Annotated in this window: 46 protein-coding genes, 1 tRNA gene and 1 riboswitch (1 of these 48 only partly in view); of the genes, 9 read left to right on the forward strand and 38 right to left on the reverse strand. The window is 42.7% G+C overall.

What is annotated here, in order from left to right; all coding sequences use genetic code 11:
• Positions 1-305: 305 nt before the first annotated feature.
• Complete coding sequence (gene eda, locus H171_RS11985) at positions 306-1,259, forward strand: bifunctional 4-hydroxy-2-oxoglutarate aldolase/2-dehydro-3-deoxy-phosphogluconate aldolase (protein WP_100305359.1); 954 nt, start codon at positions 306-308, stop codon at positions 1,257-1,259.
• A 144-nt stretch (positions 1,260-1,403) separates the two neighbouring features.
• On the opposite strand, the gene H171_RS11990 is transcribed toward eda, so the two are convergent.
• The 16 genes from H171_RS11990 to H171_RS12065 all read right to left on the reverse strand — a co-directional run bounded on the left by H171_RS11990 (position 1,404) and on the right by H171_RS12065 (position 21,405).
• Entirely contained in the window at positions 1,404-2,771 is a 1,368-nt protein-coding gene (locus H171_RS11990) for a PQQ-dependent sugar dehydrogenase (RefSeq protein WP_100305360.1), read from the reverse strand.
• Between the two features lie 91 nt (positions 2,772-2,862).
• Entirely contained in the window at positions 2,863-3,708 is an 846-nt protein-coding gene (locus H171_RS11995; protein ID WP_100305361.1) for a 2-oxoacid:ferredoxin oxidoreductase subunit beta, read from the reverse strand.
• Positions 3,709-5,376: a 2-oxoacid:acceptor oxidoreductase subunit alpha gene (locus H171_RS12000; RefSeq protein WP_100305362.1), complete on the reverse strand. Its 1,668-nt coding sequence runs from the start codon at positions 5,374-5,376 to the stop codon at positions 3,709-3,711. It abuts the gene before it with no gap.
• Between the two features lie 296 nt (positions 5,377-5,672).
• Complete coding sequence (locus H171_RS12005) at positions 5,673-6,818, reverse strand: substrate-binding domain-containing protein (protein ID WP_100305363.1); 1,146 nt, start codon at positions 6,816-6,818, stop codon at positions 5,673-5,675.
• A 70-nt stretch (positions 6,819-6,888) separates the two neighbouring features.
• Positions 6,889-7,875 (reverse strand): ABC transporter permease, encoded by a 987-nt coding sequence (locus H171_RS12010; protein WP_100305364.1) that lies wholly within the window; start codon positions 7,873-7,875, stop codon positions 6,889-6,891.
• A 17-nt stretch (positions 7,876-7,892) separates the two neighbouring features.
• Positions 7,893-9,401, reverse strand: coding sequence for a sugar ABC transporter ATP-binding protein (locus tag H171_RS12015; RefSeq protein WP_408645635.1), 1,509 nt, complete (start codon positions 9,399-9,401; stop codon positions 7,893-7,895).
• A gap of 182 nt (positions 9,402-9,583) precedes the next feature.
• Positions 9,584-10,558 carry a substrate-binding domain-containing protein gene (locus tag H171_RS12020; RefSeq protein WP_157803155.1) on the reverse strand — a complete coding sequence of 325 codons (975 nt, stop codon included), beginning with the start codon at positions 10,556-10,558 and terminating at the stop codon, positions 9,584-9,586.
• Positions 10,545-12,329, reverse strand: coding sequence for a cache domain-containing sensor histidine kinase (locus H171_RS12025; RefSeq protein ID WP_100305366.1), 1,785 nt, complete (start codon positions 12,327-12,329; stop codon positions 10,545-10,547). Before H171_RS12025 ends, H171_RS12020 begins: the two co-directional genes overlap by 14 nt.
• A complete protein-coding gene (locus tag H171_RS12030; RefSeq protein WP_100305367.1) occupies positions 12,307-13,911 on the reverse strand; it encodes a response regulator transcription factor in 1,605 nt (534 codons plus the stop codon). The genes H171_RS12025 and H171_RS12030 overlap by 23 nt, the downstream gene beginning before the upstream one ends.
• A 12-nt stretch (positions 13,912-13,923) precedes the next feature.
• On the reverse strand, positions 13,924-14,919 hold the full coding sequence (locus H171_RS12035; protein WP_166433617.1) for a LacI family DNA-binding transcriptional regulator: 996 nt from the start codon (positions 14,917-14,919) through the stop codon (positions 13,924-13,926).
• Between the two features lie 178 nt (positions 14,920-15,097).
• Entirely contained in the window at positions 15,098-16,105 is a 1,008-nt protein-coding gene (locus H171_RS12040) for an aldo/keto reductase (protein ID WP_100305369.1), read from the reverse strand.
• Positions 16,106-16,137: 32 nt separating this feature from the next.
• Positions 16,138-17,019: an aldose 1-epimerase family protein gene (locus H171_RS12045; protein ID WP_100305370.1), complete on the reverse strand. Its 882-nt coding sequence runs from the start codon at positions 17,017-17,019 to the stop codon at positions 16,138-16,140.
• A complete protein-coding gene (gene pfkB, locus H171_RS12050) occupies positions 16,997-17,956 on the reverse strand; it encodes a 1-phosphofructokinase (RefSeq protein ID WP_100305371.1) in 960 nt (319 codons plus the stop codon). Before pfkB ends, H171_RS12045 begins: the two co-directional genes overlap by 23 nt.
• Before the next feature lie 9 nt (positions 17,957-17,965).
• Entirely contained in the window at positions 17,966-19,015 is a 1,050-nt protein-coding gene (locus H171_RS12055; RefSeq protein WP_100305372.1) for a galactitol-1-phosphate 5-dehydrogenase, read from the reverse strand.
• Between the two features lie 10 nt (positions 19,016-19,025).
• Positions 19,026-20,534 carry a xylulokinase gene (gene xylB, locus H171_RS12060; protein ID WP_100305373.1) on the reverse strand — a complete coding sequence of 503 codons (1,509 nt, stop codon included), beginning with the start codon at positions 20,532-20,534 and terminating at the stop codon, positions 19,026-19,028.
• A 19-nt stretch (positions 20,535-20,553) separates the two neighbouring features.
• Positions 20,554-21,405, reverse strand: coding sequence for a class II fructose-bisphosphate aldolase (locus H171_RS12065; RefSeq protein WP_100305374.1), 852 nt, complete (start codon positions 21,403-21,405; stop codon positions 20,554-20,556).
• A 181-nt stretch (positions 21,406-21,586) separates the two neighbouring features.
• Here H171_RS12065 and H171_RS12070 point away from each other — a divergent pair, with 181 nt between their 5' ends.
• Entirely contained in the window at positions 21,587-22,444 is an 858-nt protein-coding gene (locus tag H171_RS12070; RefSeq protein ID WP_100305375.1) for an AraC family transcriptional regulator, read from the forward strand.
• A gap of 162 nt (positions 22,445-22,606) precedes the next feature.
• On the opposite strand, the gene H171_RS12075 is transcribed toward H171_RS12070, so the two are convergent.
• Together H171_RS12075 and H171_RS12080 are read right to left on the reverse strand one after the other, a co-directional pair.
• The gene (locus H171_RS12075) at positions 22,607-23,041 is read right to left on the reverse strand and encodes an RbsD/FucU family protein (protein WP_100305376.1); all 435 of its coding nucleotides are present in this window, start codon (positions 23,039-23,041) and stop codon (positions 22,607-22,609) included.
• 255 nt (positions 23,042-23,296) lie between these two features.
• Positions 23,297-24,568 carry a hypothetical protein gene (locus tag H171_RS12080; protein ID WP_100305377.1) on the reverse strand — a complete coding sequence of 424 codons (1,272 nt, stop codon included), beginning with the start codon at positions 24,566-24,568 and terminating at the stop codon, positions 23,297-23,299.
• 333 nt (positions 24,569-24,901) lie between these two features.
• Between H171_RS12080 and H171_RS12085 the strand changes: the two genes are divergently transcribed.
• Positions 24,902-25,804, forward strand: coding sequence for an AraC family transcriptional regulator (locus tag H171_RS12085; protein WP_100305378.1), 903 nt, complete (start codon positions 24,902-24,904; stop codon positions 25,802-25,804).
• Between the two features lie 231 nt (positions 25,805-26,035).
• On the opposite strand, the gene H171_RS12090 is transcribed toward H171_RS12085, so the two are convergent.
• The 14 genes from H171_RS12090 to H171_RS12155 all read right to left on the reverse strand — a co-directional run bounded on the left by H171_RS12090 (position 26,036) and on the right by H171_RS12155 (position 42,620).
• Positions 26,036-27,253 (reverse strand): AAA family ATPase, encoded by a 1,218-nt coding sequence (locus tag H171_RS12090; protein ID WP_100305379.1) that lies wholly within the window; start codon positions 27,251-27,253, stop codon positions 26,036-26,038.
• A 74-nt stretch (positions 27,254-27,327) separates the two neighbouring features.
• Positions 27,328-28,533, reverse strand: coding sequence for a TolC family protein (locus H171_RS12095; protein WP_100305380.1), 1,206 nt, complete (start codon positions 28,531-28,533; stop codon positions 27,328-27,330).
• Positions 28,534-28,537: 4 nt separating this feature from the next.
• Positions 28,538-29,686, reverse strand: a complete 1,149-nt coding sequence (locus H171_RS12100) for a TolC family protein (protein WP_100305381.1) — start codon at positions 29,684-29,686, stop codon at positions 28,538-28,540.
• Positions 29,687-29,708: 22 nt separating this feature from the next.
• Positions 29,709-32,786 carry an efflux RND transporter permease subunit gene (locus tag H171_RS12105; RefSeq protein ID WP_100305382.1) on the reverse strand — a complete coding sequence of 1,026 codons (3,078 nt, stop codon included), beginning with the start codon at positions 32,784-32,786 and terminating at the stop codon, positions 29,709-29,711.
• Positions 32,783-33,862: an efflux RND transporter periplasmic adaptor subunit gene (locus H171_RS12110; protein WP_100305383.1), complete on the reverse strand. Its 1,080-nt coding sequence runs from the start codon at positions 33,860-33,862 to the stop codon at positions 32,783-32,785. The genes H171_RS12105 and H171_RS12110 overlap by 4 nt, the downstream gene beginning before the upstream one ends.
• Before the next feature lie 65 nt (positions 33,863-33,927).
• On the reverse strand, positions 33,928-34,761 hold the full coding sequence (locus H171_RS12115) for an SDR family oxidoreductase (RefSeq protein WP_242976946.1): 834 nt from the start codon (positions 34,759-34,761) through the stop codon (positions 33,928-33,930).
• Positions 34,762-34,812: 51 nt separating this feature from the next.
• On the reverse strand, positions 34,813-35,613 hold the full coding sequence (locus H171_RS12120; RefSeq protein WP_100305385.1) for an SDR family NAD(P)-dependent oxidoreductase: 801 nt from the start codon (positions 35,611-35,613) through the stop codon (positions 34,813-34,815).
• A 180-nt stretch (positions 35,614-35,793) separates the two neighbouring features.
• Complete coding sequence (locus H171_RS12125; RefSeq protein WP_166433618.1) at positions 35,794-36,846, reverse strand: sensor histidine kinase; 1,053 nt, start codon at positions 36,844-36,846, stop codon at positions 35,794-35,796.
• A gap of 43 nt (positions 36,847-36,889) precedes the next feature.
• Complete coding sequence (locus H171_RS12130) at positions 36,890-37,567, reverse strand: response regulator transcription factor (protein WP_100305387.1); 678 nt, start codon at positions 37,565-37,567, stop codon at positions 36,890-36,892.
• Positions 37,568-38,592: 1,025 nt separating this feature from the next.
• Positions 38,593-39,294, reverse strand: coding sequence for an ABC transporter permease (locus tag H171_RS12135; protein WP_100305388.1), 702 nt, complete (start codon positions 39,292-39,294; stop codon positions 38,593-38,595).
• The gene (locus H171_RS12140) at positions 39,282-40,208 is read right to left on the reverse strand and encodes an ABC transporter ATP-binding protein (protein ID WP_100305389.1); all 927 of its coding nucleotides are present in this window, start codon (positions 40,206-40,208) and stop codon (positions 39,282-39,284) included. Before H171_RS12140 ends, H171_RS12135 begins: the two co-directional genes overlap by 13 nt.
• A 106-nt stretch (positions 40,209-40,314) precedes the next feature.
• The gene (locus tag H171_RS12145) at positions 40,315-41,184 is read right to left on the reverse strand and encodes a sensor histidine kinase (protein ID WP_100305390.1); all 870 of its coding nucleotides are present in this window, start codon (positions 41,182-41,184) and stop codon (positions 40,315-40,317) included.
• A gap of 4 nt (positions 41,185-41,188) precedes the next feature.
• On the reverse strand, positions 41,189-41,884 hold the full coding sequence (locus H171_RS12150) for a response regulator transcription factor (protein ID WP_100305391.1): 696 nt from the start codon (positions 41,882-41,884) through the stop codon (positions 41,189-41,191).
• 663 nt (positions 41,885-42,547) lie between these two features.
• Positions 42,548-42,620: transfer RNA gene (locus tag H171_RS12155), tRNA-Ala, on the reverse strand.
• 94 nt (positions 42,621-42,714) lie between these two features.
• Positions 42,715-42,831: riboswitch (FMN riboswitch) on the forward strand.
• Positions 42,832-42,914: 83 nt separating this feature from the next.
• Here H171_RS12155 and H171_RS12160 point away from each other — a divergent pair.
• Both H171_RS12160 and H171_RS12165 read left to right on the forward strand, forming a co-directional pair.
• Positions 42,915-43,583 carry an ECF transporter S component gene (locus H171_RS12160; RefSeq protein WP_100305392.1) on the forward strand — a complete coding sequence of 223 codons (669 nt, stop codon included), beginning with the start codon at positions 42,915-42,917 and terminating at the stop codon, positions 43,581-43,583.
• 326 nt (positions 43,584-43,909) lie between these two features.
• Positions 43,910-44,710, forward strand: coding sequence for a CPBP family intramembrane glutamic endopeptidase (locus H171_RS12165; protein ID WP_100305393.1), 801 nt, complete (start codon positions 43,910-43,912; stop codon positions 44,708-44,710).
• A 195-nt stretch (positions 44,711-44,905) separates the two neighbouring features.
• Here the strand turns inward: H171_RS12165 and H171_RS12170 are convergent, their stop codons facing one another.
• From H171_RS12170 to xylB (H171_RS12185), 4 genes are all read right to left on the reverse strand, one after another.
• Positions 44,906-46,384 (reverse strand): L-fucose/L-arabinose isomerase family protein, encoded by a 1,479-nt coding sequence (locus tag H171_RS12170; RefSeq protein WP_100305394.1) that lies wholly within the window; start codon positions 46,382-46,384, stop codon positions 44,906-44,908.
• 75 nt (positions 46,385-46,459) lie between these two features.
• Positions 46,460-47,086: a DUF4867 family protein gene (locus tag H171_RS12175; RefSeq protein ID WP_100305395.1), complete on the reverse strand. Its 627-nt coding sequence runs from the start codon at positions 47,084-47,086 to the stop codon at positions 46,460-46,462.
• Positions 47,087-47,104: 18 nt separating this feature from the next.
• Positions 47,105-47,758 carry a fructose-6-phosphate aldolase gene (gene fsa, locus H171_RS12180; protein WP_100305396.1) on the reverse strand — a complete coding sequence of 218 codons (654 nt, stop codon included), beginning with the start codon at positions 47,756-47,758 and terminating at the stop codon, positions 47,105-47,107.
• Between the two features lie 32 nt (positions 47,759-47,790).
• Positions 47,791-49,314 (reverse strand): xylulokinase, encoded by a 1,524-nt coding sequence (xylB, locus tag H171_RS12185; protein WP_100305397.1) that lies wholly within the window; start codon positions 49,312-49,314, stop codon positions 47,791-47,793.
• A gap of 314 nt (positions 49,315-49,628) precedes the next feature.
• On the opposite strand from xylB (H171_RS12185), the gene H171_RS12190 reads away from it, so the two are divergent.
• Positions 49,629-50,234, forward strand: coding sequence for a sugar O-acetyltransferase (locus H171_RS12190; RefSeq protein ID WP_100305398.1), 606 nt, complete (start codon positions 49,629-49,631; stop codon positions 50,232-50,234).
• A gap of 8 nt (positions 50,235-50,242) precedes the next feature.
• Here the strand turns inward: H171_RS12190 and H171_RS12195 are convergent, their stop codons facing one another.
• The gene (locus H171_RS12195; RefSeq protein WP_100305399.1) at positions 50,243-52,093 is read right to left on the reverse strand and encodes an ATP-dependent nuclease; all 1,851 of its coding nucleotides are present in this window, start codon (positions 52,091-52,093) and stop codon (positions 50,243-50,245) included.
• A 132-nt stretch (positions 52,094-52,225) separates the two neighbouring features.
• On the opposite strand from H171_RS12195, the gene H171_RS12200 reads away from it, so the two are divergent.
• Both H171_RS12200 and asnB read left to right on the forward strand, forming a co-directional pair.
• A complete protein-coding gene (locus H171_RS12200) occupies positions 52,226-53,596 on the forward strand; it encodes a citrate transporter (RefSeq protein WP_100305400.1) in 1,371 nt (456 codons plus the stop codon).
• 27 nt (positions 53,597-53,623) lie between these two features.
• Positions 53,624-55,474 carry an asparagine synthase (glutamine-hydrolyzing) gene (gene asnB, locus H171_RS12205; RefSeq protein ID WP_100305401.1) on the forward strand — a complete coding sequence of 617 codons (1,851 nt, stop codon included), beginning with the start codon at positions 53,624-53,626 and terminating at the stop codon, positions 55,472-55,474.
• Between the two features lie 54 nt (positions 55,475-55,528).
• Here the strand turns inward: asnB and H171_RS12210 are convergent, their stop codons facing one another.
• Positions 55,529-56,818 (reverse strand): FAD-dependent oxidoreductase, encoded by a 1,290-nt coding sequence (locus H171_RS12210; protein ID WP_100305402.1) that lies wholly within the window; start codon positions 56,816-56,818, stop codon positions 55,529-55,531.
• Positions 56,819-57,126: 308 nt separating this feature from the next.
• Here H171_RS12210 and H171_RS12215 point away from each other — a divergent pair, with 308 nt between their 5' ends.
• Positions 57,127-57,671, forward strand: partial view of a MerR family transcriptional regulator gene (locus H171_RS12215; RefSeq protein ID WP_100305403.1) — the 5' portion only. The gene runs 250 nt beyond the window's last position; the window shows 545 of its 795 coding nt (coding positions 1-545); it begins with the start codon at positions 57,127-57,129; the stop codon falls past the right edge of the window.

Below are 57,671 nucleotides of genomic sequence, written 5' to 3' on the forward strand. Positions count from 1 at the left end.
CAGTTTCCCTTTTAATCCTCAATATGTTATCGTTTTCATACTGATTTTTAAAAAATTTAAAGAGTATACTTCGCCATTTTGCTCAAATATTACTCTTTAAATTCAAAAACATCATACATCTTTTTTATCTCAATGTCAATATATCCAAAAAAAACTTTTTATAATATTTATTTCGTATATGAAAAGGTTGTCATATACAGTGATTTTTATGCCTTTTTGTTGACAACTATAAAGATTTGAGTATAATTTAGATAATCAGGATTAATAAAACACTATAAATGATTGCAATTAAGGAGAATTCAACTATGAATGAGATTCTGAATAGGATTCAAAAAATCGGCATTATGCCGGTTGCAGTACTTGATGATGTAAAAAACGCGGTTCCTCTTGCAGAGGCTCTCTGCGGCGGGGGGATTCACTGTGTAGTAATCCCCCTCTCCGCCAACGCAGCCGAAGAATCCATTCGCATAATGACAGAACGGTTTCCCAAAATGCTGATCGGGGCCGGCGGCATTCTGACAACCGAACAGGCCGGTCTCGCAGTTAATGCAGGAGCAAAATTTATCGTAACTCCGGAGTTCTCATCATCTGTTGTAACATATTGTATCGGCAGGGCCATACCAGTAATACCGGGTGTTTCCACTCCGGACGATGTGGAAACGGCAATTTCATTTGGACTTGACGCTGTAAACGTTTCCTCTGCCGGACAGGATAGAGGTTTCCATATGAGCCAGTCCATGTATTCATCCTATAATCACATAAACTTCATTCCGGCTGACGGCATCAATGAAAAAAACAGCAGTTCCTATCCGGCTTTCGATAATATTCTGGCCTGCCGCATGGTTGTGGAACAGGATTTGCTTCAGGCAGGGGCATTCGAAAAAATACGCGATCTCACAACAAAGGCCATTAAGACCATGCTGGGCTTCGAATTCACCCATATTGGGATAAACCTAAGTAACGATGCGGAAGCAGACAAAACAGCTGGAATATTTGAGGCAATGTTCGGATTTCAAAAAATATCAGGAGCCGGTTCTTTATTCGCCGGTACTGCCATTGAATGTATGAAACCTCCTTGCTTCGGTACGAAAGGTCATATTGCTATCGCCACCAACTCCATTGTCCGTGCAAAAAATTATTTTGAAGCAGCAGGTTATAAGTTCAATGAAGCTTCTGCAAAATTTAATCATAACAAAATGATTGTAATCTATTTTGAAGAGGAAGTCGGAGGCTTTGCTGTTCACCTTCTTCAGCGGTGATTTGAACAAAATGAAAGCCACAAGCATTCATGCCTGCGGCCTATAAATGGAGATAGTTGGATAATCAATAAACGATTTAATAAAATTCCAATATCCAGCCTCCCGGGTTTTAGCTGGGTTTTAGCTGGGTTCTTTCTATTCCCGCTAATCCGTCCTGGTCACTCTCCAGATGACCCCCGTCCCCGGAATAAACGCATCCGGATCCCCCTGAATATTCAGTCCGGTATCCACGATATACATTGCTCCGTCAGGACCGAATAACAGATGGGCCGGTCTCTCAAGGCCTCCTCCGTTTGACAAAGAGGCCGGAAACCCTGTACGATTGATGGCAAACGTGCTGATGGTCCTGGATTTCATATCGATTCTGGATATTCTGTGTCCTGCATTCGCATAAGAAATGGTATCACCAACCTGGGTGCGTATGGTGCTGCCATATTCAGCGATGTACACATCTCCATAGGGACCGAATTGGGGATTATAGTTAAATTCAAACCCCCTTATGGAGGAATTGGGCGGAAATGTTACGTAGGGCCTTGGGGGAACATTGGGCTGATTTTTAAAGAGAAGAGAAGGCTGTACACCACCGCTAGGCGTAAAACGCGGCGAATTTACGGATTCACCTCCGGAATAATCCGGCCAGCCATACCACAAATCAGGTGTAATATAATAAAAATCATCCGTAGCATTCTCAATGGGCCTGCTTCCCACTGCCTGATAACCGTTATTGACCGCATACAACTGGCCGCTGGAGTCAAATCTTAAATAAGATGGATTTCTGAATCCCCATGCGACCTGTTCTAAGTTGGAGCCGTCCAGATTTGCCCTGAGAATGCTTCCCGATGCCTTGATATACCGCTTTCTGATCTCGTACTCTATATTGGGAATTCCATAAGGAGAAAAAGCCCCCGTTAAAGCGATATCATCGGGCAAGCCTTCTGTCAGTATGTTATTTGTAGCGAAGTTTTGTCCATGAAGCATGATATAATCTCCTGCGTAATCACACAGAAGCGGAGAAACTGCCACCCACTCGTTGTCATTCCCAACGACACCGCTGTTTGTCACCGTTCCCTGCCCGAAATATATCTTATGATCCGGAGAAAAGGTGACCGGGCTGTTATAGTTATCGCCGTTGCTGGGCAGTCCCATAATGATATTCTGCCTTGTACCATCTTTGTATATCTTTGTGATAAATCCTCTGTGAGATACGTAGATCACACCGTTTAAATAATTAATCCCTGATATGGGGGTAACAAAATCATCTGCGATCGTTTCAAACTGACCATTAATCATCTGTAATATCCGGGGATTTCCGGTCGCCAAACCGGAATCAGCCACCAGGATCTCCCCGTTTTCATTAAAGATCATTCCAATCGGAGAATTCAGATTTTTTATAAACACTTCTATCTGATAACCTGTGACGATATAAATATCAGATGGATTCAAATACCTTTCCGCAAAACCATTGTCTTCATTGCAGGAGCCGATATTTCTCCCATTACTATTATAGAACATTGGCTTTTCCAGGATTTTTTATTACATTATATTCATTTTTGTTAAAATTATACAGTAATGGGAAATAGTTCAGCAAGCTTATTTTACAGAATTATATAAAACTGTGAATCAGGTCCTTGAGCACACTTTCTTCTGTCTTTTGTTCTATCAGTGACAGTCCGTCTTTTAAAAGCCTGTTTTTTCGGTGGAAGTCCAATTTTTCTTCCCGATAGAGGATGCCGGTAGGGATTTTTTCACTAACCTCCATCGACATTTTAATGGCTTCCAGCCGATCCGTCGGGTCATAATCTTCTCCAAGAGGCGCCGCCATATTTTTATAATAGGCAAAGGTATTGATTTTGTTGAAGCTGATGCATGGCTGGAGGATATCCACAAACGCATACCCCGGATAAAGAATGGCCTCCTTCATGATGCTCACCAGCTGCTTTGGATCACCGCTGAAGCCTCTCGCAACAAATCCCGCTCCAGAAGCAATGGCCAGAAGCACTGGATTTAAGGGCGTATTTCTGTTGCCGTCGGTCTGAACTCCCGTAACGAGCCCTTCACCGCTGGTGGGTGATGCCTGCCCCTTGGTCAGGCCGTATATCTGATTGTCATGAACAAAATGAGCGATATTGACATTCCTTCTTATGTTGTGAATAAAGTGGTTACCTCCTTCGCCGTAAGAGTCCCCGTCTCCGGAATTTACTATGACAGTGAGCTTTTCATTGGCTATTTTGGCGGCAACTGCAGCAGGAAGGGCCCTTCCGTGAAGCCCGCAGAAGCTGTTGGCGCTTAAATACTGAGGTGTTTTCGCTGCCTGACCGATTCCTGCCACCATCAGCACTTTATTTGGCTCTATGCCCAGCTCCTCTAACGCCGTTTTCAGGCTGTTTAATATGGAGAAATTTCCGCACCCCGGACACCAGGCTGTTTCATAAGTTGTGAATTTATCCATCTATTTGGAACCTCCTTCCAACACCTGCTTTACAATTTCTTCTCCGGATATCTGTCTGCCGTCATATTTCAAAATGCTTTTATGGCATTTAATTCCTGTCTGCTCCCTTATGAGGGAGGCCAGCTGGCCCGTGGCATTCTGTTCCACGTTGATTAAGGTCCTGTCTTTTGCATAAATGTTCAGTTTTTCCTGAGGAAGGGGATAAATATCTCCAAATACCAAAGCTCCATAGCTTCCATCTCCGTTTTTATTTAACAGGGATACGGCTTCCCTGATGGGACCATAGGTAGACCCCCAGCCCAGAAGAAGGGTCTCGCACTGCTCTTCTCCCATAAACTCCGGCTCCAACAGCTCCCGGTTAAGGCCCTTTAATTTTCTCATCCTCTTTTCCACCATTTGATTCCTGACTTCTGCCGATTCCGTTATCCAGCCTCTTTCATCATGCTCATCACTGTCAGCGGCCACAAGATGGCTGGTCAGTCCCGGGATAAGCCTGGGAGAGATGCCGTCCTCCGTTATCCTGTAACGCAGATACTCCCCTTCCGCTTCTCTGGCATGGCTGACCAGTTCAAGCCCTGATGTGTCAAAGGGCGTCACACAGGCTGTTGTATCTCCCAGATATTGATCACTGAGCAGTATGACAGGAATCTGGTATTTTTCCGCCAGGTTCAGCGCCCGGAACGTCTGATAAAAAGCATCCTCGTGATTTCTCAAGGCGATGACCAGCCTGGGAAATTCCCCCTGCGATGCAGAAATAACGAACTTTAAATCGCTTTGCTCCGTTCTTGTAGGGAGACCGGTTGCAGGGCCGGGCCTCTGCACATCCACAGCCACCAGCGGAATCTCCGCAATGCCGGAAAATCCCAGCGCTTCCACCTTTAAGCAGAAGCCGCCTCCGCTGGTCCCGGTCATGGCCCTTGCTCCGGCATAAGAAGCACCCAATGCCATATTGACCGCGGCGATCTCATCTTCCGCCTGCTCCACCACGATCCCCGCCTCATGTCCCACAGAAGCCAGATATTCCATAACAGCCGTGGAAGGAGACATGGGGTAAGCGGAATAAAACTTAAGCCCTCCGGCCACCGCACCAAGTCCCAGGGCCTTGCTGCCTGAAATGAGCATGTAGTCCTTATACCCGCCATCCAGATGTTTAAATTTCGCTTCAACGGCTGCGTAGCCTGCTTCAGCTGCCTTCCTATTGACCTCAAGAATCTCTTTCTTCATGACACCGGCCATGACTTCACCCGCATATGTAAATGACTCGCCAAAGAGCTTCAATACCGCGCCCACCGCCACGCTGCCGGATGCCTTCACATTCCCCAGTTCTTTCGCTATTTTATTCATGGAAAGCTTAATGACTCTGGAGTCTTCATCCGGATAAACAAGACTGCTGTCACATAATATAAATCCTTTGGACGTCAGTTTATGCTTATGCAAATCAATGGTTTCCTCATTTAAGGCTACGATCCCATCCAAAACATCGCTGTGTGAGGTTATTTCCTCAGTACCGAAACGAAGCAGGGAAAAATTATGCCCGCCGCGCACGCGGGACATGAAATCTCTGGTTGTATAGATAAAATAGCCGGAATGCTTCAGCAGCTTTTCCAGAATTGCGACTGTGGTATCAATGCCCTGCCCGGCTGCACCACCAATCAGAATATTATACATAGACTTTCCTCCTTATGAATTTTGACTAATTATATCTTATTTTTACAACGTTATCAATATTACCCTCGGAATATTTAAAATATTTACATTAAATTTGTTAATTTTTTATCTATTGTAACTTTTTAAGATAATAATTTGACAGACCAATTATCGGACCAGTTCGGGGAATAATAGTCCGATGACTAAAAGGCACATCCTCGTAGTCGAAGATGCGCCTTTCATTATTGGTCCTGGATTTATATCAGGTTTCCTGTCAATAAGTTAAAATTAAAGCCACAAGCGTTCATGTTGTTTCCTTAGTCGTACAGATTCTGCGAAACTTCTTCACTGTCCATGTTGTCAGCGTTATACCACTTGCAGCCCGTATCAACGTCGGACACCGCTTCTCCCTTAGCAGCTTTCACGGCCAGTTGGACTGTCTGATATCCGATTTCTACCGGTGCTTGGGTAACAGCTCCGGCCAGCCTGCCGTCTTTGATGGCATCCTTAATCATGGTGCCGGAATCAAATGCAACACCGATTACTTCCTTCCCCAGTCTTCCTAAATTCTCATCACCTGTAATCAAGCCTTCCCCTGTCTTCTGGTTCGATGCAAAAATGCAGATTGTATCATCTTTATTTAATATAGTCTGTGCATCTGTTGTCATCAGAGAGGCTTCTACTTTTGCAGGAACCGCTACATCCAGAATAACATCAGCTGAGCCGCCTTTATCCGCTTTCGCGTCACTTACAAACTTTTCATTTCCGGTTACGCTTACACTTTTCCCATCAGCTTCAATCAGTTCGGTAATCTTATTTATAAAACCTAGTCCTCGGCTGATAATAGATTCTGACGTTGCATCCTGGTTCAGAACTCCGATCCGGACACTTCCCGTAGCTTTTGCAATGATATCCTTTACCAGAGGATATGTATTTTCGGCTGCTACTTCTCCTGCCTTGTAATTGTCCGTAGCTGCATTGGCCACTACAGAACCTGCCGGTGCATCCGGAACGCCGGAGTCAAATCCTATGATCGGGATTTTTGCATCTTGTGCTTCCTTAATACTGTCGTTTAACGCTGATACATCCAAGGCCGCCAATCCAATTGCTTTGGGCTGCATTTGAACTGCATTATTCACCATCTGAACCTGCTGGGCAATATCCGATTCAGAATCCGGTCCCTGAAATTCCAGACGGACTCCCAATTCCTTTGCTGCATTTTGAGCCCCCTTATATACTGCCTGCCAATATTGGGATTGAAATCCTTTTGCCACAAGATAAACCGTCATATCACCGCTTGAAGCAGCTTCTGTGGCTGCCTGGGCCTGAGAACCTTCTGAGGACTTAGCCTCAGTGGCTGCAGGAGCTGCAGAGCTGCTGCCCGTTGCTTTGCTTCCGCATCCGGCCAGGGCAGTGGCAATCATTGCCGTGCTCAGTAAAATTCCCAATACATTTCGTTTCATTTCTACTTCCTCCTCATATATAAATTAGTTTATATGTAAATTCTTTCGAATCACATTCTCTGTACTGTTTTTAATTCTTCTTACGGTTTCTATATACATCAGCAAAAACAGCAACAACTAATACAAGACCTGTTGCAACCTGCTGATAGTGTGTCTGCAACCCTACAAATGGCAAACCTGTTTTAAGTACGGAAATAATAAACACACCGATCATAGTACCTGCAATCGTACCGGTACCACCTGCCATTGAAGTTCCTCCGATTACCACACCCGCGATGGCATCCATTTCAAAACCAGCACCTCCGCCCGGAAGCAAGGTTGAATAAATGGTAGAATATGCAAGGCCCGCGACCCCAGCAAAGGTACCGCTGATGATATATGCGATGATAAGGTACTTGTCAACATTAACACCGGAAAGCCGTGTGGCCTCTTTGTTGCTGCCAAGTGATAGGATATACCGTCCAGTTTTCGTCTTGTTCAATATGATGGCCATAACGACGGCTGCTGCGATCAGAAGCACAAAGCCAGTGGGAATCAGCAATCCGCTTGCTGTTTTTATCTTAAAAAGGCAGCGGTACCAGCCTTCAGGATCGGATCCGGATTTCCAGGTAACCGATTGAGCACCAGTGATAATGGAACCAATTCCCTTTGACAGCATCATTGTGCCAAGGGTAGCAATAAAAGGCGGTAACCCCATTTTAGCCACCAGCAAGCCATTTATCACACCAAAAATCATGCCGATAAGAATACAGATAATGATTGTCAGCCACATTGGAAAACCTTTGTTAACGCTCAGATAACCGGCCACCAGACCTGACATGGTCAATACGGTACCGATCGACAGGTCGATCCCGCCCGTTGCAATTACAAAGCAGATGCCGATTGCCATAAATCCGATATAATACGATGCGTCAAATATATTTACCATGGTGTTGTAGGTGGCAAACCGGGGATTCATTATGCCAAATACCCCATAAATAACAATCAGTGCCATCAATGCAACCAGTCTCTGTGTACCGATTGCCTTTACAACCGGATTGTTTTTCAGTTTTTCCATCTCTTTCTCCTCCTGGATTAATTTCTCAAGGTGGCCGCAGTCATGATACGTTCCTGCGTCACTTCTTCAATGGGAAGCTCTCCTGTGATACGTCCCTCACACATCACGATGACCCTGTCACTCATACGAAGAATCTCCGTCATTTCCGAAGATATCATGATGATGGATTTCCCCTGTTTTACCAGTTCATTCATTAATTGGTAGATCTCACTTTTCGCACCTACGTCAATTCCCCTTGTAGGTTCATCAAAAATCAGGATATCACAGTTTTTGATCAGCCATTTTGCTATGACTACCTTCTGCTGATTCCCACCTGATAAGTTCATTACCAGCTGGTCCACACCGGGAGTCTTGATATTCAATGTTTTCACATACTGTTCCGCTTCCCTATTTTCTTTTTCCTTATCAATGAACAGACCATGGATAAAGTCTGGCAGGGAAGCCATGGATGCATTTTCGGCTACTGTTTTCTGGATGACAAGGCCAAACCGTTTCCGGTCCTCAGACAAATATCCGATTCCGTGCTTTACCGCATCCTCAGTTGTCTTTATCTCCGCCTTCTTACCATTAATGAATATATCCCCGCTTTCCTTTCTGTCAGCCCCAAAGATCACTCTGGCTGTCTCGGTTCTGCCTGCTCCCATCAGTCCGGAAAAGCCAAGGATCTCACCTTTATGCAGTTCAAAGCTGACGTCTTTTACCAGTCTTCCAGCATTTAAATGCTCCACCTTAAGGACAACCGGTGAGCCCTCCGGAACATTGCTCACCTGCTTCGGAGTTTCGTAAATCACACGCCCTACCATCATATTGATGATGTCATCCTTGGTGGAATCCTTAGTAATCAGTGTACCCACATAACTGCCGTCACGCATAACCGTCACCCGGTCCGTAATAACCTTGATTTCATCCATCCGATGGGATATGTAAACGATTCCCATTCCTTTGGCCCTTAAATCCCTGATGATTTTAAACAGCTCCTCGATCTCAGCCTCTGTCAAGGCTGCTGAGGGCTCATCAAATACAATCAGCTTTACTTCTCTTGAAATTGCCTTTGCAATTTCACACATCTGCTGCCTTCCTACGGTTAAATTTCCCATGGTTTCCGCCGGGTTAATATCTATGTTCAGTTTGTCAAACAGCTTCTTGGCCTCCCTGTTCATCTGGGCATCATCAATCAACCCGCCATTCATCATTTCCCGGCCAATGAAGATATTCTGCGCGACAGTAAGATGATTCATCATATTAAGCTCCTGATGTACAATGGCAATTCCTGTGTCCTGGGCTTCCTTTGGTGTCGAAAACTCCATCTCTTTTCCTTCAAACTCGATCGTACCAGAATCCTTTGAATAAATACCGGTAAGTATTTTCATCAGTGTGGATTTTCCTGCACCATTCTCACCCATTAACGCGTGAACCTCGCCGCCTTTTACTTCCAGGTCCACATGATCCAGTGCATGCACACCGGGAAACGACTTGTCAATCCCCTTCATTCTAAGCATCACGTCGCTCACAATTCCACCTTCCATCTCCTCTGATTATAAGAGCGAACCGTTTCGCTCTTTCTACTATCATTATATATACTCCAATTTTTTTTCCTATAGAGGATCTTACAAAAAAAGAGGAATATTTTACTTTTCCGTAAAATATTCCTCTTTTTCCTTCTTCTGTATGGACCGATGAATCCGCAAAGACATATACTATATGATAATTAAAATGGAAACAGCAATTTTTGATTTTCATCCGTGTAGATATTATCTACCGTAATGATCTCGGTTTCAGAATGAATGATCTTCTCCACCTTCTTTCCCTTTGCAATTTCCACAGATTTCTGTATTCCCAAGTATCCCATGTTAAAAGGTTTCTGTACAATGAGTGTATCAATGATTCCTTCTTCCAGATATTGGATACCCTCCACATCATTATCAAACCCCACAATATATATCTTATGTTTCAGATCCTTTTCCCTCACAGCCCGTGCAACCCCCACTGTGGAATATAAATTCAGGCCGGCAATCAGGTTAATTTCCGGTTTTTCTTCCAGAAGCTGCTTTGTCTTCTCATATGCCTGTTCATAGTCTGAATTGCTGTATAATACAGTTTCAATCCGGTTTTCGTATTCGCCAAGCCCGGTCCTGACTCCCTGTTCGCGTTCAATGGCGGTGGAAGAAGCTTTTACAAACGACATAATGGCGATTTTTGTATCCTCTTTCATATAATCCAGCATTTTGCTGCCCATCTGGATTCCTGCCTCTATGTTATCCGTGCTGACACATAACTCAGCAAGGTCCTCATCAAGCATGGAATCCAACAGAATCAGTTTGATACCGGCCTTCTTTATTTTCCATGCGGAATCTGTCATCTCCGAATACCTGATGGGTGACAATGCAATCACATCGGGTTTCAGTTTGATTGCTTCGTCAATGTATTTCTCCTGTGTTGCATAATCGTTTTCAATTTGAGGAGCAAGAATAACGAGATCAGCCTGATACTCCCTTGCCGCACTTTTTGCACCGGTTATCATAGACATCCAGAAGTCATTTGTTTCATCCATAACCTTGGGAATAAAAACAATCCTTACTTTTTTGTTCTCTCTAAATTCCTCCAGTCGGAGCAAGGATAAAGCAAAGCAGGCAGCTGCAAGCAGAAGCAGCAATAAGACTATTCCATTTTTATGCTTTTTCATCTGTATCCTCCTTTTGCTCCGGTAGAAGGCAGGGGATTTCAATGGTAATGGCCGTTCCAATTTCCTTTTCGCTATCCACCTGAATTCCATATTCCTCACCGTAATACAGCTTTAAGCGGTTCTGTATATTCCCAAGCCCCACTCCATTGTGTTTTCCTCCGGTTTTATTTCTGTTTTGGAAAAGATTCTGTAGAGTCTCTTTTTCCATCCCTACTCCATCATCCATCACCTTAAGGATAACGTTTTTCTCCAGACGATACCCTGTGATCCAAATATGGCCTCCCCCTTCTTTATACTTAAGTCCATGATACAGTGCATTCTCTACAAGGGGCTGCAAAACCAGTTTTATAATGTGGCATTCCTGGATATCCGAATTAACCTGGATATCAAAGGTCACCTTATCCCGATAGCGCATCTGCTGGATTAAAAGATAATTTTTTGTGTATTCCAATTCCTGGCTGATCGTGACAAACACATCGGAATTCCCGATGGACTGCCGAAAGAACCGGGCTAATATGGAAGTCATTTTTATGGCATGCTGCGAATCATCAGTTTCAATCATCCATATAATAGAGTCCAAAGTATTATATAAAAAGTGGGGATTGATCTGTGACTGCAGAGCTTTCAATTCACTTTTTCGCTTTTCCACCTGTTCCGCCATATTCTTCTTCATCAATTCATCAATATGTTCCGTCATCCGGTTGAAGGTCCGGTTTAAACTGGCGATCTCATTATCTCCTCCTGCATCAATGTATACCGGTTGGAATTCCCCCTCCTGTACTTTTTTCATACCTGCCTGAAGCTGTTTTATGGGTTTTGTTATGCTGTCGGACAGGAAGATGGCAATTAAGCCTGCCAGGACGATCAGAGCCAGAGCCATGCCAATGTACATAGCTCTCATGGCCTGCTCCCTTTTTACAAGCTCAGAAGTGTACACAACTCCCACAATGGTCCAGCCTGTTTTTTCTGAGCGAAAGGTGGTATAAATCTTATTCTCGCCGCTCTCATCTTTATAGGAAATTCCTGTTTTCTGGTTCAGGGCTTCTTTCAGAAGTTCCTTTTTTACCCCGCTTAAGATCAGCTGCTGCTGGGGATGGTATACAATTTCCCCTTTCTGATCCACAATATATACATAGCCTTTATTTCCCAGATGAATTGATTCACATAGGTCATTGATCACATCATAATTTAAATCAAGAATAAACAGTCCTTCCACCTGCTGGGTCCGGGGATTCCGGATTCCTCTGCTGAGTGTCACCACCCATTTATAATCTCCCTTTACCAGATTCTGGACATGGGAAGAGGAAATAACAATTTCACTTCCTGCTTCTTTTGCCTCCAAGTACCATTCCTTCTTATCCAACTGGGCTCTGGTATTCATCATCCTGTCTCCGCCGTTAATAAAATACCTGCCATTGTACCCAAGGATCGCAATATTGTATATATCCTTCCTCACCTGAAGGATGGTCTGGAATTCTTCCTTCAGATGAGGCCACACACCAGTTTCATCGTCACCAAATAAATATTCCCGCATGTCCCGGTTGCTGACAACCACATGAGAGATGTTTTCCATATGATCTACGTAATTTTCGATGCTTAAGTTTACCTGTTCAATCAACCTGCGGCTGTTTTCTTCAGAATTCTCCATTAAGTTCTCTTTGGTATATTTTATAGAAAAAAACATAAATGCAGTTACAATCAACAGTACCAGGCAGGAGAAATAAATGATCATGCTGGTACGGATGCTTTTAAACCTTATCTTCCTTATCATCTTTCCCCTTCTGTCTGGTCACGGACTTTGCATATTCCCTGGGTGTATTCCCTACTGTCTTTTTAAAAATAGAGCTGAAATAATTGGAGTCACTGTACCCACAGCGTTCTGCAATCTCATAGGTTTTCATGGTTGTATTTTTCAGCAGTTCCTTAGCCGCTTCCATTCTGGCCTTTGTCAGAGCTTCCACAAAGGTCATACCAGTATAATTTTTAAATGCGGAGCTGAAATAGCTGACGCTGATCGCCAGCTTACTGCACACTTCCTGAAGAGAAAGATTGCATTCGGAATAATGCTCCGAGATATAATTAAGAGCCATTGACGCCCGTTCTTCTCCATAACTGCTGCGGTTTCTGTTCATAATATCTGCTGCAGAATCAAAAAAATCCAACAGCTTTTCTTCCATTTCATAGATATAACTGCAGCTGTAAAGGCCGGAAAGAAGCTCCTGCCCCTTTAGAAAAAGCTCATCATCCACCATGTTCAGACGTTCCAAGGAATTCATTACGGCCAGAATAAGACTTTGACAGAAAATCACAACCTTAGCCCGTGAAAGCCATTTCTCGCTGCATTCGCACCGGATCAAGGAGACCTCCCGGCGTATCTCTTCCTTTAAATTACTCTGGACGGCTAGAACCAATCTCTTTTCCCTGTCATTTTTCTCAAATCCGGAATCTGGCTGATACCGGCACTTCTTGTATTGATCCCATTCATATACATGGGATTCCTTTTCCAGATAAAGGTATTCTTTCATCCTCAAGGCTTTTTCATAAGAAAGATTCAATCCGTTTAAATTCATAACAGCACTCCCCATCAGACAGAACACTTCGATCCCTAATTTGCTGCTGATGTCCTGTACCATCATCTGGCATAAGCGGACCATATTAATCTCCTGGTCATCGCTGCGGCTCCGCTTAATATACGTAATCATGGTTCCGTCATTTCCTTGAAAGGCCAGAACATACTCCGGGTATTTGGTTCTGGTAAATTCCGTCATGTGCTCCAGCTCCATCCGGCTGACCGGCTCTCTTGGACAAAAAATCGCAGCGCAGTAGCTGTCTCCGCGGAAATTAATTTTAAATTCTCTCAGCTTTTCCCCTATGGCCTCCTCTGGTACCTTTCCCTGTGCCAGTTGAAGCAGAAACTGGTTTTCCAGCAATTGATAGCTGTCTTCGTACCGGGTGCGCACTTGCTGATTATTCCTCTCATCCTCTAGAATCTTATGGATCTCTATTAAGTTTTCCATCAACTCCGCCGATGTGACAGGTTTCAATATATAGGAAAACACATGATATTCCAGCGCTTTTTTTGCGTATTCAAATTCTTCGTATCCCGTAATAATTACTACCTTGGTGTTTTTGGCATTTTCATATACATACTTTGCAAGTTCCAGCCCATCAACAAAGGGCATACAGATATCAGTAAGGATCAGGCTGACCGGTTCCCTCTCAATATATGCAATCGCCTCCCTGCCATTTTCACAGATACCTGCTAATTCAAAGCCCAGTTCCTCCCATGGGATTTTCTTAGAAATCCTCTCCCGGATTAATATCTCGTCATCCACCAGCAATACTTTATACATGTTTTACCCCCGTCAAACAATCCTTCCGATGGACTCTCCCTCTGACAGCATGGTCTGGAGCATTTCCACCTGTGGTTCCCGACAGTTGCCGTTCTTTAACCGTTCCATCATAATCTCGGCTGCCCTCACAGCAATTTGTTCCATGGGCTGTGTGATCATCCAAAGCTTAGGCTTTACCACCTGGGCCAGCATCATATTGTCAAACCCGATTACGGAGATTTCCTTTGGAAAAGTAACATTATGTTCATTCATGGCTATCACAGCCCCAAGTGTAATCTCATAATTGCTTAAAAACACTGCCGTTGGCCGTTCTTTCATGTTAAGAAGTTTTTCCATGGCTCCGTATCCATGCCCCACAGTTAGCTCTCCCTTCAGGATGCAGGCTTCTGCTCCTGCTTCCTCCATGGTTTGGCAAAATCCATATAGCCGCTTTCTGGCCGTATAATAATGCTCATCCCCGCAGATCATTCCGATCCGGCGGTGTCCATATGAAAGCAGCTTCTCCACCGCCAGCCTTGATGCCGTTTCATTGTCAACTATCACGCTGTCAAATTCCTGATCTTCGAACATTCGGTCAATCAGCACAACAGGAATCCCCCGTTCCCTGGCAGGCTTTAAATAACCGGAATTATCAGATGTGGGAAAGGTGATGATCCCATCCACCTGTTTGCCCAGGAGAAACTGTATTTCTTCCGCCTCTAAATCCGAATTTCCGCGGCAGTCACAAAGAAACATCCCATATCCATGTTGACGGAGGATGTCTTCCATCCGGGATATAATTGTTCCTGCAAAAATATTATTCAAATCATGGAGAAGAACTCCTACGATCCTGGTCTGCCTGGTTTTTAGACCCCGAGCAACTTCATTGACTTCGTAATGGAGTTCCTCTATGGCCCTGCCGATTGACGCCCTGTTTTCCGGCAGAACATTGCCTCCATTTAGATATTTGGAAATTGTAGCCAATGACAGGCCTGTCAGCTTTTGAATGTCTCTTATTGTTGCGCCCATAGTCTTCCTTTCCTGACAGCGAACCGTTTCGCTCTTTTTCCTTTTATTATACATAATCTGCATCAAAAAGAACAGTATCAAAATTACCCACTCTGCAGAATTCCTATGGGGAGCATACTCTCCATGGCATACGAAAAGAAAGAGAAACTTCCTCTCCGTCAGCTTCTCTTTCTTTTCCCTATTTTACAATACAGCCATCCTCATCCCACAGATCATGCCAATCTGCTGCACCTTCCCAGAGAAATACCTGCCCTTTTACCAGCCGGTTATTGCGCTCCAGGGTTGCAATTGATTTCATCTCATCCTCTGTAAGCGGATCTTCTGTCATGGCTCTTAAGTTGCCGGCATACTCTGCTTCATGGATGGAAAATGGAATGGGGATCTGCCCTCTTTGTCTTGCCCATTTCAGTGCAATAAGTGCCGGATGGCATCCGTGAGCCTCTGCAATTTTCTTCATCTTAGGCTGCTGTAAGTCTGCAATATCTTCTGGACACATATCACGTTCCGGACGTTGGGGAGAACCAAGGGGCATGAAGCCCACAGGCTGAATCTTATGTGCCACTAGATAATCAAACAGCTCCTGCTGCTGGAAGCAGGGATGGAGTTCCATTTCACAGGCAGCTGGCATGATCTTCATCAGCGGCAAAACTGCTTCCAGCTTCGGAATGGTCATATTGGAAATGCCAATGTTATTGATCAGTCCTTTTTCTACAAGGGCCTCACACTGTTTATATGTACGGATGAATTCCTCTGTGCTGAAAGGTCTGGAATCCGGATTGCGGGAATCCACATCACAATGAGGGGCATGATAGTTTGGGAACGGCCAATGGATAAAGAACAGGTCCATATAGCCGCAATGCAAGTCCGCAATGCTTTTTAAACAGGATTCCTCCACCCGCTCATGCATATCATTCCACACCTTTGTCATGATAAACAGGTCCTTTCTATCCACCACGCCTTCCTCAAACGCATCCTGGAATACTTTTCCGATCTGGTCCTCATTGCCGTAGCAGGCAGCACAGTCAAACAGCCGGTATCCACATCGGATTGCCCCTGCCACCGCAGAGGATACCTGTTCCGGGGTAAAACGGTCAGAACCAAAGGTTCCCATTCCAACACAGGGAATCTGCTCTCCCGTATACAGTGTTACTTTCGGCACATATGCCGGATTGATGAATTCTCCCATCTGTCTATTCTCCTTTTCATTTTTCTTATTATTTATAAAACCGTTATGGAATAACTTAACTTTTCTAAAAACCCTGGCTCTGCGATTAATACATTTCTCTTATGTTCCAGCACATCGTCTTCATCGCTGCAGGTAGAAAGACCGGACCATGGCTCCATAGCAATAAAAGGCCCGTTGTTGCCCGAAGACCATAAAATCACATATGGAAACTGCGGAAACTCCAATTGGATTCCTTTATGCTCCTGTCTGTGGATGTACTTGATTTTCCGGGATTTTAACTGATCAAAGATTATTGCATCCTCTTTAAACAGATCGTGACTTAAGCGTAATGTATTGCTGCCTTCCAGCATCGCCGTTCTTTTTCCCATGTCGATCAGCCCTGTCTCTGTTACAGGAGCCGGAACCGTACAGTTTTCCTTCCGTTCAAAAACAATCTTATAGTCAGAATAATTCTCACCGCTGTCCAGGGGACAATTAAATGCAGGATGACCTCCTATGAAAAACGGCATATTGGCAGTATCCTCGTTCAATATCCCATAAGTTACCTGTATCTGCTTTTCCTTCAGCGTATAAGTGATGAACAGACGAAACCGATAAGGATACTGGGCAAGCATAGACTCATTTTCTCCAATGGAGAAACAAATTTTGTCTTTGAACACGAATTCCAGTTTAAATTCTTCCTTACGTACAATTCCATGCCTTGGAATGTGAACCAACTTACCATCTTCCGTCAATGCCCGGTCCTCTCTCAGACTTCCGCAGATGGGAAACAGCACAGGCGCCTGGCCGCTCCAATACCGGGAGTCTCCCTGCCATAAATATTCACGTCCGCTCTTGTCCCTGATTGAGGTCATCCCTCCGCCCTTTGTTGTGAATACCACGTGCAGATCATCATTCTCCAATTGATAGTTCATTACATCCCCCGATCCTGCATACTTCAATCTCCGGCAGCAGCCGTTCCATATCCTTAAGTCTGTAATACCCGGTTTCTTCCCTTAATGCCGCAGCTGCTGAAATAGCGCTGGCTTTTCTCAGAATCTCTTCCACAGGCAGACCCTGACTCAGCCCCAGAGCAAAACCAGCAATCATGGAATCCCCGCACCCCACCGTATTAACCGCATTAATTTGGGGTACTATGGCTCGGTAAACTCCCGTATCACACACAACAAAGGATCCATCCCTGCCAAGGGAAACTGCCACAATTTCCACACCACGTCTATGGATCTCACCAGCTGCCCGGATCATCTCATCCAGACTGTCACAGGACTTTCCGGTCAGCATTCGGATTTCATCCAAATTAGGCTTAATCATGGTCGGCAGGGCTTCTATCCCCATTTCAAGAAGCTTACCGCTGGTATCCAGTATCACTTTTTTTCCAAGATCTTTTCCAATCTTTACCAAGCATTGGTAAGCGGTTCCATCAAGGCCTTTGGGAACACTTCCAGACATGGCCACAACCTCTGCCTGTCCGGCCAATTCTTTAAACTGCTCTGTAAACCGCCGAAAATCTTCCATTGAAACAGTAAACCCCGGCTCCAGAAATTCCGTCTGGATTTCATTTTTCTCATCCCAGATATTAATGCAGGAACGGCTTTCCTCCTTTAAATGGTAAAAAGCACCTTTGATCCCAAATGGCTTTAGAGAATCCTCAATATAGCTTCCAGCATGGCCTCCGATAAATCCGGTAGCTACCACTTGGGCACCTGCTATAGCAGCCGGTTTGGACACATTCAGTCCTTTTCCGCCTGGAGTATAAGTACATTCCTTTACCCGGTTTACTTCTCCTATGCGAAACCCATCCACTACATAGCGTTTATCAATCGCCGCATTCAGTGTAACCGTCAGTATCATAGCAGCCTCCTATTCTTCATTTACCAGCAGTACTTTTCCCTTGACCTGGCCTGGTATCTTGAACATCTGGAAGGCCTCCTGTGCCTGGCTCATGGGAACCTTTTTATAGACAAACCCCGGGTCGAACTTAAGCTGTCCGGTTGCAAAGTAGTGTGCTGTCAGGTTCCACTCCTTTCCAGGAAATGGGGAACTGTATGACATCCAGGAACCGGTCAGATAAAATTCCTTCCGGTTCATATTCTCCCACATGGCAGGAGTAAAGCTTAGCTCCTCATGAGGAGTGCCTACAAAGCAGACATGAGCTTTATTAGCCGCCAGTTCAAAGGCCATATGCATGGTGGAAATCTGTCCGGCTGTCTCAAATACATAGAAAAAACCTTTCCCCTCAGTAAAAGCCATGGCCTTTTCCATAAAGCCAGCTTCTGAGGTATTGACGGTTTCATCAGCACCCAAACGCTTAGCCAGCTCCAGACGCTCTTGGCTGATATCAAATACTACTACTTTTCTGGAACCAAATATTTTTGCCCACTGCATCGTAAACATTCCTATGGTTCCGCCGCCTAAAACCGCAACATGCTCACCGCCCCTGTACTGATTCTGGAAAATCCCATGAAGGGCAACGGTGGATGGTTCAAACATGGCTCCCTGCTCATAGGAAATGCTCTTATCAAACACAACCGCGTTCTGCTCCGGTAATACCACATAATCCGCATTGCTGCCTTGCTGTCTGGAACCGATAAAGCTGTAAAGCTTGCAGAGGGAAAAGTTTCCATTCTGGCAGTCATCACATTTCATACACGGAAGTAATGGTGCTCCGGATACCCTGTCTCCGATCTTGATTTTTTTAACGCCCTCCCCTACTTCCACCACGTCACCGGAAAATTCATGTCCCAGGACTATGGGATAATAATGGACACCATGATGCAGTACCCTGGGTATGTCAGAACCGCATATACCGGATGCTTTCACCCTCACCTTTACCAGACCCGGTCCTGCCACCGGTTCCTCATAATCCTGATATTTCACATTTTCATTTGAACAAACGACTGCCGCTTTCATTTTCAGCCTCCTATTTTTCCATAATTTTCTGTAAGGAGTCATATATTTCCAGATAATACTGGTAATTCCGGTCATATACCTCCCGATTATCCTGATTCGGAACATGGTAACGCTTATTTTTAACCGTTATCTTGACCGCTTCTTCAAAATCCCCATAGATCCCTACGCCAACACCTGCCAAAATGGCAGCACCCAGGGTGGTGGCGGTATCGGAAGAGGGAACTGCAATGGGCTTTCCTGTTACATCCGACTTGATTTGCGTCCACAGAAGGGAATTTGCAGAACCTCCCATCGCCCGGAGCACACTCACCTTAGCACCTGTATGTTCGGCGACATCCAGATTATGCTTTAAGGACATAGCAACACCTTCCATAACTGCACGGATTAAATGCCCTTTTGTCTTGCTGAAATCCAGGCCATAATAAACGCCCTTTGCCCTTGGATTCCAGATAGGGGACCGCTCACCCGCCATATAAGGTAGAAAAATCAATCCATCGCTTCCCGGAGGGACTTCCTGTGCCAGATCATTAAACAATTCCAATGAACTTCTGCCACAGCGCTTACCCTCTTCCCGCTCATAATCAGCCAATTCCCGCTCCAGCCAGCGCATTGCTCCTCCACCGCCTGTTGTACCTCCCTGAAGCAGCCACAGACCAGGAATTACGTGGTAACCTAGAATCAGCCGTTTATCTGCCTGATATTGATCCATGCAGATACTCATTCCTCCAGCCTGCCCGCCCTGTTCCTGGGTCTCCCCCGGATGAATCACACCGGCGCCCAAAGTACCGCAGGCTGCATCCAGGCCGCCTGCCACGACAGGAGTTCCAGCGGCAAGGCCGGATTGTGCCGCTGCATGCACAGTCACTGTTCCGATAACTTCATGACAAGGATAGATCTCAGGCAGAACTTCTTCGGGGATTTCCAAAGCTTTACACATCTCTTCACTCCATGTCCCTGTATGCATATCAAAGCAATGCAGCCCATACCCCTGTGAAATATCCTGTGTCAGTTTTCCAGTCAGCTTATAGGCGATAAAGCTGTTAGACTGCAGAATTTTATATGTATTCTGATACACCAGAGGAAGATTCCTCTGATACCAGATGATTTTAGCTGTTGTGTAGGATGGCTGTAGAGAATTGCCAGAAATTTCAAAAATACGATTTTCCCCCACCCTGTCGTTTAACTCCTTACAGATATCATCCGTCCTGGTATCCATCCAGATCGGTGTATTTGCAAGAACGTTTCCTTCCCGGTCAACCGCCACTGCCGCCCAGCTCTGTCCATCAATCCCGATTCCGGCAATTTGTTTTGCTTGGATTTTAGATTGCTCCAATACTGCTTTTGTTCCCAGACAGATTGCTGCCCACCAATCCTCCGGATTCTGTTCCGCCCAGCCTGGTTTTGGATAAAAGACCTCGTATTCATTACTGGAAGAAGCAATGACATTTCCTCCCCGGTCGAAAAGAGCAACCTTGCAGGCACTTGTACCGATATCGATTCCCAATAAATATGGCCCCATATCATTCTCCATCCTGTATTTATTTTGCTTTACGATCACAGCCACATACCAGAATGCGATTTTTCACAAGTTCTTTCACAGCTTCCATTCCGGCACCTCCCAGCTTTTTAGGGTCAAAGGTATCCGGATTCTTTGCCATCAGCTTCTTTCCCGCCTCTATGTAGGCAACCCTTAGTTCTGTTGCAAAATTCACTTTGCACATTCCTCTCTGTACACATTCCCTGATATCCTCATCCTTAAGGCCTGACGCACCATGAAGTACCAGAGGTACGGAAACCAAAGCCCTGACTTTGGAAACCCTATCTTTGTCCAAGACCGGCGTACTTGCATAAAATCCATGAGCCGTACCGATGGCAATTGCCAAAGAATCCACACCGGTTCGTTCCACAAACTCTCTGGCCTCTTCCGGATCTGTATTAGTATCCCCATCGGCTTCCAGGTCATCTTCCTTTCCGCCCACCTTACCTAACTCCGCTTCCACCGGAATACCACAGGCTTTTGAAAGCTCCACCACCCGTTTCGTGAGAGTGATGTTCTGTTCAAAATCCTCATGGGATCCATCAATCATAACCGATGTATAGCCTGCATGGATTGCCTGGGCCACAAGTTCATAGCTATTTCCATGATCCAGATGAAGGCATACCGGAATACCGGCCTTTTCCGCCTCTGCCTCCACCATAGCCTGATATGTTTCCAGTGTTCCATACTTTACGGTAGACGGTGTTGTCTGAAGCATTACCGGAGCTTGCAATTCTTCTGCTGCAGCTATAACCGCCTTTACCATCTCCATATTTTCCACATTAAAAGCTCCCACTGCATATCCGCCCTTCTGCGCATCAAGCAGCATCTGTTTCGACGTAACTAATGCCATTGTACTTCCTCCTTAAAATGTGATTTTTGTTTGATCTGATTTTAATTATAAAGAAATTTTTTCAAATTATTAGTACCTAATCAGACAGGTCCAGGTTCCTGATGTCGTATTCTCGAACATCTTGACTTGAACCATATCCTTTGGTAAACTAAAAATATCATTAAAGCGCAGGAGGGATGCGATGAGAACGGTATATACGGATTTAAATATTAAGATAACGGTCAATGCAACAACTTTCCTCGTTTTGAACATTGTGTTTGAGCGTTTTCTCCGTTCCATGCCCAGACACAGCCATGGGAACAACAGCTACGAAATTCATTATATCCCCTATGGGCACGGAACCGTCTCTATTGACGATCAGGTTTATGATATTACCCCTAATACCCTTTATATGACCGGCCCCCACGTGGAACATGAACAAATACCTATTAAAAACGATCCTATGGCAGAGTATTGTATCTATTTTAAGATGCAGAATGCAGGTGCTGCAGAGCAAAAACCGGAAACCGTGGCATATAAATTTGGACATACTCATTTCTGGTTCGGCCAGGACACCCAGGAGCTCTATCCGCTGATGCAGCAAATTTTCTATGAACTGGAACATAGGTATACAGGCTATATGATTCAGGTTGAGACACTGCTCCAGCAATGCGTGGTGAAGATTGTCCGCAATTATGAAAATAAACGACAGTCTAAGGTACATTTTTCTCCGTCTAATCTGGTGGACAGTAAATATATCATTGTCGAGGAGAGTTTTCTTTATGAATATGAGACTCTTACTTTAGAGAGCTTGGCCACACGCCTTGGCTTAAGCATCCGTCAGACAGAGCGTTTTTTAAAAAATTATTATGGAAAGACATTTCTTCAAAAAAAATCTGAGGCTAAAATGTCGATGGCTAAAATTTACCTTCATGATGCCAGCATGAATATTTCAGAGATTGCCGACCGGTTAAATTATTCATCTGTTCAACATTTTTCTTATGCTTTCAAACAATATTACGGAATTTCAGCAAGTAACTATCGTAAAAGCAGTCAATGAGAAATGCACTTAAGGGCATCCTCCGATTATTACATTCGGTGGAATACCCTTATAGCCATAAAATTTATAAATGTAATAATTTAACTTCCGGCAATAAATGCAACTATCATCCGTTCCGTTCCAATGCATTGCGAAAACCTGCCATCTTGGAACCACTCCTGTCTATATTACCACTCCTTTTTTTAGAATTAAATTGGCATACAGTGCTTTTTCGCTCGTCATGATTACTACCGAAGAGTGCTCCTTCGTTTTTTCATAAAACTTCCACTTATCAATCTCTTCAAAGCATTCTGCTCCCCGCTTATCGTATGTTGCAACAATCTCTTTGTATTGCTCCCAGATTGGGGTTTTTACATCATCTCCGGGGACGATTCCCATCAGAGTAACCGGATGCTCCACATAGGCATCCAGTGGAAATATTTGTAAAATTGCATCTAATATCTCCGGTACCCCATGGCCATCCATGCGAATCACCTTTTTTCCGTAGGTATGTCCCGGGAAATTCCCATCTCCGATTGTAAGCTCATCTGTATGTCCCATTTCACATAATACCTTCAATAATTCCGGGCTTATAATTGCCGGTATCCCTTTTAGCATAACGTTTTATCTCCTTCCTTTTCCTTAAGTTGATTATATAAAATAATTCTCCAAATAATTAGTATCTTATCAGACATAGCATTCTGATGCATGTCGTGTTATCGACCATAAATACACCTATACCGGCCTTCTGTAATCTTTCGCCGCAAAGGTGTATTCATTCCTCTATTTTCTATATTCTACAGTTGGTGAGTTTTAAAAATTGTGACAAGCATTGCATTGCGCAGCCGCCATTATTTTTTTATATTTCACCAATTAAGTTTTATAATTCATGTTAATTTTATGAAATACGATTTTCACAATTACAGTAGAGCACAATATAAGAAACACATTAACACATTTAAATAAATCCAAAGAAAATGAATAAATTGTCGAGACTCTATTGTACCTTGAGTTATTTATAATGATACCAAACATATTAGTAGAGATAAACGTAGCAACATAGATAATGATCTGATATAGGTTTAAAACCATAAAGGAATCTTCCGTCTTAACTAGGTTATGCTGTAAAATTGTCATCATAAGATATATACTAGATGCAATTACACCACTTAACAGTGATAGCATAATAATAAAAATTACATTTATTATATTGCCCGAGGTGTAAATAGGAAGCATGACTAATATCATCATATATATTAGATATAATTTACATATACATTTACTTCCCTTATGCAGATTCCTATCTAATAACTTACCCAATAATGGTAGGGATAATGTTCCGCCTAAATTATTTAGCGTTATATATAAGGTTACGAGCTTTGAAGAATATCCCAGTGTAGTTTTAAGATAAACTACATTCAATGTAAATCCTATGCATAAAAACATAAGGTCTAAGATAAGTGCCCATAATATTTTCTTATTATCTATTAATTGCTGCAATAATGGTTTATTGGTTCCATTATAATAATTGCTTTCAAATATGACCTGTTTTTTTTCTATCTTTTTGATTGCGTAAAACTGTATTAAAAGACCAAATAGAGATACATACAATAGAGCCTTATATTGAAAGATATTCATAGTATCTCCTACGAAAAATGCTAGAAGAAAAACAAATACTGTGTTCAGCGACATAAATACGAACCTCATTCTACTAAAGAACTGTCCTCTGTCACTGATTGATGTAATCTCTTTCATTAAGGGTTGCCAGCATATGCCCACACCAAATTCTACAGCAATCTGATAAATTATTATTAAAGCAGTATATTTCCTGACTCCCAGCAAACTCCACGGGATAGATAGTAGCGTTGCTACAAAAACCGCTTTCGCAATAATACTGATTTCTATCATTTTTACCTTATTGCTCCCCCTTAATATGAATATCAGGGGGAGCCTTACTAATGCAATCAAAGGTATCAATGACAATATAAAGGTGATATTTACAGTTTGGAATAAAAGGATATCTGTTAGAAATAAAACCATAATATCGCCTGTCAAAGTATTTGTAATTATCTGATTAAAAGAATTAAATATAATAGCCTGCTTCTGGCAATACTTTTTCTCACTATTAATATTAATGCTTTCCATTCGTCTCCTTTACTAAATAGCCAATGCACACATTGAAACTATCTTTAAAATCTCCTCTGGTGAAAGACTTTGCTGGAACCAATCATTCCCATACTCATTTACTAATTCTTTATGCCAATCCTCCCAAGTACTCATTTATCTAAAATGCTTTTCTGAACTTTATTCGGAAATTTACAATTATACTTGACTTTCTTTAATAGTTAGTCATGCATTTATTTGTTACATTTCACAAATGTATGTCTCATTGACAAATTATTTTAAATCATTATAATAATTATTAAGTAATAAAAATATCTATATATTGATTATTTTTATAATTAAGTTGAGGTGCCTATGCAAATTATAGTTGATAATCAACAAAAAGAGTTAAAAATGCATGGTTCTAAAGAATATCCAATTTTAATCAGTAAGGAAGTATTATCCAGATATGACAAAGGTTATTTTTTGGATCATTGGCATCCAGAATTAGAATTTACTTATATTATAGAAGGCGAGATCCTATATACAATAAATGGATTTGAACATTTGTTAAAAAAAGGACAGGGAATCTTCTGTAATCAAAATATGATGCATAGTGGAAAGATGCATAACAGACAAGATTGTGAATATTTATCCATCACATTTTTGCCAAAACTCATTTACGGTTTTGAACTAAGTCGTATTAAGACAAAGTATATAGATGAAATCGTCAAAAATCCGTCTCTTACTCACCTTTTATTACTAGACAATGATCAAGATGCAAAGAATATCTTGCAAAATTTATCAGAGGTTTACACTTTATATTTAAACAACAAGGAAATCAACGAGTTAAAGTTACTTACATATTTGTCCACCATATGGATGAATTTATATGATTGTTTTGAGAAATCTAAAAGTGAATTTACAGTGTGTGCCTATAATGAAAAGGACCTGAATCGGTTAAAGAAAATATTAGAATATATACAGAATAATTATGGAAGAAAGCTATCTTTAGAAGAGATCGCTGATAGTATAAACATTTGCACAAACGAATGTTGTCGATTTTTCAAAAAACATATGAACTCAACTATAAGTACCTATATATTAAGCTATAGAATTGAAAAAAGCTTATATCTATTAGATAATACGGATTTGAGCATAACAGATTTAGCACATAACATAGGTTTTTCTAGTGCAAGCTATTATACACAGATTTTTCGAAAACAAATGGGATTTACTCCTATCCAATATAGGAATAGAAAAAATAATCAATTATAAAAAAGCGATTCTGTATGATTTTTAACATTGCAGAATCACTTTTTTTGCTTATTAAGTAAGCACCCTTACACGATTTGAACCCTTTTCATTGGACAGATTTTATGCTTCTTTGCAATTGCTGACTCTATAATTACCGGAATCCGTGTTCCCTTTATGAATAACATCTACACCACTATTAGAGGTTAACGGAATTATTATGGCTTTTGCTCTGTAGATATATAATTTTCCAAATTAAAAAATATTATTTTTAACAATAGGAACAGCCCTATATTTTTCCAAAAGGTCCAATGATAAACTTGAACCGGTCCGGACCTCCATATCTGCCATAGTGTATAGCCTTGATTCCTGATATTCATTGATATCCACAAAAGCCACCTCATCCCTCCGGAATTGCTGATTATTTAAAATTGAATAATCATGGGTTGTGAAAATAAGCTGAACATTCACATTACTATCCCGTTGAAAGAAATCTACTATAAATTTCGCGATAGCCGGTTGAAATTTATCAGAAATGTTGTCTATGATTAAGATTCCCCCTTTTTGACATAGATTGTATATATCTATAAATAAGGATAGATATTTCATTGTACTGTCGGGAACGTTTGTAAAGTCCATATAATATGTCTGGTGCTGCCCAGTGGTCCGAGATTTGACGCGGTATCCAAGCATAGGAATACCATGTTCAATAATCAGGTCTGATACAGGAATTCCTAACTTTTGAAGCTGCTCGAAACCAAAATTAAGTGCATTGGGATTCTCCCGTATTTTGTAAATTCTCTCTTCTATAGCTGAATTTCCAAGAAATTGAAACGGTTCAGGGAAATCAAAACAATACACAATATGTTTGGAAAAAAAACATTTAAACGGCTTCATTATTTCTGTAATTTTCGGAATGTCCAAACATGATAAAACAGAACAAAATAATTGCTTATCATTAGGACGGAAAGATGTCCCTTTATGTAAATATTTTTCAAACCCGCGTCCAACGGAGAGCACTCCAGCGGTCCTTGTATATACCACTTGGTGATCCGCAATCAGATGCTCTGATAAAATATTCTGATTTTTAATAGTGAATCCGTATTCATAAACACACTGGCCGCTTATGAAAGAAATTTCCATTTCTGTTGGCTGCTGATTCACGTCTGTTATTTGACATGGAACAATCTTACTTCTGCAACTTAAGTCCAAAAGCGACATGTGATGTTTTTCCGAAATACCTTTCAGTAAAAAAAGCTGTTTGAAAATAAGTGATTGAAAACTCACAAGTGCAAGGATTAAATTGGTTTTACCACTTGAGCTGGCTCCATAAACAGCCAGGGTCTTTATCAGCTTTTTGCTGTCAGTTTGGATCAGATGACTTGAGAGTTCATCATAATTTAATGCACTCATATCAATAAAAACTTCATGCAGAAAGGAACGAAAATTTCTAAAACGAAAAGACAATATCATTGCATCATTCCTCCTCTCATTTCTTCATTCTATTTTATAAATTTTTTCTTTGTGGCATATTTATATTGGAATCATTATTGCTCCGAAGCCATAATGATTCCGTTTACCGCCCACCGGTAGGTATCATAAGCCTGATACAGAGAGACATAGGCATTCTGCTTTGCACTTTCTGCCTCAAAGTATGACATCTGGGCCTGCATATAATTGATTTTGCTTAGCAAACCAAGTTTAAAAGAATGATCGGCCTTTTCTTTCTCCAATGCAGCCTTTTCATAAGAAATACAGGCAGCCTCATAGGAGCTTTTTGCCTGCAATACTGCCTGATAATAGGACTGCATTGTAATTCCAACGTTCTGTTCTCCTTCTGAATTGCTGGCTTCCTTGTCTTTCGTTCCGGTTGTGGAATGATTGGAGGTTGTATGGCGTTTCGAAATGAGATTGTAGTTATTTCTGATTGCTTTTGCCGTGTCTGCTTCTAAATCAATGGCAGAAACAGTAATGGTATCCAGCTCAGGAAGTCCGCCGATTGCAGGAACTGCCTCTTTAGAATACCCGGTCATAAGACAAAGGGAACGCCTTAAGCTGTCAATGGTATTGTCAAGCTTCAGGAGAGATGACTGTGCAGACAGCAATTCCTTTTGGGCTGAAAGCACGGCCGCTTCCGTAGAAATACCCTGCTTTACGCTTAGTTTCTGAACCTCCAGGGCCGCATTACTTAATTCTGCCACCTTCTGAAGCGTAGTCAGGTTAGAAAGAGCACTGTTATAGCTGAACATGGTTTGATTGGCATAATACGTATAGTTTTTTGCAGCCCGGGAGATATTGGATTGAACCGATGAATTGGAACGGTTTAAATAGTCTAACGATCTGCCCATTTTTTCAGCTGATATTTTCATACCCTTTACCGTCATATTGAGTATCATATACTGTTCCATTCCTTCCACTGTATCTGTTGCGCCTGAATTTTCTAGCTCATCCACTTCGTCCTTTAAGTCCATGATGTTGCGGATCATCTCATCATGAATGTATCGCTGATTATCTAAAGAGTCATAAATAGTGTCCGTTGAATTTAGCATATCAGGATTAAAATATCGTACAAGATCTGGAAGCTCATCAAACTCGATCGTATCATCATTCAGCCTATCCCACTGTTCTTGAGTTACCCCATTAGGGACAGTGTTCTCCGGCTGACCGGGTTCGGCTGCTCCATAAGCAGGAATAACAGAAGAAGCCATGAGTACAACCACAATGAAGAAAGGTAAAAAAAACTTCTTTTTCATCTCATCAACCTCCCGTCGAAGCCAGACCGTTCACCGCATTATCATAGGTCTGGAATGCCTGAAAAAGGGTCAGCCCTGCAGACTTTACGGCAATACGATTCATATTGTACGCATTTTTCTGCCTCTGATAATCAAGGGGGCTCATCATACGAAGCTGATATTTCTGTTGGGCTGTATCCATGTTTTTGCTCTCCAAATTATATTCCCCAATTGCCTGCTCATAAGCTGCCTTAGCCTGCAGGACTGCCTGGTAATCCTTTACAAGAGCAGTGTTGATATTCTGCTCATCGCTTGAGATGGTCCTTTTTAAGGTCTCCTTCGTAATATCGGCGCTGGCGTTCTCCAGCTTCCTCTTATTGATCTTTAAGGTGTAATTATTCTGAAAAGCCATTTCCTTATCTGTTTCCGGGTTTATTAAACCGGTACGTTCCATATCAACAGCCGGAATATCCATGATTTCAGGAATATCATTGTACTTCCAGCCCAGCATTACGCAAAGCTTCTGCCTTGTTTCTTCCGCCGATGCGCGCAATTTATCAATCGCCCCCCTGGAGTTATGTAAACATTCCTGCGCCATAAGTACAGCCACCTGGGTTGCCATGCCTGTGCTCTGTTTTGCCAGTGCAGCCTGGTATTCTGCCTCTAAAAGCTCTAAATTTATCATTAAACGTTCGAGTTCATACTGCTGTTGAAAATAGGAAATCATCAAGGTCTGAGCTCTCGATATCAGATTCGCCTCCGTCTGGTCATAAGTGAGTCTGTATATTTCCAGATCCTCTGTGTTAACATCCGCCTCCTTATCTGCTTTCGCGGCGCTCACCGCACTTTTAGCATCTGAAACCGGATCATCACCCGATATGGCGCTCCTGGCATCACTTGCGGCATCCCGGTAATACTGAGCATACTGATCCCTTGTAACCAGGTCATCCTTTTTCTTATCATTTATATCTAGCTGATTTTTCTGTACTGTTACGTTGTATTCATGAATCAATCCAGCCAGTTCATCATACTCCATCACATTGTCTCTGAGCTTCCCCCATTCCTCAGGTGTCCTTGCAAATTCCGGACTGCCAGCCCGGACTTTCATCGCCGGGCCGGAAAAGGTAAGCACTGTCACAAGACAACATGCGCCGATCAGCTTCCATTTTCTCATCTTTTCATTCCTTTCACTTTATTTAAAACTCTTTACTTGTCAGTTTTTTCGCTTCTTTCTCGCTTCTTTCTCGCTTCTTTCTCTCCTTTTCACCTTTTTTACTCATGATATTGTAATATACAGGAAGCATAAGAAGACTTAATACTGTGGAAGCGGTCAGGCCTCCGATATTGACAATAGCAAGGCCCTGCATCATTTCTCCTGAATGACCCAATGCTAGTGCCATTGGAATCATAGACAGCACCGTTGTGAGAGTTGTCATGAGGATTGGACGCAGCCTGGTAGCTCCTGCTTCAATCATTGCTTCCTCAAGAGGCATCTCTTCTTTGTACTGATTGACCGTATCCACGTAAAGAATCCCGCTGTTTACAACCGTTCCAACCAGCATCAAAAATCCAAGCATTACAACCATGCTCAATTCGCAGCCTGCAAAGAACAATAAGCCAAAAGCACCAATGAGGCTGAATGGAATAGTTGTCATGACCATAAAGGAAAACCTTGGTGATTCAAACTGGGCAGACATAACTACAAATACAAGAAAAATTGCCAGACTTATCGCGGTAAGAAGAGAGGTGAGTTCTTCAGTCGTCGTTTCATCTATTGCGCTGGCTCCTATGCTAACAATAGGATTTATATTCGGTGCCACAACTTCACTGTTAATCATACTTTTCGTATTCTTTTCTGCCGCTGAGGTATAATCTCCGGTAATCGTTACGACATATTGCTTATCTTCTCTCGTGATGCTGGCCGGGCTGTCCTGAAAGCTTAATTCCGCAACATCATTTAAAGCTGCAAAGCCTCCGTTTGAAAGGGACAGGGTCATATTCCGGATCTGGTCCATTGTCTTGAATTCGCCCTCCATATATTGGACCTTTACCTCCACATCATCGCCATCTACTTCTATAGATTTCGCATTCACCCCATTAATCGCCTGATATACACTGTGCCCGATAGAAGAAGGGCTTATGCCTTTTGCCTTTGCCTTTACCGGATCCACAGTTACTTCCACAACAGGCGCAGAGTTCTCAATCGAAGAATGTATCCGGGTAAGCTCCGGCCTAACCATCAATTTTGAGACAAGTTCTTCGGAGGTTCTTTTTAACTGATCATAATTTGCACTTTTTATGTTCAGCTCGTATGAATCCCCGGAACTATTCATGTTGGCATAAGAATTTTCTTCTACTGTAATATTGCAGTCAGACACATGACTTAACTTCTCTTTAAAAATATCCACTGTCTGTTCTGTCGATATCTTTCTGTTGTCTTTTAAATATACAAGTATTGAGGCAGAACTTCCTGCACTGACTCCGCTTCCTCCATAACTGGTTATATAAGAATCCATTTCGTCATAATCGGAGAATGCATCTTCTACCTTTTCCAGCAGCTCATCAACTTCATTTGTTTTAAGCCCCGGAACCATATTCACCGTAATGGCAAGCTGTCCTTGGTCATCCGCAGTGATCAGACTGACTTTGAGCTGCCCTGCCATAAGGAAGGATACTAAAAGCAGAAGAATTGATACTGTCATGACTGTTTTCTTTTTAGGAAGAATATAACGAATGATTGTTCTGTAGGCTTCCTGAAGCTTTTGTACCGGCGTGGACAAAGGAGCCCGGGCTTCCTCCGGCTTATAAATTAAATAGCATAAGGGTACGATCGTAATTGCCGATATCAGGGAAGCTCCCATACAGAATACGATAGTAAATCCCAAAGGCTTAAACATCTGTCCTGCCATACCGCTTAAGAGAGCAAGCGGGAGAAATACCACACAGGTGGTCAGGGTAGAGCCGAAAACCGAAGCTGCCACAATCTCTGAACCTTTCAATGCATCCATAAAGTAATCGATAAATTCTTTCTTTTCCTGTGCTGTCACCCGGAAGCAGCTTTCCATCACGACAATGGAATTATCCACCATCATCCCGACTCCCATGGATAACGCTGCAAGGGTCAGCATATTCAGGGAATAGTCCATGAGCTTCATCAGAATAAGTGCCGCCAAAATAGAAACCGGTATAGAGCTTCCGACAATTAGGGACGCTTTCAGATCTCCAAAGAAGAGCCAGATAACTATCATGGATATAATGATACCAAGAACAACCGTTTCTGCTATGGAAAACAAAGAGGCCATGATATCTTCAGAGCTGTCATGAATCATTTGTATATCTAATTCCGGATTCACCGATTCCAGCGCTTTAATTGCATTTTTTACTTCTTTTGAAAGCTCTGCAGCAGTGGAGCTTTGCTGTTTACTTATAGAAAGAGAAACCGTATTGTTTCCATTATAGCGGGCAATACTCCCCTCTTTTTCACTTGTTGTATAAATAGATGCAATATCCCCCAGATAAACAATATTATTACCGGGTACCGTAAGCGGAATATCCTGCAGAGAATCCTCTGTGTCAAATTTCAGCCGCGAGGATATTGCTGCTTTTTTTCTGCCTACCTCTACTGTCCCCCCGGGCATCTTTACATCAGACGCAGAAATATCATTTGCTACGGAAGACATGGAAAGTTTATACTGCTGCATCTTTTCCATGTTCAGTTCTACCTTGATATAATCCTCACTTCCGCCCGCAATTGATACCTCTGCTGCATTGGACAGCTTTTCAAATTCCGGCACGATGTCTTGTTTTACATAATCATATTGATTTTCAGTATCTCTTCCACTGACAACCAGAGCAATATCAGCAGTGGAGGCCATATCCAATTCCATTACCACCGGTACTTTCGAATCCTCCGGCAAATTTGCGGAAATTCCGTCAATTTTCTTTTTAAGATCATCGTAGGCCTTATCCAGATCTGTTCCGTATTCATACTGTAAAGTGACTGTGGAGCGATTCTCCGAGGATTTTGATGTCACCTTTTTAATACCGCTAAGTGAACCAACTGCACTCTCAATTTCTTTACCAATTAATTCATCCACATCCTTTGGCTGTGCTCCGGGATATGCCGTCACGACCATAAGCATGGGCATGCTCATCTCAGGTGTCAGCTCCTGTCTGGAATCTTTAACAGAAGAGATACCAAATACCACCAGGCATAGAAGACACATGATGATGGTAACAGGCCGTTTTAAAACAATTTTTGTTAAATTATTCATGCCTCAGATTCTCCTTTTGTTTCTTTATCAATGCCCATTTCCACCACTTCTGCTCCTTCATAAAGCTCCGGGCTCCAGGTAGTAATGACTGACATATCCTTCTGAATCCCTTCCTTCACCTCCAACCGGGTCAAATCATAAATACCGGCTTTAATAAAAATTTTATGTACAGTCCCATTATCATAAGTAAAAACATATGGTTTGCTGTTCTCATAGTAGACGGAATCCACAGGAACCGTAAGCACCTGCACCGCACGATCGGAACATAGTGACAGCTTGACACTCGTCCCGGGGGATAAATCGTTTCCCCCGTTCATTTGGATTTTAATCTTAAAGAGACCAGTCTTTTCATCTGCCATCCCACTTATTTCAGAAATGGTTCCGTCCAGATCCTCTCCGCCTTCTTCCACTTTTACCGTGTCTCCAAGATTTACCTGGCGTTTTAATTTCTCTGTCAGGCTTGAAGAAATAATTTTATTTCCCTCTCCGGAAATAACAAAGATCTGATCACTCACTGACACCTTGTCAAATTCCTCTATGCTGCAGCTCTCAATTTTTCCGCTGATCGGAGACTTGATATTGCTGTAGGAAATCTGATTTTCATATTCCTCCTTCGCCTGTCTAAAAGCAATCTCTGACTTTTTTGCTGAATTTGCATACCCCTGATATTCCTGCTCTGAGATAGCTCCGCTCTGATAAAGTACAGCCATACGCCCCAGAGTATCATGAGCTTCTTTATAAGTAACTTCAGCATTATCCATGGCATTCTTTGAGTTCTGTACTTTGTTAGTGTCAATCACACAGAGAAGCTGTCCCTGATTCACCATATCACCGGCTTTTACGGGAACTTGTGTAACGGTTCCCACTGCTTCCGGAAAAATCCTGACTACCGTCTCTAGTTCCACGGTTCCGATCAGGCTGGTATACAATTCAATTGTACCAACCTCAGGATATACTGTTTCCACAACCGGCAGCACATCTGTCTTTTCTGTAACCTTTTTTTCATTAACCCGAATTATGACCAAAACAATCAGTATAACTGCAATTACTCCAAGTAACAAAACTCTCTTTTTCATATTCCGCTCCTTATAAAAATCATTTTTATATTAACCTGCTTCATCGGCAGGGAAACCTCGTCCATTTACACAACCTTTTTCAGCATTGCATTTACTCCTGATGCCACCAAACCTCCGTCACACAGAATATCTACACCAGTTAAATATCCTGCGCCTTCACTGGCACAATATGCAAAGAGACCTGCGATTTCTTCCACCCGTCCTGGCCTTTTTACTGCACAGAATTTAGTGAAAGAGGCTGCTTCTTCTTTCTCCAGTTCACCCATGGGGGTATCGAAATTGCCCGGTGATATAGAAAGTACTCTTGCTCCCTTATTACCGAATCTAGCTGCGTCTTGTTTTGCAAACCATATGACAAAATTTTTTGAAATCCCATATGCAATACCGGAACGATATTTTTCCGGATAAAAATAAATACGTTTCATTACTTTTTTCATGAATTGATCCGGAGCTTCCCGGCTGTACTTGTACATTCTGACAGGCATTACTAATTTCGGAGTTAAATATGCGGACATGGAAGACACATCAATCAAACAGGAACCTTCTTCCATCACTTTGTAAAAGGCGTTATTGATATAAATGGTTCCAAGCGCATTCACCTCCATAATCGTTTTTGCATCTCCCATATGGGGCGACATTCCGGCTGCATGTATTACGGCAGCCACAGAACCCTTAGCTTTTGAATAAGAAGCCAGTTTTTCCACACTGGTATAATCAGAGACATCACAGGGGTATGCTTCAACCTGGATTCCATCCGCTTTCAATTCATTTACCGCATCTTCCAGCTTCTTCGGATTCCTTCCACTTATGATAATATAATAACTTTTTCCCATTTCTTTGGCAGCAGCCAGCCCCATGCCGCTGCCACCTCCGGTAATTACACAAATCTTGCGCATCATTCCGTTCCCCTTTCTAAATTAGCTAAAGCTTCATCCAGTAATATGAAAAAGTTAATGCTTATTAGCCGCCAGTACTTTACTTATCAATTTCATTGCATATTCAGGCCATAAACGATATAACGCGTTCATTATCCTGCAATCCTTTCCTATAAATACCTGAAAACGGTTATTCTCCATTGCTTTTACAATCAGCTTTGCAGCCTGCTCAGGAGACAGCATGTTCTTGGCCCTTGCATCTTCTGCCACCGATTTGCTTCCTTTTATATCTGAATTTATTTTGATATCCGTGGCTACACCACCCGGAAATACTACTGTAACGTTCACAGCAGTATTCGCTAGTTCTGAATGGAGCGCTTCTGTCATAACCTTTACAGCTGCTTTAGAAGCACCATAAATTCCCTGTCCGGGAACGGGCAGGAATCCACCCATGCTGGATATATTGATCAAATGTGCTTCCGGACGTTCCTTTAAAAATGGCAGAAATGACTTTGTCATATAGATCGTTCCGTAAAAATTCACATTCATTACACGATCAATCTGATCCAGCTCCAATTCATCCAGGTCTAAAAATGGCTGTATTATACCGGCACAATTTATAAGTCCATCTATATTTTTATACTTTGAAACTGCCTCAGCTGTAAATGCAATTACATCTCTTATATTTGAAATATCAACTGCATGCGTGTATAACCTGTTATTATTTCCTGAAACTTCAACCGTTTCAATCAGTGCCATCTGATTCTTATCAACAGCAATTACCGTAGCACCTTTGGAAAGCAGTTCAATTACCAATTGCCTACCCACGCCACTTCCGCCACCTGTTACTACAATAATTTTATTGAATGCTTTCATCGCCAATCCTCCTTAGAATGAAATACTGATTACTTTTTCATTTTAAAAAGCTATCGTAAACTCAACGTAAACTTACATGTGCAGTATATATTTTTAATTAAAAAAGGCTGTATACAGCTAGAACTGTTCCCGTTCAATCAGACAGGAGAGCAGTTCAAGACGTATACAGCCTTTATCCTCTTATTTATTTTTAGATCTGTGTACTGGAGCTTTCAATACTACTGAAAATGTACTTCCCAGCCCCGGAGCGCTTGTTGCGGTGATATCGCCTCCACATAAATCTACAATTCGTTTCACAATTGACAGACCAAGTCCAAACCCAATGGTGGCATGGGAGGAATCTCCCTGATAATATTTGTCAAATATATGCTTAATGGTTCTTTCATCCATTCCAATTCCTGTATCCGATATATTAACTGTTATCTGATCTCCGACAGAAACCATTATAATGGTAATTTCTCCTCCATGGGGGGTGAATTTAACCGCATTGCTGATAAGATTCATCCAAATCTGATGCATCAGTTCTGCGCTTCCGAAATACTTTACCGGAGACAATTCCATATTTAAGGTAATCTCTTTCTTCTCCATTTCCCGGAACATTAAAATCGTGCATTTTTTAATCTGTTCATCCAAATCGAATACTTTCTTATCCGTTATAACCTCCTGTGCATCCAGCTTTGACAGCAAAAGAGTGTTTTGGGAAAGTAACGCCAATCGATGGGATTCTTCCGCTATGATCTGAAGGTATTGTTTTCTATCCTCTTCGCTGATATGGTCCTCCTGCAGCAGTTCCGCGAATCCATGAATGGATGTTATGGGAGTTTTAAATTCATGAGAAAAATCGTTCATAAAATTCTGCATTTCTATTTTCGTATTCTTAAGTTCCCGGACCATACGGTTAAAATTACGGTACATATCTCTATATTCCCCTGAATGGTTCAAATCCAGCTCCACCTCCAGATTTCCTTCAGCCACACGGTTGATTCCATCTGAAATTTTCTTCATTCGAAGTTTCAGGGTTCTTATAATTCTAATAATCGCTGCCCCTACTACCAGGCCCATACATGGAATCATAGCAAGCATATAAATTGCATTGTTTTCACTCATATCAAATTCCAGAAATGTTATAAGACCAAAAGCCATAACAGAATTGACAAGAATTAAAATATAAAACCATACAGCCCAATGTACAGTAAGCGGTTCACTTTTATCAAACTTTATATTAATTTTCATATGCATCCCATTTTTGAAGAAGTTTCTACTACATGTAAAAAAACTATATTTCATGAAGCTCGACTTTATACCCCAGTCCCCTGATCGTAATGATATCGAACTCCGGACAATCTGCAAATTTATTTCTCAGTCTATTTATATGGGTCTTTATCGTTGTCTCATCGCTGTTAGTATCATATCCCCATATTTCATCAAGTAGCTGTGTTTTTGTAAAAATCATGCCAGGATAGGAAAGAAACTTATAAAGAAGCTCAAACTCCTTCTTTGCCAGTTCTGTCGTTTCTCCTCCCTTTCTTGCTACTGTGTAGGTTCTCGAATCCAAAGTAATATCTCCGATTATGATTTTTCTTTCATTGGCAATATTGGCTCTTCTAAGCAAAGCGTTTATTCGCCAGAGAAGCTCCTCATAATTAATCGGCTTTGTCATATAATCATCCGTACCTGAAGCAAAACCTGTTTTCTTATCATCAAACGTATGCATCGCGGTCAGCATAATAACCGGTATCTGTATTCCAGATTCCCGCAATTCCTTTACCATATCATATCCATTCATAACTGGCATCTGTATATCCGCAATTATGAGATCAATATATTTTTGCTCGAGTATTTCAAGCGCCTTTTCTCCATTTTCAGCTTCTGCCACTGTATAATATGGTTTCAATCTTGCACAGGTAAGCAACCGTGTATGTCTATCATCCTCAACAATTAGTATTGTTGCCATATGTTTATAATTCCTCCCGATTATATTCGTTACTGTTTGTATCCGAATTGCTACACAGCTATTTCCCAGTTCGCATTCTTCGTTATAAAGGCGTAACCTTTTTTTTATTGCATGCAGCTCTTTTGATAATTTCGCTTTGATTGTGAGCGTTCTGTCTGTATACTTCGTAAGTCCCTTTTCTCGGATCAGAGAATCTGATTACCCCTCAGTATAATCAAATAGGAGCAGTTTATCAATACCTGTGCTATGCATCAGTAAAATTATCCCATTACGCTTCATTGTATGAAAAAAACTTTTTAGATATATCCATCAATCTGACTAGTCCTGATTGGTCCGCCATATATTCCAAAATCGTGAGAATCTTCCGCTAAGCGGCTCGATTTCTCGCATACTCATTTTTGTTCCAAAAAGTACTCCTTAACATTTTCACATATATCGACTTCATGAAAGGGACGCTCAGCGAAACTGATATCTCCCCGGCACTTAATATGAAAGAATATTACCCATTTCAACTTTTCTCCTCTTTTATACCAATCTTGTCTCACCAGTTTAAACACTTATTGTAAACTCAAAGTAAACATTATGGTTATCGTAGATCATTTTACTTGGCAATTACATGGATTAGCATTGTCTGTTTTGAAATTCTAGATTGTATGTGGGTTAATTTTAATAATTCCCTAATAATCGGCCAGCAAAACTCAATTAATCAAATTGTACAGTATTGGTATTCTTAAGAAACAAAATAAATGTGTATTAGCTATGGCTTCAGTAACTGTCTGTGCATGGTAATCATTGAGATAAAGATTTTATAGCTTCGGCAGGACAAATATTATTTTATCCACCTGCAGTTAGTAATACAGGACAATTTAAACTTTTAACATGAGAGATAGTATCTACAAATCTCAAAGCTTGCCATCTGCCAACTATATTAAGTGTACTAAGTACTAAAAAGGGCTACCGCATTATATTCTTTGTACGGTAGCCCAAATCTCATAAACGAAATACATACTTATTCATACCGTGATTTACATCACATCTTCTTTTTCAACGTTGTGTACGGTAAGAAAACCGCAAATCAGGGAGACACCAAATAACATGACCGGAAGAATCGTATTTCCCCTTAAAGTCAAATCTCCTATGGTCCCATTCATAACAGAAAACAATAAAAATGAAGAAATAATAGCTGCCTTCGATGACTTCAGCCTTTTCCCTATATACAAAGGAATAAAGCCCAGGGTCACCGTAAGAACCGTCTTTAAGATGATCTGTATATAAAAACTTACACTTATCATATTATATCCCAACGAAAAACCGGCTTTTACCCCTGAGGCCAAAGCCAACAGCAAATAAATCAACAGTTTTCCAAGGAAAAGAGCTGCCACACAGAAAATCCATACTGCCATCATTTGAGATAGAATTATTTTTTTCCTGGAGATGGGATAGCTAAACATAAGGTTCTGAGTTTTATTTTTATATGCATTGATAATAAAAGAAGACAGCATGACTGATGTAAAAATTAAAAATGAGAGATTGGTAAGCAAATCAATTTGCACTGCCATATTCTCTATCTCCGGCACGGAATCCGTCATTCCTATTTCAGCATCAATCGGAATGTAATAGCACATGGCAAATAAAAGAAGTCCAAGGACTGCAATTACAATTGCCTGATTAATTATATACTTTCTTGTATGGTTCTTCTTCCATTCCAGCCGAATTAATTTCCACATTCGCTCTCACCTCCTGTAACCTTCAGAAAATACTCTTCCAAGGACTCTGAATGGGTATGGAACCCCTGAATTTCAATCTGATTTTCCGTTAACGCCTTCATAATCTCCTGGGACGTGGCTTGTTTTGCATAGACCCTGATATGATTGTCATTTATTACTTTGAAGTTTGAAATATTAAGACGGTCTGTAAATATATAAGATGCTTTCGCTGTCTCCAGCGTTTTGATCTCCAGATACTCAAGTCCCTTATCTGTAATCTCTTTCATAGAAATTTCTCTTACTAACCTGCCTTTATGAATGATTCCTATGGTATGTGCAATGCTTTCGATTTCAGAAAGCATATGGCTGGAAATAAGAATGGTCATTCCATATTCTTTGCACAGCATCAGGAACAGATCACGGAGCTGTTTCATACCTGCCGGGTCAAGGCCATTTGTCGGTTCATCCAGCACCAGAAATTCGGGCTTTGTAAGAACGGCTCTTGCAATACCCAACCGCTGCTTCATTCCCAATGAAAATTCCTTCACTTTTTTTCCTCTGGTATCGGACAGAGACAGCAGGGACAATGCTTTTTCTACACTGTCAGGACTGTAATAGCCCATGTATTCACAGTGCAGCATTAAATTTTCTTCCGCCGTCAGTTCCTTGTAAAACACTGGAAACTCAATCATGCTTCCCACACGTTTTAAAAATGAATACGAACCCGGGAGCAGTTTTTCACCAAATAAAATGATATCTCCTGAAGTTGGTTTCCATTGATTGGTGATCATCTTCATCACCGTTGTTTTTCCTGCGCCGTTTGGTCCAAGAAAGCCATAGATCTCTCCTTTGGCAATATGCATGTTAAAATCGGTTACAATGGTTTCTGCACCAATTTGTTTGTTTAAATGATCCGTTGTTAAAATTGTCTGCATTTTGTCACTTCCTTTCCATATCCAAAATTCTAGCATGTGATTTCTTCAAAACTCTTGAATAAATCTTACGAATTTCTTTCGCGTTAAAAATTTCATTGAAAAAATTTTAGTAATTAAACTGCTGGAGTTTTAAAGTGAATACAGTCTCCTCATTCTGGATACTTTTTAAAGTCAGTGTGCCGCTGATTTTTTCTGCCAGACTTTTTGCTATGGTAAGACCTAATCCATTGCCCTGGATCTCCCGGTTCCGGGAATCTTCTAACGTATAGAGACGGTCAAATACACGTGGAATTTCCGAATATGCAATGCCTTTTCCATGGTCAATGACATCCACACAGACAAAATTGTCCTCCATGCGAAGGGTCAGTCCCAGGTAATGTCCTGCATCTCCATAGCGGACTGCATTGCTGATCAGATTATTCAGAATACGTCCCAATGCTTCCCGATCCGCATAAACGAAAACAGGGGGATCAGGAATGTTTATGTTCACTTCAAATTCTTTCTCCGTTAAGATATTATAGAAATCTATAATGGTCTCCCGGCAAAATTCATTTAAGTTTATTTTGGACATTGTCAATACCGTATCTCCTGCTTCCAATTTTGCCAGCGTGAAAAATTGGTCAATCTGCTCCTTTAATTCGTTGGCCTTATAAGAAACTTTCTTTACCATGTCCTTTTCAAGCGTCTCCTGCATCAAAAGCATTTCCAAATACCCGATGATAACGGTCAGGGGCGTCTTTAAATCATGAGAAATATTAGAAAGCATTCGTTTGGTATTTAATTCCGATCTGCGGTAACCGGCATTTGCATTTTGTCTGTCTTCCAGCGTGCGGTTGATCTGTTCCAAAAGATGCTTGATTTCCTTATCTTCGGTAAAGGCCATCACTTTTTCATCAGTATCTTCATCTAAAATTCGTTCTAGTTCATGGGCAATAGTTTGAATTTGTTTTAAATTCTTTTTATTTAACAGGGACATAAATTCACTCCTTTGGACTTCCCAGCTTGTATCCGATTCCCCAAACGGTTAAAATATACTTTGGTTTTCTGGGATCATCCTCAATCTTTGTGCGGAGGCGACTGATATGAACATTGACGGCATTTTCATCACCCAAATAATCATCCTGCCATATGAAAGAATAAAGCTGTGCCTTGGTATAAACCTTTTTCGGATTGGAAAGAAGCAGACGAAGAATTTCATATTCCTTTGCTGTTAAGTCCACTGACTGCCCGCTTTTGTGCACCGTGTGACTTTCCAGATTCATTTCCAAATCTCCCAGTCCAAGACAAACAGAGGTGGTTTCCCCACCGGAAGAATACTGGGTGGTGCGCCGCAGATTTGCCTTTACTCTGGCAAGTACCTCTGTAAGAGAAAATGGTTTCGTAATATAATCATCTGCACCCAGTCCCAATCCAAAAATCTTATCTGATTCCGTATCTTTAGCGGACAGAATTATAATAGGAACCACACTTTCCTTTCTGATCCGTTTCATGACCTCCAGTCCGCTTATTTTCGGCAGCATTAGATCTAAAATCACCAGATCATAGGATCCGCTGGAAAATGTCTTTACCCCCTGCTCTCCGTCAAAAGAACCATGGACTTCAAAGCCCTCCATCTGAAGAAAATCGACTAACATCTCACTGATTTCTTTATCGTCTTCCACCAATAATATTTTCATTTACCAATTTTCCTCCCCGGTAAGTACAGAATATAACATAAACATAAAAGTAATCTGTGCAAATAAAACTATTGTTTCCTGTTTATGATAACTGATTCCAAAGGATATTTCAAATGTCATTAAAAAAATTTGCTATTTCATTCATATGAGGTGACCTATTCAAGAAAGGCACATTCTCAAACTGAAAACGTACCTTTCTTGCCCTTGATTTATCAAGTGTCCAGTCACTATAAGTTATAATTTAAGCCACAAGCTTTTATGCCTGCGGCTTTAGCAGTATTTTCCATTATATTTAACCAATTATCTTAACATGCATTTTAAAACCAAATTCCTTATTTGTAATTATAACTGACGATTATAAAACAATATCCAACCAAACATTTGTTTTTTTAGTAGGGCAAATATTTATATACGGAATAAATTCCGCCTTTGCTATCATTAATCTAGAACCAACAAACCTTCCTCTAAACACTATTTTTCACTTTGTTTTCAATCCCTTTGTTTTACCTACAATTCCTCATATAAGACAAATAATGAAAGGTACATCTTCATAACTGAAAATGTACCTTTCATATTATTAGTCCTTGATTCTTACCAAGTGTCCAGTCTCTGTAAGATAAAATTAAAGCCACAAGCTTTTATGCCTGCGGCTTACCGTTTAAGTGGAGATAGTGGGATTCGAACCCATGACCTCTTGAATGCCATTCAAGCGCTCTCCCAGCTGAGCTATACCCCCATGTCCGCTATTATAGCAAAGCATTAAAAAAATTGCAACAATATATTGCATTTATTTTTTAAAATGTTATAATAATTCAAGAACATTTGAATATAGTTGTCTTCAGGGCAGGGTGAAATTCCCGACCGGCGGTAAAGTCCGCGAGCGCAAGTTGCGCAGAATTGGTGTAATTCCAATACCGACAGTATAGTCTGGATGAAAGAAGATGTGTTAAATAGTGATAATACACCTGTTTATTTTTAACACCTGAAAGGCATACTTTCAGGTGTTACTTATTTTTCAGGAGGCTTTACCATGAATATGACAAAGCAAACAAGTAAACTCACCCTCATGGCCATGCTTTGTGCTCTGGCCTTTGTAGCCGTTGTGGCGATCCGGATACCTCTGATCCCCATGCTGCCCTTCCTGGAGTATGAGCCAAAGGATGTCATTATCCTTACCGGCGGCTTCTTATTCGGGCCAATGTCAGCAGCAATGATCTCCGTCATCGTTTCTTTTGTGGAGATGTTTACCATCAGCAGCACCGGAATCATCGGACTGATTATGAACGTTCTTTCCACGGTGGCATTTGTCTGTCCGGCGGCTTACCTCTATAAGAAACGACATTCCCTTTTTGGTGCATTCCTTGGCATGGTGGCAGGTACCTTACTCATGACCCTGGTCATGGTTTTGTGGAACTACCTTATCACCCCAATTTACATGGGGTATCCAAGGGAAGCCGTGGTAAAGCTTCTACTCCCTGCATTCATCCCCTTTAACCTTTTAAAGGGAGGAATCAACACGGCCCTGACGCTTCTTATCTATAAGCCATTAGTCACCACGTTGAGAAAATCCAATCTCATGATTCCGGCTTCAACAGATGAACCAAAAAAGCGGGCTTTCAATCTTGGCATGACCCTTGCTGCAGGAATCATCTTAGTAACCTGTATTCTGGCTGTCCTGGTTATGAAGGGAATTATCTAAGTCAATCGGATATCCGCGAAGGATCCCCTAATGCACGCCTTTAATTAAAAGGGCGTTGTATAGCACACGGCATAGTCAGTTTTGGCTATGCCGTTTTGCTGTTTGTTTCGTTCGTGCCCGGTAGTACAATCCCAATGACACAGTTGTAATGGATTTCCACCTGCTGTACCCATTTTCTGCTGCTCTTGTCGGGAGGAGGAGGAAAATTTTCCAAAGCAAAAAATTTCCAACTTATGGTAAGGTGTGGTATAATGGGATTAGAAAAAGCGAAGCGGGAAAGGCGGGTAAAATTTAATGTATTCTTTAAAACGTGAGGTGATGAGATCGTGACGAACAAAAAAATCACATTACAATTTACGATACTGACATTTTCCATAGCCTATCTTGTTTCAGGTTCTTTGATAGCTCTTGGGCAATTCGGATATACGGTTCACAATTGGGTCCACTCGTTACAGCAATTCGGGATGAATATTCCTTTTGCAATCTATATTTTGTCGCCCGCTATTGCTTCATATATCGTTCTAAAGAAAAATAACAAAATAGAAGATTTTAAGGAATGGTTAAAAACAGTTTTTTACGTCAAAAATAACATATCTATTTATTTGTTCGTTGTTGCAGGGCTTACACTGTACTTTTTGATACATATTGCAGTTTCAGACCGCGTGGAATTGGTGCTTCCATTTTATATGTTCTTTCTTTCCCTGCCTGGTAATCTTATTATCGGTGGCATGGAGGAATCTGGCTGGATGTACATATTACAGCCTGAGCTTGATAAAAAATATGGCTTTGTTTTATCAGCTGTTTTAGTTGGAATCATTTGGACTTTTTGGCATATTCCTCTCTTCTTCATTCCGGGGACGAATCACGGAGAGGGACTCATTAACTTTTGGATGTTTGCAGTTCAACTCATGGCGTTTCGGTTTTTCAACGGGGCAATCTACAAAATATCAGGAAAAGGCCGCGTGTTTATGTGCGTATTATTCCACACCATGTTCAATGCGGCATCCCCCATCTTTGGCAGCACGACTATGACTTGGGCGGGAACAATTGCTGCAAATTCTATGATTATTCTTGTTTCAATAGTAACCGTAGTGATATATGACAAAAAGAGCAGGCGAATCGTATAAGCATTTAGGGTACTCCTTTTAAAATCCCCGTTGAGCGTGTCATGGCTTCTCCCTGTTCCTATCAGCTTAAAAGGCTGACTATCCGCTTTACGCCGATAGTCAGCCTTTTGTTGTCATATTCTGCTTGCTGACTGCCCTATCTGAATCCTCCTTGATACTTCCTTATTAGGCGTCAGCTAAGTCCCGGAACATCTTTTAACCAAATGGGTTTTCTGATTTATAAAGCATTCCCTTTGGCTGATTAAATCCAATCTCTTCTACCCCAAGGTACTTAAATACTTCAAATATAGCCTTGCCATAATGGCCGAAAGCAACCGCCCCATGGTGAGGGAAGTTCTTTTCGATCAGCACATGGCGGTAAAATCTTCCCATTTCCGGGATAGCAAAAACTCCGATGGAGCCAAAGGAACGGGTGGCTACAGGAAGCACCTCTCCCTGGGCAACGTATGCACGGAGTAAATTGTCTGCTGTGCTCTGAAGGCGGAAGAATGTAATATCACCAGGAGCGATATCGCCCTCAAGTGTTCCCTGAGTAACCTCCTCCGGGAGCGCTCTTGCCATGATCATCTGGTATTTCATAGAGCAGGAAGAAAGCTTTCTGGAGCAGGTATTTCCGCAATGGAAGCCCATAAAGGTATCCTGGTGGGTATAATCATACTTCCCCTTAATATCTCCATCATACATATCGGCTGGAACCGTGTTATTTATGTCAAGCAGGGTTACGGCATCCATGCTTATGCAGGTTCCGATGAATTCACTGAGCGCTCCGTAAATGTCCACTTCACAGGAAACCGGGATGCCCATTCCTGTCAGACGGCTGTTTACATAGCAGGGAACACAACCAAACTGGGTCTGGAATGCAGGCCAGCATTTTCCTGCAATGGCTACATATTTCCGGTATCCCTTGTGGGCCTCCACCCAATCCAGCAGAGTGAGTTCATACTGGGCAAGCTTTGGAAGAATTTCCGGCTTCTGGTTACCCTCTCCCAGCTCCTTTTCCATATCCTTTACTACATCAGGGATCCTTGGATCGTTTGCATGCTTATTAAAGGCCTCAAATAAATCCAGCTCCGAGTTCTCTTCAATCTCCACGCCCAGGTTATACAGCTGTTTAATCGGAGCATTGCATGCCAGGAAGTTTAAGGGGCGAGGGCCGAAGCTTATGATTTTTAACTGGGAAAGTCCTACAAGAGTTCTGGCAATGGGAAGGAATTCCTCGATCATGTCGGCACATTCCTCAGCCGTTCCCACCGGATATTCCGGTATGTACGCTTTAATATTTCTAAGCTTTAGATTATAGCTTGCATTTAACATTCCGCAGTACGCATCCCCGCGTCCCTGGGTTAAGTCATCTCCGCTTTCCTCTGCTGCTGCGATAAACATGACCGGTCCGTCAAAATGCTTTGCAAGAAGGGTTTCTGAAATCTCAGGTCCGAAGTTTCCTAAATAGACGACAAGTGCGTCGCAGCCGGCTTTCTTTACATCCTCCAATGCCTGAACCATATGGATCTCACTTTCCACGATACATACTGGACATTCGTAAATATTTGCGGCTTCATACTTTGCATGATACGCCTCCACCAGTGCTTTTCTTCTGTTCACTGATAAAGTTTCCGGGAAACAGTCCCTGCTTACCGCTACGATTCCTACTTTTATTTCTGGGATATTATTCATTCTATAACTCCTCCTGTTGTTATTCAGGCATTTTCCTTAGGATTATATGCCTGTTGATTTTATTGTTAAGCTTTGTCAAATAGACAGGTTTTCTCCTGATATTCCGATATAAGCATGTTCCGGAAGTCCGCCCTCTTTGTGTCCAATGAGCCATTTGTTCCTGGCGAACAGCAGTCTGTCTTCTTCATTCACTGCTTCTCCTGACGGCTCCAAGTCAGTATTGGTATCCTTTGGCAGGATCACAACACATCGGAAACCGCCTTCCTCCGCATGGCATGGCGCATAATGAAGGGTCGTTGCATAAACCTCGATCACAGTTCCTGCCGGAACGAGGAATGCTTCCATCTTACCTGAATCGTATGTGTAATCCGAGGTAATATCCTGCTGCCTTCCTAAAATCAGGATCAGATCCGTCACAGCAATATTGATCTCTGAACTTCTGTGGTATTCCACCGCATTCAGCTTCTTATTGTGGCCGTTGCAGTAACCTACCTGAATGGGAAGCTGGCCGCAGAGCTTCTTCTCCATTTCCCTAGAAACCGCCAACTGCTCTAATTCTGCTACAGAAGGAACATAAACCACATCTTCCGGAAGGGGCGTCTTCTTCATCACTTCCAACAGTTCCCCTGCATCATATCCTGTAACCACTTTCCCATAAACCTGAAAGGCAGGATCTGTCACTGGTTTGATTGTTAATCCCATGGTTTTACCTCTCCTTTTCTATTCTCCGAATACAGCCAGATAATCCTTTTTAAATTTTTCAATGCCCTGGTCTGTGAGCGGGTGCTGTGTCATCTGAACCAGCACCTTATACGGTACCGTTGCAATATCTGCTCCTGCTCTGGCACAATCGATCACATGAATCGGATTACGCACGCTGGCTGCAATGATCTCCGTCTCGATCCCGTGTATCTGGAATATCTCCATAATATCTTCAATGAGATTGATTCCCGGCATGGAGATATCGTCCAAACGTCCCAAAAACGGGGAAACATAGGCTGCTCCGGCTCTTGCTGCCAAAAGCGCCTGGGCAGCGGAAAACACCAGGGTTACGTTGGTTGGAATCTTTTCTGCGTTCAGCACTTTTACTGCCTTTAAGCCTTCTACCGTCATGGGGATCTTCACGACCATGTTCGGATGGATCGCCGCGATCTCCCGGCCTTCTTTTATCATGCCTTCCGCATCAGTCGTGGTGGCCTTTACCTCGCCGCTGATTGGTCCGTCAACAATAGATGCAATTTCCCCGATCACCTGTTTAAAATCACGTCCTTCCTTTGCAATCAGGGAAGGATTTGTGGTAACTCCGCAGATAATCCCCATTTCATTGGCCAATTTGATTTCTTCTACGTTTGCCGTATCAATAAAAAAACGCATATCATCACCCTCCTTTTTTCCTTTGTCTTAAATTACAAAGCTGCAAGTTTTTTATAGCTGCCCTTTAAATCCTCATATAGTTCCTTATATAACTGATGATATTTCTTATAAAGACCGGCCTGGTTTTCCTCCGGTCCTGTAGTCTTATCCGCAGAGATCAGGGCATCACAGGCAGCTTCCACGCTCTCATAAATACCGCACCCGACTCCGGCCAGAATAGCGGCTCCCAGAGCCGGCCCTTCTGTCTGAGCCACGGTTTTTACATGACAATCATACATATCCGCAAGCATCTGACGCCATACCGGGCTCTTTCCGCCGCCGCCGCATGCCATCATCTCTCCTACTCTGATCCCCATTTCATTAAGGATATCATTGCAGTCGCTGAGAGAATAAGAAACTCCTTCCATTACGGCGCGCAGCATATGCTTTCTCGTATGGATGGCAGAAAGTCCAAAAAACACTCCTCTGCAGTCCGGGTCCAGATGAGGAGTCCTCTCCCCCATTAAATAAGGAAGATAAATTAGCTTATCACTTCCCGCTTCCACCTGGCTCACATCCCGGTTGATGAGATCATAAACATCAATCCCCTGTTTATTTGCTTCTTCCACATAGTCCTGGCAGAAATTATCCTTAAACCACTTTAAGGACAGCCCCGCCCCCTGGGTCACTCCCATGACATGCCATGCTCCCGGTACTGCACAGCAGCAGGTATGGACTCTTCCTTTCGGGTCAATGGTGACCTGGCTGCTGTGAGCAAACACAACCCCGGAAGTCCCTATGGTGGTAAAGGCCGTTCCATCCTTCACTACCCCTGTTCCGACTGCCGCCGCCGCATTGTCTCCAGCACCTCCCACGACCTTTGTTTCCTCCGAAAGACCGGTTCTATCTGCGATCTCAGGAAGAAGTGTTCCCGTTACCTCACAGGATTCAAAGACTTCTCCCAAAAGCTTTGGATTAATATCCAGCTTATTTAAAACTTCCTCGGACCAGCATCTTCCGGGCACATCTAAAAGCTGCATTCCGCTGGCATCGGAAACCTCAGTAGCGAAAACTCCGGTTAATATGTAACGGATATAATCCTTTGGAAGGAGGATGTGCCTGCACCGATTGTAATTCTCCGGTTCATTCTTCCTTACCCATAAAATCTTGGCTGCCGTCCAGCCGGTAAGAGGCGGATTTGCTGTGATCTCGATCCAGCGCTCTTTTGGCATAATCGAGAGCATGTCTTCCACTTCGGCTGCAGTTCTCTGGTCGCACCAGATAATAGAGGGACGTATCACCTCATTCTTTTCATCAAGCATCACAAGTCCGTGCATCTGGCCTGAGATACCGATTCCTTTCACATCCTCTTTAAAAACCCCTGACTCCATCATGACCTGGGAAAGGGTATCAAGAACCGCTTCTCTCCAGTCTTCCGGCTTCTGCTCCGCCCAGCCATTCTTAGGCTGATAAAGGGGATATTCCCTGGATGCAGAAGCAATCACACCGCCCGTTTCATCGAACAGGACGGTCTTTGTTGCCGATGTCCCCACATCAATTCCAATCAAATACTTCATCCTAATACCTCCTCGAAAAATCTCTATTCTGATTATAATATACATGCCTGAAAAAAGCGTGCGTTTATTTGTCCAACTAATGGCACTTTCTTGCACTTTTCAGCCAGCAATGAGCAGTGCGAAATAGGCTTGAGCGTGCGAAGCCGCAGGTTTCGCGAGCGTCACTGCGGACTTAAGGCCCCAAAAAACAAGACCCAGATATCCCGTTGTCCACCGCCAAACATCTGATCACATAGACATTTAAACAAGGACAAGGTATAATAAAGAAAAAAAGAGGCCGTCTGCCCGACAGCCCCATTACCAAGGAGGTTTTCATGGATTTAAAAGAAAAAATGAGAAGCGGAAAGCTTTACGACTGTGTTGACGATGATCTGATCGCGGAACAAACCAGCTGTCTGGAAATCCTCTATGACTTCAACCAGACCCGCCCATCCGAAGGCGAAAAGCGGCAGGAAATCTTAAAGCAGCTTTTTGCCGAAATCGGAAAAAGCTGCTACATAGAACCCCCGCTTCACGCCAACTGGGGAAGCCATGTTCACATGGGCAATAACGTATATGTAAACTTTAATTTAACCCTGGTAGATGACGCTGATATCTACATAGGAAATAACGTCATGTTCGGCCCAAACGTTGTGGTAGACACAGCCGCCCATCCCATCCGGCCCGATATCCGAAAAAGGCAGATCCAGTTTAACGTCCCCGTTATCATTGAGGATAACGTATGGATCGGAGCCGGAGCCATCATCCTTCCAGGCGTCCGGATCGGTGAAAACAGCGTAATAGGAGCCGGAAGCGTTGTAACCAGGGATATCCCCGCCAACGTAGTGGCCTATGGAAGTCCATGCCGTGTCATAAGGGAAATCGGCGAGCGGGATATGAAATACTATTTCAGAGACTGGGAAATCGATCCGGAAATATAGACTATTCCCTACGCCTTCCTGCTTTCAAAGTAAACGAACTTATCAATCGCATCTAAAATATCGCTAAAATCTTCACGGGGAGCCAGATCAATGTATTGTTTTAACAGCTCCCCTTCCTGCTTTTTATATGGCCCGTAAAAAATATCATAAAGATTATGCCCCCGCATATAAATCTTAAATTCCTCCATATGGGTCTTTAAATCCTCCGGAGATTCCATATCCTTCCCCACTGCATCCACAAACTGCTTTCCGCTCTTTAACCGGTAAAGGTATTCCTTCCATTTATCAAACAGCGTCCGGTAGAATGCCTCTTCATCTTCCACCACTCCAAGCTTTGCCATGATTTTGGGATTCAGGAAATAATTTTCAAAGGAATAGTACTTTAATATGAGCACATTTTTTCTGGTGACCTTTGGAAGCTTGTCGACCTCCTCCAGACTGCGGTCATCATAATACCGGCAAAGCTGGCCTGCCAGCTCCTCAGGGTTTTTCCCGTCCCCATCCCTGATCATCAGGAACTGATCCCTTAAATAAACCTGGTTCATATACTTTAAATTGGCATACGTCTTTATATTGGTACAGCTGTTGGTGGTGATAATGGAGATCCGGGATAAATTTCCCTCCTTATCATAGATTTCCGAATAATATTTTTCCAACAGCAGAGGCAGACGGCTCTTATCCTGCTTCCCCTCCACAATGAACACAAAGCTGACCCCAAGAAAATCATTGGCCCCATAACCCAGATCATCCAGAATAGCATCTATATCGGTTCTGTCCCTGACAATAGAATAACCATCACGCTCCAGCACCACCTGCCTGATCTGGCGTCTGGTAAAATTAAACAGCATGCTGGGTGAATGGGTCGTAAAAATCACCTGGTTCTTCTTGGATAACCGGTAAAGGATCTCACTGGATATCTTCTGAAGCTGGGGATGGAGGAATATCTCAGGATCCTCTACGATGACAATGCTGGGAATCCGCTTTTCATCCTCTGTATAGGTCTCCAAAAGAGACAGCATGTAAAGGCTTTTCATACCATTGCTCAAGTTGTTTATAGGGCTTAGTTTTCCCCTTTCCACATGATAAGTCTCCGCTGTTACTTTAAACAATTCACATGGATTACAGTTTAAAGAAAAGTGGATTTCCTCATAGCCGCCGTTTTTTCTGTAATTGTCATTGACCCTTTCGGCGAAATTATTTAAATTTAACTGATACATCTTATATTCCAGCAGCTTAGCCGTCTCATAGATTTGCAGTTCTTCCGGCTTCTTCTGGTTGATCAGCCCGATGCATTTAAAGCACTGATTGCATACCCTGGCGCTGTCAAACATACACACGTGGGTCCTTAGCTTTGACAGCTGGTCATCCTCCTGGAAAAGCAGCAGATCATTCTGAAACTGGTTTAAATCCCGTTCCGAGTCAATGTAATAAAGCCTGGGAAAAATCTCCCTGATATACCGGTTATTCTTCCGGTATCCATCCTTAAACCGGACGACCCCGTTCCAGTTCACCTGATAGGTGAAGGCCAGACTACCTTCCCGGTAAGAAGGCAGCTTTGTAACAAAATCGTGGAGCCACGCATCAAACCGCTTATACTGGCTCACCACCCCTCCCCTGTGAAAGGAAACCAGATCCTCCTGCGTAATTGCCAGGGTCATGGTGATCTCTATATTCTGTTTCTTCTCATTAAAATCCTCTTCCGTAATTTCATATGCGCCTGCAGCTGCCCGTATGGCATCTAAGACACCTGTTTTTCCCGTATTGTTCTTCCCCACCAGAATCAGGGCATTTTCCACATTTTGAATTTCCATATCCCGTATGGATTTAAAATTTTTAATATGTACCGATGTTATCTGCATAGGCCTCTCCTTTATAAAACCCAGTATAAAAGGCTGACAGGAAAATTTCAAGTTCTGCCCGAAAAAAAAATCACACTGTCCTTTCCTCTTTATCATAGTATAGAATATATTCTTATCACAGGAGTGGTTCCTATGTTTGATCCTTATCTGGTGCTTACACCTATGCACTATATTTATCTCATCGGCGTCATTGTAATCCTGACTGTCATGGTTCTCCGAAAGGATACGCCCCTGGTCTGCATCCTTTTTCTCTTCCTCCTTGGCCTTGCAGGCCTTAAGTCCCTGACTGGAGGCATCATGACTGTATTCAACGCCATCTTGTATGCTTCCAGAGAGTTTATGGATATCATCGCCACCATTGCTCTGGTCACAGCCCTGTCCAAATGCTTAAAAGACTTAGGAAGCGACTATCTGATGATGATTCCCATGTCAAAGGTCATGAAAACTCCCACCTTCACCTGGTGGATCCTGGGAGGTACCATGCTGGTATTTTCCCTCTTTCTCTGGCCCTCTCCATCCGTGGCTCTGGTGGGGGCGATCATGCTGCCCTTTGCAGTTAAAGCCGGTCTGGATCCTCTGGCAGCTGCCATGGCCATGAACTTATTCGGTCATGGCATTGCTTTAAGCTACGATTTCGTCATCCAGGGCGCTCCGGCCATTTCCGCAGCAGCAGCATCCATTACAACCGACCAGATCTTAATCAAGGGGCGGCCTTTGTTTTTGGTAATGGGCATTGTTACAGTGGTTTCTGCATATCTGTTAAACAGGAACGAAATCGCTGCCTGCTGTCAGGAAGTCCATATCCAGAATGCGGAAGAACACCGTGATACCGGGATTGCCGCGATTATCATGGCGATCCTGACCCCTCTTCTTTTCCTGGCCGACATCATTCTTATGCTGGCTTTTGATTTAAAAGGAGGAGAAGCCACCAGCATGGTTTCCGGCACAGCCGTCCTGGTTATGTGCATTGGGGCGATTCTTGGCTTTGGCAGGCATTCTCTGGAAAAAGTGACATCTTATGTTACGGAAGGCTTTCTTTTTGCCATACGGATCTTTGCTCCCGTCATCATCATCGGGGCCTTTTTCTTTTTAGGCGGGGAGGGAATTTCCTCCATCATGGGGGATCAGTTCCAAAGAGGAATTATGAATGACTGGGCTATCTGGCTGGCTCACAACATTCCTCTCAATAAATATATGGCTGCATTTTTCCAGCTGGTGATCGGAGGCCTGACTGGCTTGGACGGTTCTGGTTTTTCAGGGCTGCCCCTTACCGGTTCCCTGGCCCATACCTTTGGTACGGCAGTTGGAGCTTCGGTTCCTATTCTGGCTACCCTGGGACAGATTGCCGCAATTTTCGTCGGCGGAGGTACCATCGTCCCCTGGGGGCTTATCCCCGTTGCCGCCATCTGCAGCGTAAATCCCCTGGAGCTTGCCAGAAAGAATCTTCCTCCGGTCATGATCGGTTTTCTTGCTACTTTTATTGCTGCCTGTTTCCTTTTATAGATAATCCAGCTTTAAGGAGGGATTTCCATGTGCGGAATTGCTGGTTTTTACAATCCAGATCACGATTACCAGAAAGATAAAGCCTATTATGAGAACATCCTGATACAGATGTCAGAAACCCAAAGACACCGGGGACCTGACGATTCAGGGATCTGGCTCTTTCATCAGGGAGGTATGTCCCATGCCCGTTTATCTGTTATCGACTTAACAACCGGCCGCCAGCCCATAACAAAAACCGAGGCAGGCAAAACATTTGGAATTGTGTACAATGGGGAAATTTACAATACAAAGGAGCTTCGCCGGGATTTAGAGGAACGGGGCCATTCCTTTTCCACCACCTCTGATACAGAAGTGATATTAACCGGATATATGGAATACGGGCCTGATTTTGTGAAACAGTTAAACGGTATTTTTGCCTTTGCCATTATGGACCCATTCCGGGAACGCTTGTGCCTTTGCCGGGACCGTTCCGGCATAAAACCTCTCTATTACACCATACGGGATGGAGAAATTATCTTTGCTTCGGAGCTGAAAGGAATCTTTGCATATCCGGGCATACGTCCAGTATTAGACCGGAAAGGCTTAAACGAGGTTTTCTCCCTGGGACCGGCTCATACCTCCGGCTGTGGGGTTTTTAAAGGAATCAATGAAATCCTCCCGGGCCACATGCTTCTCTGCTCTAAGGACGGCTTCCACTTAAAATGCTACTGGAAGCTGGAAAGCAGGCCCCACGAGGACAGCTATGAGGAAACCATTGAAAAAACCTCCTTCCTGGTTCAGGATTCCATCCGCCGTCAGATGGTTTCCGATGTTCCAATCTGCACCTTTTTGTCAGGAGGGGTGGATTCCAGCCTGGTTTCGGCTGTCAGTGCTGCAGAACTGAAAAAAAAGGGCAGACAGCTTACTACCTTTTCCTTTGATTTTGTCAACAATGATAAATTTTTTAAAGCCAGCACCTTCCAGCCATCGCAGGACCGTCCCTTTGTGGACCAAATGGTAAAATTTATAAATTCCGACCATCATTATCTGGAATGTGACAATGGCACCCAGGCAGACCGGCTTTATGACTCCGTTCTTGCGCATGACCTTCCGGCCATGGGAGACATTGACTCCTCCCTGCTCCACTTCTGCTCCATGGTCAAACAGTTTAATAAGGTGGCTTTAACCGGGGAGTGTGCAGATGAAATATTCGGAGGATATCCCTGGTTTCATAAAGAAGAATGCTTTAAAGCCCAGACTTTCCCCTGGACCATGGACTTAGGTATGCGCAAAGCCATCTTAAAGGATGAATTTCTGGATTATTTAAAAATGGATGAGTATGTTATGGAAGCCTACGAAAAGTCTGTGGCAGAAACTCCTGTCCTTTCTGAGGATAATCCAAAAGAAGCAAGAAGAAGAGAGATTTCTTATCTGAATCTCCGCTGGTTTATGCAGACCTTATTAAACCGGATGGACCGTGACAGCATGTATTCCGGCCTTGAAGCCAGGGTACCATTTGCAGACCACCGGATCATCGAGTACGTGTGGAATGTCCCCTGGGATATGAAAACAAGGGATGGGGTGGTAAAAAATCTCCTTCGCCAGTCCGGAAGAGGGCTTCTGCCTGATGAGATCCTGTTCCGCAGGAAATCTCCATATCCCAAAACCTATGATACCAATTACGAAGCGCTTTTAGCCAGACGGGTAGAGGAAATGATAGCTGGCGGTTCTGCTCCGGTTATGGAATTTTTAGACGAGAAGAAACTTGAAAAACTCCTTACCAGTCCATCGGATTACGGAAAACCCTGGTACGGTCAGCTCATGGCTGGCCCCCAGATGCTTGCCTATATCCTTCAGATCAACTACTGGCTGGAAAAATATCATATATCAGTGGAATAAAGCAAAGAGGTGCAAACGTCTTCCAAAAGACCTTTGCACCTCTTTATTAATCCTTTAATCAATCTCTTCCAGGATTCTTCCCATATCTGACGTATCGCCAATGAGTATGGCGCCCGTCAGCTTGCCTTCTACAGAATAATACACCTTGTAAATCTTCTTCTCGCCATCCTCTTCCCGGCTCACTTCATAGGTTCTGCCTGGATCCTTTCCAGGGTCGCCCACTGCAAACAAGGAAGTATCCATGCCATTAAATGTGAGAGCTGCTGTCACGGTTTTATAGGAGATCCTTTCTCCGGCTGCATTGGCTCCTGCTGCCTTCCCCATCTCCACAGCCTGAGGCCAGATGGCATAATTGATCCCTTCATATTCCGCACAATCCCCGCACGCATAAATGCCGGGTACCGTGGTTTCCATGTGCTCATTAACGATTACTGCCCGTCCGGATTTAGCACCTGCATCTTCTGCCAGAGATACATTGGCCCTGACTCCTGCGGATATGACCACCAGATCTGCCGGCAGGACGGTTCCATCCTCAAGGCGGACACCAGTCACCTTCTCTTCCCCTTCTATCTCCCGGGTAACTGCCTGGAATTTCACATCGATCCCCTTTTCCAGTATTATGGATCTTAAAAATTCACCGGCTTCCTCATCAAGCTGGCGCTTCATAAGCTGGCCGCCCTGCTCTAATACCGTAACTAAAAGGCCTGTCCTTTTTAATTCCCAGGCTGCCTCCAGTCCCAGCACGCCGCCGCCAATGACCACGGCCCTCTTTGATTCGGAAAGGAGGGAATTAAGTTTCTCTATATCAGAAAGCCGGCGTATGGCAACCACTTCATTCTTTTCACTTCCAGGTATGGGAGGTATGAAGCATTCCGATCCCAATGCATAGATGCATTTGTCGTATTTAAGCCGGATTCCGTCATCAAAGGTGACTTCCTTTTCCCTGGTATCGATCTTTTCCGCCTGTTTTCCCGTAAGATTTAAGATACGTTTCTCTTCGTACCATGCCGGGTCATGAAGAAGCAATTCTTCTCTTTCATCCTTTCCCATCACGGATTTCGTCAGCATGGGCCTTGAATAAGGCAGGCAGTCCTCTTTCGTAACCATGACGATGGAACAAGTGGAATTTCTTTCCCGAATCGCCTCAGCAGCACTGACACCAGCCGCTCCATTACCAAGTATGAGGTATAACTCCTCCGTGTTTTTATGGTAATTCCTTTCTTCCTCCTCATAAGGGACAAAATTTTCCGGTCCTACTCCGCATACCGGACAAACCTCATTCCCCTCCTCAAATACGGCTCCGCATACCAGGCATTTAACCATTTTCTTCTTACTTTCTCCCATGTAAAAATACCCCCTTCTCAAGCTTCTTTTGTAAGTACAAGCTTTATTTCTGCTTCTATCATAACATAGTTTTTTACGATTTCAAACTTCTTTCCGTTAATAATTCGTAAGCATAGAAAGAAAACCGTAAAGCTGAAAATACGTCTTTTTATGGTAAACTATCTACGTAAGCAAGTTTTGTCCCGTTCTATTTTATCGGGCGTATGCCCATGAGAGGGCGATCCTGCGGGCTTACCCGCTGCACTGCGGATTCTTCCGCATTTCACCGGACTCTCCCGCTGACATGCGGACTGTAAAGAGGAATCAAAATGAAAAAATACACCATTGGAGAAGTTTCCGATCGTTTAGGCTTAAGCCGTGACACCCTTCGCTTTTATGAAAAAAAGGGAATCATACAACCGGAAAAGCAAAAAAATGGTTACCGAACCTATACATATGATGATATTAAAAAGCTTTCAAGCATCATGTTTTACCGCAGACTTAACTTCAGCATCGAGGATATCGGACGTATCATGTATAAAAGCTCCTTTCCTTCCTACTGTTCCATGATTCAGGAAAAAATTACTGAAGAAAAACAACAGATGGAAAAGCACCGGCAATCCCTCATCCATCTGACTCATTTGCAGAAACACTATAAAAATGTAGAAAAATATTTAAACCGTTATGACCTAAGACCCATGCCACCCCATTACCAGATGCCGGACAATCACTTCATCAGTCAAGAAGGCATCTCTGATTTATGCTATATCTGCCAGGAATATGGGATAGAGGGGAACCAGGCAAACCAGATAAACGAGTTCTTCATGATCGCTGAGGATACTGCCTCCATTATGAAATTAAAACAGGCATTAAA

Origin of the sequence: [Clostridium] celerecrescens 18A, assembly GCF_002797975.1 — a bacterium.
In the GTDB taxonomy this organism is placed as follows: Bacteria; Bacillota; Clostridia; order Lachnospirales; family Lachnospiraceae; genus Lacrimispora; species Lacrimispora celerecrescens.

Bases quoted from the DNA above. Each gene is read 5' to 3' on its own strand.
- eda (WP_100305359.1), top strand. From the start codon at position 306: ATGAATGAGATTCTGAATAGGATTCAAAAAATCGGCATTATGCCGGTT.
- H171_RS11990 (WP_100305360.1), bottom strand. From the start codon at position 2,771: ATGTTCTATAATAGTAATGGGAGAAATATCGGCTCCTGCAATGAAGAC.
- H171_RS11995 (WP_100305361.1), bottom strand. From the start codon at position 3,708: ATGGATAAATTCACAACTTATGAAACAGCCTGGTGTCCGGGGTGCGGA.
- H171_RS12000 (WP_100305362.1), bottom strand. From the start codon at position 5,376: ATGTATAATATTCTGATTGGTGGTGCAGCCGGGCAGGGCATTGATACC.
- H171_RS12005 (WP_100305363.1), bottom strand. From the start codon at position 6,818: ATGAAACGAAATGTATTGGGAATTTTACTGAGCACGGCAATGATTGCC.
- H171_RS12010 (WP_100305364.1), bottom strand. From the start codon at position 7,875: ATGGAAAAACTGAAAAACAATCCGGTTGTAAAGGCAATCGGTACACAG.
- H171_RS12015 (WP_408645635.1), bottom strand. From the start codon at position 9,401: ATGGAAGGTGGAATTGTGAGCGACGTGATGCTTAGAATGAAGGGGATT.
- H171_RS12020 (WP_157803155.1), bottom strand. From the start codon at position 10,558: ATGAAAAAGCATAAAAATGGAATAGTCTTATTGCTGCTTCTGCTTGCA.
- H171_RS12025 (WP_100305366.1), bottom strand. From the start codon at position 12,329: ATGATAAGGAAGATAAGGTTTAAAAGCATCCGTACCAGCATGATCATT.
- H171_RS12030 (WP_100305367.1), bottom strand. From the start codon at position 13,911: ATGTATAAAGTATTGCTGGTGGATGACGAGATATTAATCCGGGAGAGG.
- H171_RS12035 (WP_166433617.1), bottom strand. From the start codon at position 14,919: ATGGGCGCAACAATAAGAGACATTCAAAAGCTGACAGGCCTGTCATTG.
- H171_RS12040 (WP_100305369.1), bottom strand. From the start codon at position 16,105: ATGGGAGAATTCATCAATCCGGCATATGTGCCGAAAGTAACACTGTAT.
- H171_RS12045 (WP_100305370.1), bottom strand. From the start codon at position 17,019: ATGAACTATCAATTGGAGAATGATGATCTGCACGTGGTATTCACAACA.
- pfkB (WP_100305371.1), bottom strand. From the start codon at position 17,956: ATGATACTGACGGTTACACTGAATGCGGCGATTGATAAACGCTATGTA.
- H171_RS12055 (WP_100305372.1), bottom strand. From the start codon at position 19,015: ATGAAAGCGGCAGTCGTTTGTTCAAATGAAAATGTGAAATATCAGGAT.
- xylB (WP_100305373.1), bottom strand. From the start codon at position 20,534: ATGGGGCCATATTTATTGGGAATCGATATCGGTACAAGTGCCTGCAAG.
- H171_RS12065 (WP_100305374.1), bottom strand. From the start codon at position 21,405: ATGGCATTAGTTACGTCGAAACAGATGCTGCTTGATGCGCAGAAGGGC.
- H171_RS12070 (WP_100305375.1), top strand. From the start codon at position 21,587: ATGAGAACGGTATATACGGATTTAAATATTAAGATAACGGTCAATGCA.
- H171_RS12075 (WP_100305376.1), bottom strand. From the start codon at position 23,041: ATGCTAAAAGGGATACCGGCAATTATAAGCCCGGAATTATTGAAGGTA.
- H171_RS12080 (WP_100305377.1), bottom strand. From the start codon at position 24,568: ATGGAAAGCATTAATATTAATAGTGAGAAAAAGTATTGCCAGAAGCAG.
- H171_RS12085 (WP_100305378.1), top strand. From the start codon at position 24,902: ATGCAAATTATAGTTGATAATCAACAAAAAGAGTTAAAAATGCATGGT.
- H171_RS12090 (WP_100305379.1), bottom strand. From the start codon at position 27,253: ATGATATTGTCTTTTCGTTTTAGAAATTTTCGTTCCTTTCTGCATGAA.
- H171_RS12095 (WP_100305380.1), bottom strand. From the start codon at position 28,533: ATGAAAAAGAAGTTTTTTTTACCTTTCTTCATTGTGGTTGTACTCATG.
- H171_RS12100 (WP_100305381.1), bottom strand. From the start codon at position 29,686: ATGAGAAAATGGAAGCTGATCGGCGCATGTTGTCTTGTGACAGTGCTT.
- H171_RS12105 (WP_100305382.1), bottom strand. From the start codon at position 32,786: ATGAATAATTTAACAAAAATTGTTTTAAAACGGCCTGTTACCATCATC.
- H171_RS12110 (WP_100305383.1), bottom strand. From the start codon at position 33,862: ATGAAAAAGAGAGTTTTGTTACTTGGAGTAATTGCAGTTATACTGATT.
- H171_RS12115 (WP_242976946.1), bottom strand. From the start codon at position 34,761: ATGATGCGCAAGATTTGTGTAATTACCGGAGGTGGCAGCGGCATGGGG.
- H171_RS12120 (WP_100305385.1), bottom strand. From the start codon at position 35,613: ATGAAAGCATTCAATAAAATTATTGTAGTAACAGGTGGCGGAAGTGGC.
- H171_RS12125 (WP_166433618.1), bottom strand. From the start codon at position 36,846: ATGAAAATTAATATAAAGTTTGATAAAAGTGAACCGCTTACTGTACAT.
- H171_RS12130 (WP_100305387.1), bottom strand. From the start codon at position 37,567: ATGGCAACAATACTAATTGTTGAGGATGATAGACATACACGGTTGCTT.
- H171_RS12135 (WP_100305388.1), bottom strand. From the start codon at position 39,294: ATGTGGAAATTAATTCGGCTGGAATGGAAGAAGAACCATACAAGAAAG.
- H171_RS12140 (WP_100305389.1), bottom strand. From the start codon at position 40,208: ATGCAGACAATTTTAACAACGGATCATTTAAACAAACAAATTGGTGCA.
- H171_RS12145 (WP_100305390.1), bottom strand. From the start codon at position 41,184: ATGTCCCTGTTAAATAAAAAGAATTTAAAACAAATTCAAACTATTGCC.
- H171_RS12150 (WP_100305391.1), bottom strand. From the start codon at position 41,884: ATGAAAATATTATTGGTGGAAGACGATAAAGAAATCAGTGAGATGTTA.
- H171_RS12160 (WP_100305392.1), top strand. From the start codon at position 42,915: ATGAATATGACAAAGCAAACAAGTAAACTCACCCTCATGGCCATGCTT.
- H171_RS12170 (WP_100305394.1), bottom strand. From the start codon at position 46,384: ATGAATAATATCCCAGAAATAAAAGTAGGAATCGTAGCGGTAAGCAGG.
- H171_RS12175 (WP_100305395.1), bottom strand. From the start codon at position 47,086: ATGGGATTAACAATCAAACCAGTGACAGATCCTGCCTTTCAGGTTTAT.
- fsa (WP_100305396.1), bottom strand. From the start codon at position 47,758: ATGCGTTTTTTTATTGATACGGCAAACGTAGAAGAAATCAAATTGGCC.
- xylB (WP_100305397.1), bottom strand. From the start codon at position 49,314: ATGAAGTATTTGATTGGAATTGATGTGGGGACATCGGCAACAAAGACC.
- H171_RS12190 (WP_100305398.1), top strand. From the start codon at position 49,629: ATGGATTTAAAAGAAAAAATGAGAAGCGGAAAGCTTTACGACTGTGTT.
- H171_RS12195 (WP_100305399.1), bottom strand. From the start codon at position 52,093: ATGCAGATAACATCGGTACATATTAAAAATTTTAAATCCATACGGGAT.
- H171_RS12200 (WP_100305400.1), top strand. From the start codon at position 52,226: ATGTTTGATCCTTATCTGGTGCTTACACCTATGCACTATATTTATCTC.
- asnB (WP_100305401.1), top strand. From the start codon at position 53,624: ATGTGCGGAATTGCTGGTTTTTACAATCCAGATCACGATTACCAGAAA.
- H171_RS12210 (WP_100305402.1), bottom strand. From the start codon at position 56,818: ATGGGAGAAAGTAAGAAGAAAATGGTTAAATGCCTGGTATGCGGAGCC.